Source organism: Corynebacterium sp. 335C (assembly GCF_053525695.1).
In genome coordinates, this window is sequence record NZ_JASTTB010000001.1 from 515346 (window position 1) to 573016 (window position 57671).

At 73.5% G+C, this 57671-nt stretch carries 41 protein-coding genes (2 of these 41 cut by a window edge); 17 read left to right on the forward strand and 24 right to left on the reverse strand.

Annotation, left to right across the window (positions count from 1 at the left end; translation table 11 throughout):
• Positions 1–494: the 5' portion of a TIM barrel protein gene (locus tag QQS41_RS02255; RefSeq protein WP_448851066.1), read on the reverse strand. Its footprint begins 262 nt before the window's first position; the window shows 494 of its 756 coding nt (coding positions 1–494); its start codon is at positions 492–494; its stop codon lies off the left edge, out of view.
• A 128-nt stretch (positions 495–622) separates the two neighbouring features.
• Between QQS41_RS02255 and QQS41_RS02260 the strand changes: the two genes are divergently transcribed.
• Together QQS41_RS02260 and QQS41_RS02265 are read left to right on the forward strand one after the other, a co-directional pair.
• On the forward strand, positions 623–1468 hold the full coding sequence (locus tag QQS41_RS02260) for an SDR family oxidoreductase (protein ID WP_448851067.1): 846 nt from the start codon (positions 623–625) through the stop codon (positions 1466–1468).
• A 218-nt stretch (positions 1469–1686) separates the two neighbouring features.
• Positions 1687–2841: an isochorismate synthase gene (locus tag QQS41_RS02265; protein ID WP_448851068.1), complete on the forward strand. Its 1155-nt coding sequence runs from the start codon at positions 1687–1689 to the stop codon at positions 2839–2841.
• Positions 2842–3064: 223 nt separating this feature from the next.
• On the opposite strand, the gene QQS41_RS02270 is transcribed toward QQS41_RS02265, so the two are convergent.
• The 3 genes from QQS41_RS02270 to QQS41_RS02280 all read right to left on the reverse strand — a co-directional run bounded on the left by QQS41_RS02270 (position 3065) and on the right by QQS41_RS02280 (position 6513).
• The gene (locus tag QQS41_RS02270; RefSeq protein ID WP_448851069.1) at positions 3065–3853 is read right to left on the reverse strand and encodes a fumarylacetoacetate hydrolase family protein; all 789 of its coding nucleotides are present in this window, start codon (positions 3851–3853) and stop codon (positions 3065–3067) included.
• A 139-nt stretch (positions 3854–3992) separates the two neighbouring features.
• Positions 3993–4631 (reverse strand): 3'-5' exonuclease, encoded by a 639-nt coding sequence (locus QQS41_RS02275; protein ID WP_448851070.1) that lies wholly within the window; start codon positions 4629–4631, stop codon positions 3993–3995.
• Positions 4632–4650: 19 nt separating this feature from the next.
• On the reverse strand, positions 4651–6513 hold the full coding sequence (locus tag QQS41_RS02280) for a DUF294 nucleotidyltransferase-like domain-containing protein (protein ID WP_448851071.1): 1863 nt from the start codon (positions 6511–6513) through the stop codon (positions 4651–4653).
• An 85-nt stretch (positions 6514–6598) separates the two neighbouring features.
• Between QQS41_RS02280 and QQS41_RS02285 the strand changes: the two genes are divergently transcribed.
• On the forward strand, positions 6599–7474 hold the full coding sequence (locus tag QQS41_RS02285) for a mycothiol transferase (protein WP_448851072.1): 876 nt from the start codon (positions 6599–6601) through the stop codon (positions 7472–7474).
• 129 nt (positions 7475–7603) lie between these two features.
• Here QQS41_RS02285 and QQS41_RS02290 read toward each other — a convergent pair whose 3' ends face one another.
• From QQS41_RS02290 to QQS41_RS02300, 3 genes are all read right to left on the reverse strand, one after another.
• On the reverse strand, positions 7604–8731 hold the full coding sequence (locus QQS41_RS02290) for a SufD family Fe-S cluster assembly protein (RefSeq protein WP_448851073.1): 1128 nt from the start codon (positions 8729–8731) through the stop codon (positions 7604–7606).
• A 34-nt stretch (positions 8732–8765) separates the two neighbouring features.
• Positions 8766–9485, reverse strand: coding sequence for an ATP-binding cassette domain-containing protein (locus QQS41_RS02295; protein WP_448851074.1), 720 nt, complete (start codon positions 9483–9485; stop codon positions 8766–8768).
• Positions 9486–9701: 216 nt separating this feature from the next.
• Entirely contained in the window at positions 9702–10733 is a 1032-nt protein-coding gene (locus QQS41_RS02300; RefSeq protein WP_448851075.1) for a 3-isopropylmalate dehydrogenase, read from the reverse strand.
• Between the two features lie 430 nt (positions 10734–11163).
• Here QQS41_RS02300 and QQS41_RS02305 point away from each other — a divergent pair, with 430 nt between their 5' ends.
• The 5 genes from QQS41_RS02305 to QQS41_RS02325 all read left to right on the forward strand — a co-directional run bounded on the left by QQS41_RS02305 (position 11164) and on the right by QQS41_RS02325 (position 15890).
• Positions 11164–12132 carry an ABC transporter substrate-binding protein gene (locus QQS41_RS02305; RefSeq protein WP_448851076.1) on the forward strand — a complete coding sequence of 323 codons (969 nt, stop codon included), beginning with the start codon at positions 11164–11166 and terminating at the stop codon, positions 12130–12132.
• A 3-nt stretch (positions 12133–12135) separates the two neighbouring features.
• A complete protein-coding gene (locus QQS41_RS02310) occupies positions 12136–13134 on the forward strand; it encodes an iron chelate uptake ABC transporter family permease subunit (protein WP_448851077.1) in 999 nt (332 codons plus the stop codon).
• Positions 13131–14207: a FecCD family ABC transporter permease gene (locus QQS41_RS02315; protein WP_448851078.1), complete on the forward strand. Its 1077-nt coding sequence runs from the start codon at positions 13131–13133 to the stop codon at positions 14205–14207. Before QQS41_RS02310 ends, QQS41_RS02315 begins: the two co-directional genes overlap by 4 nt.
• Positions 14204–14995: an ABC transporter ATP-binding protein gene (locus QQS41_RS02320; protein ID WP_448851079.1), complete on the forward strand. Its 792-nt coding sequence runs from the start codon at positions 14204–14206 to the stop codon at positions 14993–14995. The genes QQS41_RS02315 and QQS41_RS02320 overlap by 4 nt, the downstream gene beginning before the upstream one ends.
• A 178-nt stretch (positions 14996–15173) precedes the next feature.
• The gene (locus QQS41_RS02325) at positions 15174–15890 is read left to right on the forward strand and encodes a hypothetical protein (protein ID WP_448851080.1); all 717 of its coding nucleotides are present in this window, start codon (positions 15174–15176) and stop codon (positions 15888–15890) included.
• A 399-nt stretch (positions 15891–16289) separates the two neighbouring features.
• Here QQS41_RS02325 and QQS41_RS02330 read toward each other — a convergent pair whose 3' ends face one another.
• Positions 16290–17801, reverse strand: a complete 1512-nt coding sequence (locus QQS41_RS02330; RefSeq protein WP_448851081.1) for an acetyl-CoA hydrolase/transferase family protein — start codon at positions 17799–17801, stop codon at positions 16290–16292.
• A 462-nt stretch (positions 17802–18263) separates the two neighbouring features.
• Here QQS41_RS02330 and QQS41_RS02335 point away from each other — a divergent pair, with 462 nt between their 5' ends.
• Positions 18264–19367, forward strand: a complete 1104-nt coding sequence (locus QQS41_RS02335; RefSeq protein WP_448851082.1) for a GTP-binding protein — start codon at positions 18264–18266, stop codon at positions 19365–19367.
• Positions 19368–20298: 931 nt separating this feature from the next.
• On the opposite strand, the gene QQS41_RS02340 is transcribed toward QQS41_RS02335, so the two are convergent.
• The 7 genes from QQS41_RS02340 to QQS41_RS02370 form a co-directional block, all read right to left on the reverse strand.
• A complete protein-coding gene (locus QQS41_RS02340) occupies positions 20299–22251 on the reverse strand; it encodes an ABC transporter ATP-binding protein (RefSeq protein WP_448851083.1) in 1953 nt (650 codons plus the stop codon).
• A complete protein-coding gene (locus QQS41_RS02345; protein WP_448851084.1) occupies positions 22248–23873 on the reverse strand; it encodes an ABC transporter transmembrane domain-containing protein in 1626 nt (541 codons plus the stop codon). The genes QQS41_RS02340 and QQS41_RS02345 overlap by 4 nt, the downstream gene beginning before the upstream one ends.
• Positions 23874–24211: 338 nt before the next feature.
• A complete protein-coding gene (gene serA / locus QQS41_RS02350; RefSeq protein WP_448851085.1) occupies positions 24212–25804 on the reverse strand; it encodes a phosphoglycerate dehydrogenase in 1593 nt (530 codons plus the stop codon).
• Between the two features lie 213 nt (positions 25805–26017).
• Positions 26018–27856: a hypothetical protein gene (locus QQS41_RS02355; protein ID WP_448851086.1), complete on the reverse strand. Its 1839-nt coding sequence runs from the start codon at positions 27854–27856 to the stop codon at positions 26018–26020.
• A gap of 388 nt (positions 27857–28244) precedes the next feature.
• Complete coding sequence (gene ilvC / locus QQS41_RS02360; RefSeq protein WP_448851087.1) at positions 28245–29258, reverse strand: ketol-acid reductoisomerase; 1014 nt, start codon at positions 29256–29258, stop codon at positions 28245–28247.
• Between the two features lie 236 nt (positions 29259–29494).
• On the reverse strand, positions 29495–30007 hold the full coding sequence (gene ilvN / locus QQS41_RS02365) for an acetolactate synthase small subunit (RefSeq protein WP_448851088.1): 513 nt from the start codon (positions 30005–30007) through the stop codon (positions 29495–29497).
• Between the two features lie 33 nt (positions 30008–30040).
• Entirely contained in the window at positions 30041–31942 is a 1902-nt protein-coding gene (locus QQS41_RS02370) for an acetolactate synthase large subunit (protein WP_448851089.1), read from the reverse strand.
• Positions 31943–32467: 525 nt separating this feature from the next.
• Between QQS41_RS02370 and QQS41_RS02375 the strand changes: the two genes are divergently transcribed.
• The 3 genes from QQS41_RS02375 (at position 32468) to ilvD (ending at position 37058) form a co-directional block, all read left to right on the forward strand.
• Complete coding sequence (locus QQS41_RS02375) at positions 32468–34300, forward strand: mechanosensitive ion channel family protein (protein WP_448851090.1); 1833 nt, start codon at positions 32468–32470, stop codon at positions 34298–34300.
• 98 nt (positions 34301–34398) lie between these two features.
• Positions 34399–34959, forward strand: a complete 561-nt coding sequence (locus tag QQS41_RS02380) for a PH domain-containing protein (RefSeq protein ID WP_448851091.1) — start codon at positions 34399–34401, stop codon at positions 34957–34959.
• A 254-nt stretch (positions 34960–35213) separates the two neighbouring features.
• The gene (gene ilvD, locus QQS41_RS02385) at positions 35214–37058 is read left to right on the forward strand and encodes a dihydroxy-acid dehydratase (RefSeq protein WP_448851092.1); all 1845 of its coding nucleotides are present in this window, start codon (positions 35214–35216) and stop codon (positions 37056–37058) included.
• Positions 37059–37445: 387 nt separating this feature from the next.
• On the opposite strand, the gene QQS41_RS02390 is transcribed toward ilvD, so the two are convergent.
• On the reverse strand, positions 37446–38465 hold the full coding sequence (locus QQS41_RS02390; RefSeq protein WP_448851093.1) for a hypothetical protein: 1020 nt from the start codon (positions 38463–38465) through the stop codon (positions 37446–37448).
• Positions 38466–38684: 219 nt separating this feature from the next.
• Entirely contained in the window at positions 38685–40061 is a 1377-nt protein-coding gene (locus tag QQS41_RS02395) for a DoxX family protein (RefSeq protein WP_448851094.1), read from the reverse strand.
• An 85-nt stretch (positions 40062–40146) separates the two neighbouring features.
• Here QQS41_RS02395 and QQS41_RS02400 point away from each other — a divergent pair, with 85 nt between their 5' ends.
• Complete coding sequence (locus QQS41_RS02400; protein WP_448851095.1) at positions 40147–41208, forward strand: glucose dehydrogenase; 1062 nt, start codon at positions 40147–40149, stop codon at positions 41206–41208.
• An 82-nt stretch (positions 41209–41290) separates the two neighbouring features.
• Positions 41291–42073: a siderophore-interacting protein gene (locus QQS41_RS02405; protein ID WP_448851096.1), complete on the forward strand. Its 783-nt coding sequence runs from the start codon at positions 41291–41293 to the stop codon at positions 42071–42073.
• Positions 42074–42279: 206 nt separating this feature from the next.
• On the opposite strand, the gene gatB is transcribed toward QQS41_RS02405, so the two are convergent.
• Positions 42280–43794: an Asp-tRNA(Asn)/Glu-tRNA(Gln) amidotransferase subunit GatB gene (gene gatB, locus QQS41_RS02410; protein WP_448851097.1), complete on the reverse strand. Its 1515-nt coding sequence runs from the start codon at positions 43792–43794 to the stop codon at positions 42280–42282.
• Positions 43795–44008: 214 nt separating this feature from the next.
• Between gatB and QQS41_RS02415 the strand changes: the two genes are divergently transcribed.
• Complete coding sequence (locus QQS41_RS02415) at positions 44009–44620, forward strand: hypothetical protein (protein WP_448851098.1); 612 nt, start codon at positions 44009–44011, stop codon at positions 44618–44620.
• Between the two features lie 894 nt (positions 44621–45514).
• On the opposite strand, the gene QQS41_RS02420 is transcribed toward QQS41_RS02415, so the two are convergent.
• The 5 genes from QQS41_RS02420 to gatC form a co-directional block, all read right to left on the reverse strand.
• Positions 45515–46846: a YkvI family membrane protein gene (locus tag QQS41_RS02420; RefSeq protein WP_448851099.1), complete on the reverse strand. Its 1332-nt coding sequence runs from the start codon at positions 46844–46846 to the stop codon at positions 45515–45517.
• 482 nt (positions 46847–47328) lie between these two features.
• Complete coding sequence (locus QQS41_RS02425) at positions 47329–48360, reverse strand: ATP-dependent 6-phosphofructokinase (protein WP_448851100.1); 1032 nt, start codon at positions 48358–48360, stop codon at positions 47329–47331.
• Positions 48361–48573: 213 nt separating this feature from the next.
• Positions 48574–50100 carry a DHA2 family efflux MFS transporter permease subunit gene (locus QQS41_RS02430; RefSeq protein WP_448851101.1) on the reverse strand — a complete coding sequence of 509 codons (1527 nt, stop codon included), beginning with the start codon at positions 50098–50100 and terminating at the stop codon, positions 48574–48576.
• Between the two features lie 200 nt (positions 50101–50300).
• Entirely contained in the window at positions 50301–51812 is a 1512-nt protein-coding gene (gene gatA, locus QQS41_RS02435) for an Asp-tRNA(Asn)/Glu-tRNA(Gln) amidotransferase subunit GatA (RefSeq protein ID WP_448851102.1), read from the reverse strand.
• 3 nt (positions 51813–51815) lie between these two features.
• A complete protein-coding gene (gene gatC / locus QQS41_RS02440; protein WP_448851103.1) occupies positions 51816–52115 on the reverse strand; it encodes an Asp-tRNA(Asn)/Glu-tRNA(Gln) amidotransferase subunit GatC in 300 nt (99 codons plus the stop codon).
• Positions 52116–52524: 409 nt separating this feature from the next.
• Between gatC and QQS41_RS02445 the strand changes: the two genes are divergently transcribed.
• Complete coding sequence (locus QQS41_RS02445; protein ID WP_448851104.1) at positions 52525–53196, forward strand: amino acid-binding ACT domain protein; 672 nt, start codon at positions 52525–52527, stop codon at positions 53194–53196.
• Positions 53197–53916: 720 nt separating this feature from the next.
• On the forward strand, positions 53917–56346 hold the full coding sequence (locus QQS41_RS02450; RefSeq protein WP_448851105.1) for a glycogen/starch/alpha-glucan phosphorylase: 2430 nt from the start codon (positions 53917–53919) through the stop codon (positions 56344–56346).
• Positions 56347–57249: 903 nt separating this feature from the next.
• Here the strand turns inward: QQS41_RS02450 and ligA are convergent.
• Positions 57250–57671 carry the final stretch of an NAD-dependent DNA ligase LigA gene (gene ligA, locus QQS41_RS02455; RefSeq protein WP_448851946.1) on the reverse strand. It continues 1636 nt past the right edge of the window, so only the last 422 of its 2058 coding nucleotides appear in the window; the start codon falls outside the window, past its right edge — the gene reads right to left on this strand; it ends in the stop codon at positions 57250–57252.

Sequence of the window (57671 nt, forward strand, 5' to 3'; positions counted from 1 at the left end):
GGGTCGCGCACCGGCAGCTCCGCGTTGCCGGACAGCGGTTCCAGCATCGGCGTGAACGCGCCGTCCAGGGCGCGGGCGACGCCCGCGAGGCGGCGGCGCTGGACGTCCAGCACGTCCGGCCCGCCGGCGCCGGGCAGCAGGTTGCCCCGGGCGACGCCGGTGAGCTCGTGCAGGCGCAGCACGGCGTCGAGGTGCCCGGCAGGCAGGTCCGCCCGGTGCAGCACGCCGCGGTCGCCGGCGGCCATGTCGCCGCCCCACAGGTTCACGGCGACGAGGCGGACGCCGGCCTCCCCCAGCCCGTCGGCGAAGCGGCGCAGCTCGTCGTCGGAGGGGTCCGGCACGGCGAAGGGCCACCAGAACTCCACGAGGTCCCAGCCCGCGGCCTTCGCCGCCCGCGCGGCCTCCGCCGGGGCCAGCCCGGGCAGGAGCGTGGAGCAGTTGGCGACGTCGGCGTACGGGGTCCGCGCCGCGTCCGGCGCCTGCGCTGCGTTCATGCCCGCCGAGCCTAGACGGGCGGGGCGCACGCCACGGCCGAACCGGCCCCGCCGCCGCAGGCGAACCGGCCCCGCCGCCACAGCCGAACCGGCCCCGCCGCCGCGGCCCGTCTGCGACAATCGCCGCCATGAACGACGCGACGAACGGCACGGACGGCACCGACGGCACCTCCACGAACGCCCCCTCCGGCGGCGCGGCCCGCAGGACGGGCGACGCCGGAGGCCCCCGCGTCGCCGTCGTCACCGGCGGCGGCGCCGGCATCGGCCGGGAGGCCGCCCAGGCGCTGGCGGACGACGGCTGGCTGGTCCTCGTCGCCGGCCGCACCGCGGAGCCGCTGGAGGAGACGTGCGACCGGCCGGGCATCCGCGCCCGCGTCGCCGACGTCACCGACGAGGAGCAGGTGGAGGCGCTGTTCGACGACGCCGCCGCGTGGGCCGCGGACGAGGGCGGGCGGCTGGGCCTCGCCGTCGTCAACGCCGGCTCCTCCGGCGTCACCGGCGAGTTCGGCGACATCGCCGCCGACGACTTCCGCGCGACGGTGGAGGTCAACCTCGTCGGCGCGTTCCTCACCGCCCGCGCCGCCTTCCGCCGCATGCGCGACCAGGCGCCGTCCGGCGGCCGCATCCTGGTCAACGGCTCCATCGCCGCGCAGGTGCCGCGCCCGCAGTCGGCGCCGTACGCGGCATCGAAGGCGGCGCTCAACGGCCTGACGGACGTCATCTCCCTCGACGGCCGCGCCCACGGCATCACCTGCGGGCAGGTGGACTTCGGCAACGCCGCCACGGCGCTGCTCGGCGGCTTCGGCGCCACCACCGGCGCGCTGCAGGCCGACGGCTCCCGGAAGGTCGAGCCGTCGTTCCCCGCGGCGGAGGCCGGCCGCGCCATCGCGTACATGGCCTCGCTGCCCGACGGCGCCGTCGTCGACCGCATGACCGTCACCGCGGCGGGCATGCCGTTCGTCGGCCGCGGCTGAGCCCCGGCCGGGCGGCGCCCGGCCACCCCGGGCACCCGACGCACACCACCCCGCCCACCCCGGTGCTGCACCGCGTACCCCGCCGGACCTGCCCGGCAAAGGGTTGCCTCAGCAGTCGATTGGGGGCGCCGCCCGGTCACCCGCTAAAATCCGGTGCACGGGCGCGACGCTGCCGGAGGCGAGTTCCGGCGGCGCCCGGGGGAAGGCGGTGCACGCGGATGACGTCGGGCTCCCCGTCCCCCGCCGGGCGCGGCCGCCGGTTCAACAACCGGCCGATGACCGCCCCGGACTTCCTGCTCTCCCGCGCGCACGGTTCGGTGCGCACGCAGGGTTCCGTCGCCACGTACGACGACCCGTGGCTGGCGGCCGAGCGCCTGCGCCGCGGGGCGCAGGAGATGCTCGTCGGCGCCATCCCCTTCAACCCGGACCACCCGGCCGCGCTGACGGCGCCGGAGCGGATCATCCGCTCGGAGCAGCCGCTGGAGCCGCCGGCCCACTACCGCTGGGAGTGCCCGGACATCTCCGCCCGCATCGTGGGCGAGGACCCGGCGCCGGAGGAGCACCACGAGCGCGTCGCCGCCGCCACCCGCACCATCGCGCACTCGGGCCTGGAGAAGATCGTCCTGGCCCGCGCCCTCGACATCGAGGTCGACCCGCCGATGGATCCGCTGCTGCTGGCGGCGAAGCTGCTGGACGGCTCCCCCAACCGGGACGGCTTCGTCGCGGACCTGTCGCCGGCCGGCGGCCGTTTCGACGGCAAGCTGCTCATCGGCTCGTCGCCGGAGATGCTGGTGCGCCGCCGCGGCCTGCAGGTCGAGGCGTTCCCGCTGGCGGGCTCCGCCCCGCGCTCCCGCGACCGCGCGGAGGACGAGGCGGCGGCCGCGAAGCTCCGCGCCAGCAGGAAGAACAACGAGGAGCATGCGTTCGTCGTCGACGACATCGCGGACAACCTCGACCCCCTGTGCTCCTGGCTGGACGTGCCGGAGGAGCCGGTGCTGCTGTCCACCTCCGAGATGCACCACCTGGGCACCCCGATCCGCGGCGAGCTGCGCGACCCGGTCATCTCCGCCCTCGACCTGGCGCTCATCGTGCACCCGACGCCGGCCATCTGCGGCACGCCGACGGAATCGGCGATGGGCGTCATCAAGGCCGTCGAGTCCGACCGCGGCTTCTACGCCGGCGCGGTCGGCTGGTGCGACTCCTCCGGCGACGGCGAGTTCGTCGTCGCCATCCGCTGCGCCGAGGTCGCCGAGGAGGGCGACCGGGTGCGCACGTGGGGCGGCGGCGGCATCGTCGCCGACTCCGACCCGGCGGAGGAGGTCGCGGAGACCACCGCGAAGCTCCGCACGGTGCTGCGCGCCCTGGGCCTCTGACCCGCCGCGCCGCCCGAGCGGCGTGACGACGGCCCGCGCCGCCGCGCGGTCGCCGTCGCAACGCGACGCACCGTCCACCGCACGCAGCGTGACGACGGTGACCCCGCGGCGCAGTGACCGTCGTCACGCACCACCCCGAACACGCGGAAACGCCGGCGCGCGGCAGGTTCCGCGACCTGCCGCGCGCCGGCGGGGACGGGGCCCGCGGGCCCCGGGGGACACCCTAGATCTCCTCCACGGGGTTGGCGAGGACGCCGACGCCCGGGATCTCGATCTCGATGCGGTCGCCGTGCTTCATCGCCGCGGTGCCGACCGGGGAGCCGGTGCAGACGACGTCGCCCGGCAGGAGCGTCATGGACGCGGTGATGAACTCGATCATCTCCGGCACGGACATGATCATCTGCTCGGAGTTGGAGTCCTGCTTGGTGACGCGCTCGCCGTCGCGGGTCAGGTGCGCCTTGATCGGCAGGTTCTCGTAGTCCAGCTCCGTCTGGATCCACGGGCCCAGCGGGCAGAACGTGTCGATGCCCTTCGCGCGCGCCCACTGGCCGTCCGCGAACTGCATGTCGCGCGAGGAGACGTCGTTGACGCAGGTGTAGCCGAAGATGACGTCGTCGGCGTCGGCGGCCTTCACGTTCTTGCACGGCTTGCCGATGATGAGCGCCAGCTCGCCCTCGAACTCCACGTTCGTCGCGAAGTCCGGGATGCGGATCGGGGCCTCCGGGCCGATGACGGCCGTCGGCGGCTTGAGGAACAGCGTCGGCGGCAGGTGCTCGCCGGAGGTCTTGAAGACCTCCTTGACGTGGTCGGCGTAGTTGCGGCCGATGGCCACGACCTTCGACGGCAGCATAGGGGCCAGCAGGCGGACCTCCGCCAGCGGCCAGCTCCGGCCCGTCTTCATGACGTCGCCGAAGGGGTGGCCCTCGATCTCGTGCAGCTGAACATCGTCGCCTTCGCCCTCGACGAGCGCGAAGCACATGCCCTCCGGGTGGGCGATCCTGGCAATACGCATGGAGGACACCCTACACGCGCGTAACCCCGCCGCCGTGACGGGGGCCACCGTCGTGCACGTGGCCCGGTTCCGCGTGACGACGGCGACCGCCGCGGCCCGCTGGACCGCCCGGCGGCGCGGCGCGCGCCGCCCCGCCGGCTCAGCCGTAGGAGCGCGGGATGCGCCGCGAGTCCTGGGCGAGCCACAGCTCCGCGCAGGCCAGCGCATCGTTCAGCGCGTGGTGGGCGCGGGTGCGCGGCAGGCCGTAGCGGGCGCGGACCGTCCACAGGCGCAGCTCGTCGCGCACCGGGTCGCGGCCCTCCATGCCGATGCGGTGGTACTCGCGGGCCATGGTGTCGGCGACGGGGACGTCGAAGCCGGCGCCGAACCAGCGGCGGCACGCGACGTCGAGGAAGCCCGTCTCCAGCGCCGCGTGGTGGGCCAGCAGGCGGCGGCCCCGCAGGGCCGTCAGCAGGCGGGCCAGGGCCTCGCGGGGCTCCTCGCCGGCCGCGGCCGCGTCGTCGGTGATGCCGTGCAGGGCGGCGGAGTCGCCGACCGAGGCGGCCCCGTCGTCGTCGCGCAGGATGACGTGGCCGGCGCCGCCGAGCAGGATGTCGGAGCCGTCGACCGGCACCCAGCCGATGGACAGCAGCCGGTCCGTCGCCGGGTCCAGCCCCGTCGTCTCGACGTCGACGGCGAGCCAGCGGTTGCGCTCCACCGGGGTGGCGTAGAGCTCCGCCAGCGGCCCCTCGGCCCGGCGCCGGTTGAGGGCCCGGCGCACGCCCGCGAATGGCGCCATCGTCCGCGTCACCTCCCCGTCAGGACATCTGGTGGATCGGGTACTTCGACGCCAGCGCCTGCTGCAGGCCGCGGATGACGCCGAACGCGTCGCGCAGGTGCTCCCGGTCCGCCTTCGGCAGGGCCTTCGGATCGACGTGGTTGTCCGGCTCCTCCCCCTTCTTCAGCTGCTCCGCCTGGTGGCGCAGCACGACGGCGGAGAGGAACTCGAAGGCGTCGCGGAGGTCGCCCGCGCCACGCTTCGACACCGTGCCGGCGCCGGCGCCGGCGGTGAGGCGCTCGCGGGTGCCGATCTGCGGCAGGCCGCCGGCGACGGCGAACAGCCGCGCCATCTGCACGATCGCGGCGGTGCCGCCCTTCTTCACGTCGACGGTGTTGGCGTGGCTGCCGCCCTTCTCCAGCACCAGGCCCCGGAAGAAGCCCAGCGGCGGCTCGCGGAACGTCGCCAGCTTCGCCAGGTGGCCGTGCAGGCGGGTGCTGCCGGCGGCGATGGGCACGTAGCTCGCGCGGAGCTGCTCCACCAGGCGCATGTCGCCGTGGATGCCGCGGATGTCGAAGAACGTCTGGGCGTGCAGCAGGGCGTCGCCGTCGGGGGCGGTGATCCAGCCGTGGAAGGTCTCCTCCCACTGCCCCACCGTCATCCGCCACTGCGGGTTGGACGCCATCATGTCACCGGGGCACAGCGGCTGGCCGCAGGCGTCGAGGCCGCGGCAGACCCGGTCGGAGAGCTCCGCGAAGTAGGCGCCGTGGGCGGCCTCGTCGTAGCCCGGGTGAAGGATGAGCGCGTTGTCCTGGTCGGAGGCCAGGCCCATCTCGCGGCGGCCCTGGGAGCCGAGGACGACGAAGCAGTACGGCACGGGCGGCTCGCCGAGCTCCTCCTCCGCCATCATCAGCAGGCGGCGGGCGACGGCGTCGGCGTTGGAGGTGAGCATCCGGGAGATCTCGTCGGGGCCGATGCCCCGGTCGATGAAGCCGGCGGCGGCGCGGCGGGCGTTGGCGGCGATCTCCGCGACGCCCTCGACCGTCGTCTTCCGCGCCAGGCCGGCGGCGGCGTAGACGGGGTCGGTCTGCATGGTGCTGAGGATGTCGCCGAGGACGATCATGCCCGCCAGCCGCCCGCCGTCGAGGACCGGCAGGTGGTGGTGGCCGCGCTCGCCCATGAGCAGCATCGCCTCCATCGCCAGCGTCGACGGGTCGACGTGGTTCGGCTCCGGGGTCATCACCTCGGCGACGGGGTCGTCGGTGGACCGGCCCGCGGCGATGACGCGGGTGCGCAGGTCGTGGTCGGTGAGGATGCCGGCCAGTCCCCCGGAGCCGTCGACGAGCAGCAGGGCGCTGACGTTCGCCGCCGCCATCGCCTGCGCCGCCTCCCGGATGGTGGCGGTGGCGGGCGCGGTGACGGGGTCGGGGGTCATGAGGTCGGCGACGCGGGTGCGCAGCGCGTCGCCGGCGGTGGAGGCCCGCATCTCGGAGGCTACGGCGCGGATGCGGGCGTTCTCGCCGCCGTAGTAGCGGGCGACGTCGCGGTGCCGGGCGTTGAGGTCGTCGAACACGTCGCGGTGGATGACCAGCACCAGCGAGTCCTCCACCGCCGTCATCGTGTACAGCGACGGCTCGCCCGACATGAGGGTGGAGTAGCCGAGGTGGTCGCCGACGTCGCGGCGGTCCAGCAGGGTGCCGGAGGCGTCGAAGACGTCGACGAGTCCGTGGCGGACCAGGAAGACGTCGTCGTTGGCGCGGCCGGCCGACAGCAGCTGGTCGCCGCGGCGGACGTAGCGCTGCGTCAGGCGCGCGGGCAGCGCGGCGAGCTCATCCTCGGGCAGAGAGGAGAACGGCGCGGTCTCCGCGAGGAAGTCGCGGATCTCGTCGAATTCGACCGTCATGTCGGCGGTCCTCTCCCCCGCGGCGTCCGCGGGCGTCCGGCGATGCGTTCATCCCCGATAGCGTACCGCCGCTACCGTGGGGCCCATGTCCCCCGCCGCACCCTCCTCCCCCGATCCCTCCGCCCCCGGCTCCGCGGCCTCCGCCGCCCCGGCGTCCGCCGGCTCCTCCGGTTCCGCCGCCCCGGCGCCGGCGTCCGCGCCCGGCCCCGCCCCGGCGTCCGCGTCCGTCCCCGATTACGCGCCCGACCCGTCGCGGCCCGTCGCGTCGCACGCGCTGCAGCTGCTCGATCGCCTCGCGCGGATCGTGCTGGAGCTTGACGACGGGACCGCCAACGCCACGCCCGCCGCCCCGGCCATGAACTCCCCCGCGGTGCTGCTGCGCCACGTCCTGGGCTCGGCCCGCTACTGGCTGGACCACGTCTGCCTGGGGCACCCGAACGTGCGGGACCGGGAGGGCGAGTTCTCCTGGTCCGGCCCGGTCGCCGACCTCGCGGCCCTCTTCCCCGGCGAGCGCGCCGTCATCGCCGCGGCGCTCGACGAGATCGCGGAACTCGACCCGGCGTCCGCGCCGGCGTCCCCGCCGACCGACCGGGAGCGGTGGTGGGCGGGCACCGTCGGCGGCGTCGTCGTCCACGTCCTCCACGAGGTCGCCCAGCACCTCGGCCACCTGGAGATCACCCGCGACGTGCTGCTCGCCGGGCTGCCGCGCGAGCAGGCCGCCCCGGCGGTCGTCGACCTGGTCATCGCGGAGCTGCAGGCGGCGGGCCATCCGGCCGACGACGTCCGCCCCGACGCCGTCGACGGCGGCCACGTCATCGCCACCGTCGACGGGCTGCGCCTGGCCACCGCCGACCTGGAGGCCGCGTGCCGCGACGCCGCCGATGAGGCGGAGCGGCGCGACCTCGTCGCCCGGCGCGTCGCGGAGATCGCGCGGGCGGCGCAGGGCCCGTCCGGGGACTGACGCCGCGGCGCGCCCACCGCATGCGGCGGCGCCCCGGCCGTCGGGCCGGGGCGCCGACCGTCGTCACGCAAACCCGCGGCCCCCGCACCCGCCGCAGCCGCGCGGCGGGGCGGGAGGCGCGGGCACCCGCTACATGTTCTCCGCGGAGCGCGCCGCGGTGACGAACCCGCGGACGCGGTCCCTCACGGAGGCCGGGATGCGGTCGTCGTCGAGGTTGAGGAAGCCCTGGACGATGAGGTCGCGGGCGCCGTCCTCGTCGAGGCCGAGGGCCATCAGGTAGTCCAGCTTCTCGTCGTCGATCATGCCGACCGACGCCTCATGCGACAGCTGGCCGCGGGCGGTCGCCGCGTCGAGCGCCGGCACGGACTCGATGGCGCCGCCCTCGCGGAGCATCAGGCCGTCGCACTCGAGGAAGCCCCGCACGTCCGGGACCTCGCCGCGCAGCGTCGTGCGGTTGCGGATGACGCCGCCGTCGCTGACCATGCGCGACACCTCCTCGGCCTGGGCGTCCTTGCCCGCCAGCACCGTCGTCGACGTCATGTCGCGCTCGGTGCCCTCCGGGGCGAAGACGATGGAGTGCGAGGAGCAGGCCGACCCCGCGCCGACGATCGTCCGGGAGTCGGACACGCAGCGGCGCAGCCCGGACACGGCGACGGAGACGGACGCCGAGGAGGCGTTCTCCCCCATCTTCGTGCGGTCGTAGCAGTGGACCTCCATCTCGGGGCCCCAGCGGTCCACGTCGACGGAGCGGACCTGCGCGCCGTCGCCGATGAACGTCTCGTTCACCGACACGTGCGTGCCGTGGGTCAGCGCCGGCGCCACCGAGGAGCCGGACACGCAGTCGACGACCGCGCCCTTGCCGATGACGGTGATGTCGTGGACGAACTGGCGTTCCTGCGGCACCGTCATGACGGTGAAGGACTGCGACGGCATCTCGACGTGCGCGCCGTCGCGGACCCACTTGAAGGTGCCGAGGGGTTCGCGGGTGGATTCGAACGCCCGGCGGAGGACCTCGTCCTCGTCCGGGTCGATGAGGCTGAACATCAGCCCCTGGACCCACGGGATCTCCTCCAGCGCCTGCGCCAGCGGCATGACGACGACGTCGTCGTCCCGCGAGGCGAGGGTGTTGAAGCCGTGGTCCACGAGGACGGTGGTGGAGGAACGCTTCTCCTCCGGCGACCAGCCGACCGAGGTGAGGAGGTCGGCCGTGGCGGTGGCGGGGCCCAGGCCCCGCGTCGCGGCGAGTTCGGTGCTCATTGTTCTGGCCTTTCCGGTGGTGAGCTGGCTGGGGTCACGCGGCGGGGTAGCCGTCGCGGCGGATCTCCTCGAACATCTCGCGCGGGTCGCCGGAGCGGACGATCCGCCCGCCCACCATGAGGTGCGCGGCGGTGGCGTCGACGTGGTCGAGGATGAATCCGGTGTGGGTGATGACGATGGCGGAGCGGGGCGCGCCGGAGCCGTCGGGCTGCGACAGCAGGCGGTTGACGGCGCCGCCGACGACGCCGACCTGCTGCAGGTCGACGCCCGATTCCGGCTCGTCGAAGAGGCAGAGGGACGGGCCCTGGAGCTCGAGCTTCATGACCTCCCACCGCTTCTGCTCGCCGCCGGAGAACCCGGCGCCGACGTCGCGGTCGGCGAGGTGGCCGAGGCCCAGGTGATCGGAGGCGGCGTCGACGCGGTCGCCGGCGCCGATGGCCTGCGCGAGGCGGCCGACGGAGACGCCCGCGATGGCCGGCGGGTGCTGGAACGCCAGGCCGATGCCGGCGCGGGCGCGCTCGGCGGCGGACGCCGCGGTGACGTCCTCGCCGCGCAGCAGGATGGTGCCCTCCGTGACCTCGAAGGGACCGACGCCCATCACCGCGTTGAGCAGCGTGGACTTCCCGGACCCGTTGGGGCCGAGCAGGATGTGGCATTCGCCCTCGCCGATGGTCAGGTCGACGTCGCGGCAGATGACGTGGTCGTCCACCGCGATGGTCACCCCACGGAGTTCGAGGAGCGGGGTCGCGGACATTGGTGCCTCCCGATGTCAGGAATGCGGAACAGGTTTCATAATTAGTGTACAGCCAAACCCCCTGATAGGCGATACCAAGTCACGTTCAGAGACCCGACTCAGGGGTGCTTTTCGACGGTTTCTCCACCCCCGTCCGCAAAAACGACGACGGCCCCCGGCCCGGGCATGGAACCCGGGGCGGGGGCCATCGTCACGCAAAACGCGCTACATGGGCGCCTACTTCTCGGCGAGCGCGGCGGCGATCCGGTCGCCGACCTCCGTCGTGCGCACCGGCGCGTCGCCGCGGGCGGCGAGGTCGGCCTCGACGGCGGCCTCGATGCGCGCGGCGTCGTCCTCTCGGCCGAGGTGGCGCAGCATCATCGCGGCGGACAGGATGGCGGCCGTCGGGTCCGCGACGCCCTGGCCGGCGATGTCCGGCGCGGAGCCGTGGACCGGCTCGAACATGGACGGGTTCGCGCCCGAGGCGTCGATGTTGCCGGAGGCGGCCAGGCCGATGCCGCCGGAGATCGCGCCCGCCTCGTCGGTGATGATGTCGCCGAAGAGGTTGTCGGTGACGATGACGTCGAAGCGCGACGGCTGGGTGACCAGGTAGATGGTCGCGGCGTCGATGTGGCTGTAGTCGACCTCGACCTCCGGGTACTCCCGCGCCACCTCGTCGACGGTGCGCTGCCACATGCCGCCGGCGTTGACCAGCACGTTGGTCTTGTGCACCAGCGTCAGCTTCTTGCGGCGGGTCATGGCGAGCTCGAAGGCGTAGCGGACGACGCGCTCGGCGCCGAAGCGGGTGTTCACCGACGTCTCGTTGGCGACCTCCTGCGGCGTGCCCACGCGGATCGCGCCGCCGTTGCCGGTGTAGGCGCCCTCGGTGCCCTCGCGGACGACGACGAAGTCGATCTCGCCCGGATCCTTCAGCGGCGACTGCGCGCCCGGGTACAGCTTCGACGGGCGCAGGTTGACGTGGTGATCGAGGGCGAAGCGCATCTTCAGCAGCAGGCCGCGCTCCAGGACGCCCGGCGGGACGCGCTCCGGGTCGCCGATGGCGCCGAGGAGGATGGCGTCGTGCTCGCGCAGGCTCGCGAGATCCTCGTCCGTGAGCAGCTCGCCGTTGCGGGTGTAGCGGCGGCCGCCGAGGTCGTACTCCGTCGCGTCGAAGTCGCCGACGGTGGCGCGCAGGACCTTGAGCGCCTCGGCGGTGACCTCGGTGCCGATGCCGTCGCCCGGGATGACGGCGATCTTGAGCTTGCTCATGACGTGGGATCTCCTTCTCACTATTTGGACGCCGTCACCGTACCACGGAGCGCGCGGCGCCGCGGCGGGGTGGCGGGGCGCGGGGCCGCTCCGCGGTGCGTGACGACGGGACCCGCCGCGGCGGCGCACGGGGCCGGCGCGGGCCATGCGCCGGACACGCGGGCGGCGGCGCCTGCGCATCTGTCCATGATTAGGAAAGGCTGTCTTTTTCCTGAACGTTATGACTAGAGTCCTGTACTGCTGCCCCCTCCGGGGCGACCCCTCACCCGCACACCGCAGCCGGACACGGCGGACGCATGCGGCCGATGCGCGCAGCGCACGCCACGGCGGACGACGGCGCCGGCCGCGCACGGCAACCGCACACCGCACGACGGTCCGCCCGGCCCCGCCCCACCGGCGACGCGCCCGGCGCGGCCGGGGGAAGGACCCCATGCACATCATGAAGAAGCTCGCCGCGGCCGCGCTGGCCTCGGCGTTCGCCCTCACGGGCTGCTCCTCCTCCGGCAACGAGGCCAAGCCCGCCGGCGGGGAGGGCGGCGACGCCGGCGCCACCGAGTTCGCGCACCCCAGCTTCGACGGCCTGACCGTCACGCTCGACGGCAAGCCCGACACCATCGTCATGGACTACTACGCCGCCGGCGGCCTCGCCGACTACGGCCTCGACCCCGCCGGCGTCTTCGGCTACGTGGCCGAGGGCCCGCTGGACAAGGGCCACGCCCGCCTCGACGGCGTGCCGGTGCTGGGCCAGGACGCCGACATCGACATGGAGAAGGTCGCGGAGCTGAAGCCCGACGTCATCGTCGGCCACGGCGGCCCCGACGGCTGGAGCTGGTTCAAGGAGGACGTCAACCAGCAGCTGACCCAGGTCGCCCCGTTCATGCCGCTGCCGCAGACCGACGACGTCGACTCCGTCCTCGAGCAGACCAAGCAGATCGCCGAATTCCTCGGCGGCGACGTCGACTCCGAAGAGGTGAAGAAGGCCGAGGAGGACTGGGCCGCCGCCAAGGACGAGCTGAAGAAGGCGCTCGAGGGCTCCGACCTGAAGATCCTCTTCACCTCCCCGACGAAGGACGTCGTCTACACGGCGAAGGACTTCCCGATGGCCGACCTGTTCGAGGAGGCCGGCGCCACCGTCATCGGCCCGGAGAAGCCGAAGGAGGGCAACCCCTGGGGCAAGGTCTCCTGGGAGGAGCTGTCCCAGCAGGACGCCGACATCATCTTCTACGAGGGCTACGACACCGACGCCCTCGAGGGCGTCGAGCTGTGGAAGTCCTACCCGGCGGTGAAGGCCGGCCAGGCCTACCCGTGGAGCTCCAAGATGGCCGACAGCTACTCCGTCCAGGCCGAGTGGCTGCGCGACGCCGCGGAGAAGATCTCCCAGGCGAAGAAGGCCGCCTAGCCCATGTCGTCGACGTCCGCGCGCATCGGCGTGCTCGTGGCCCTGGCCGCCGGCCTGGCCGGCGCCCTCGCGCTGAGCATGCTCGTCGGCGCCCGCCCCCTCTCCCCCGCGGAGACGTGGGCGGCGCTGTCCGGGGAGGGCCCGGCCGACGTCATCGACGTCGTCGAGCACTCCCGGGTGCCGCGGACGCTGCTGCTCCTCGCCGCCGGCGCAGCTCTCGGCGTCGCCGGCGCCCTGATGCAGACCATCACCCGCAACCCGATGGCGGACCCCGGCATCCTCGGCGTCAACGCCGGCGCCGGGTTCGCCGTCGTCATCGCGCTGATCTTCCTGGGCATGCGCGACATCACCTCCTACCTCTACCCGGCGTTCATCGGCGCGCTGGCGACGTCGGCGGCGGTCTTCGCCGTCGGCGGCACCGGCCGGATGAAGGGTGACCCCGTGCGGCTGACGCTCGCCGGCGTCGCCCTCGGCGCCGTCCTGTCGGGGCTCACGTCCGGCATGCTGCTGACCGACCCGGAGCTCTACGGGCGGATGCGCAGCTGGACCGTCGGCACCAGCGCCTCCGTCCCCGTCGAGTCGACGCTGGTGCTCCTGCCGTTCATCGCCGCCGGGCTCCTGCTGGCGTTCGCCAGCTACCGCTCGCTCGACGTGCTGGCGCTCGGCGACGCCGCGGCCGTCGCGCTCGGCGCCCGGCCGACGCGCATCCGCGTCGTCTGCCTCGTCGCCATCTCCCTGCTCGCCGGCGCCGCGACCGCCGCCGCCGGGCCCATCGGCTTCATCGGGCTGCTGACCGCCCACCTGGCGCGCGCCGCCGCCGGGGCGAGCCAGGGCTGGATCCTGGCCTACGCCGTCGTCGCGGCGCCGCTCATCCTCGCGGTGTCCGACGTCATCGGCCGCGTCGTCGTGCCGGGCGAGCTGCCCGTCGGCATCGTCACGTCGTTCGTCGGCGCGCCGATGCTCATCTGGGTCGTCCGCCGCTTCCGGATGGGGGCGAAATGACGGACCGCCGCCCGCTCGACGGCGTCGACCACGGACGCCGCGTAGTCACGCTCCGCCTCCGCGGGCGCGTCCTGGGGACCCCGGACCTGCGCGCGCTCATCGTCGGCGCACTGCTGCTCGCCGCGGCGGTGGCGCTGGCGTTCACCGGCCTGGTCACGGGGTCGGCGGCCATCCCCGTCGCCGACGTCCTGGCGGTGCTCGCGGGCGACGCGTCGCCGTACGCGAACCTCGTCGTCGGCGAATGGCGGATGCCGCGCATCGCGCTGGCGCTCGTCCTCGGCGCGTGCCTGGCCGTCTCCGGCGCCATCTTCCAGAACCTCACCGAGAACCCGCTCGGCTCCCCCGACGTCATCGGCTTCCAGACCGGCGCGTACACCGGCGCGCTCGTCGTCATGCTCCACCTGCGGCTGGGCACCGGCGCCACCATCGCCGGCTCCCTGCTCGGCGGACTGCTCACCGCGGTGCTCGTGCTCGCCCTGTCGACGGGCCGACGCAACGCCACCGGCATGCAGCTGGTCATCGTCGGCATCGGCGTCAGCGCCATCCTCGCCGCCGTCAACACGTGGATGCTGCTGCGCGCCACCGTCGAGGACGCCATGATGGCGTCCCTGTGGGGCGCCGGCACCCTCGCCGGCGCGAACTGGGGCAAGACCGTGCCCGTGCTCGTCGCCGCGGTGCCGCTGCTGGCCGCCGCCGTCGTCCTCGCCCGCGCCATGCGCGTCCTCGAACTCGGCGTGCCCGCCGCGACGGCCCTCGGCCTGCGGGTGCGCGCCGTGCAGCTGTCGGCGGTCGTCGTCGGCGTCGCGCTCACCGCGCTGGCGACGGCCACCGCCGGCCCCATCGCCTTCATCGCTCTGGCGGCGCCGCACATCGCCCGGCGTCTGACCCGCACGCCGGGCGTCGGCGTGTGGGCGACCGCCGCGACCGGCGCGTTCCTGCTGACGGTCTCCGACCTCGTCGCCCAGCGCATCCACCCGTCCACCCCGCTGCCCGTCGGCATCGTCACCGTGTCGATCGGCGGCCTGTACTTCCTGTGGCTCCTGCTGCGGGAGGGGAAGAGGAGCAGGGCATGACCCGCCTGCGCATCGACCACGCCGACATCGGCTACGGCGACCGCGCCGTCTGCCGGGACATCGACCTCGACATCCCCGACGGCGCCGTCACCGTCATCGTCGGCCCCAACGCCTGCGGCAAGTCCACGGTGCTCAAGGCCCTCGTGCGGCTGCTGAAGCCCACCGCCGGGAAGGTGCTTCTCGACGGATCCTCCATCTCCTCCCTGCCCACCCGCGACGTGGCCCGCGCCATCGGGCTCCTGCCGCAGCAGCCCGTCGCACCCGACGGCATCCGCGTCATCGACCTCGTCGCCCGCGGCCGCCACCCCCACCAGCGGCTGTTCTCCCCGCGCACCCCGCACGACGAGGAGGCCATCCGCACCGCCATGGAGCTCACCAACACCCTCGACCTGTCCGGCCGCTTCGTCGACGAGCTGTCCGGCGGCCAGCGCCAGCGCGTGTGGATGGCCGTCGCCCTCGCCCAGGAGACCGAGATCCTGCTGCTCGACGAGCCGACCACCTACCTCGACGTCTCCCACCAGGTCGAGCTGCTCGAACTCTGCCGGCGCCTCAACCGCGACCGCGGCCTCACCGTCGTCGCCGTCCTCCACGACCTCGCGCAGGCCGCGCGGTACGCCGACCACCTCATCGCCATGCGCGACGGTGACGTCGTCGCCGCCGGGTCGCCCCGCGACGTCGTCACCGCCGACCTCGTCCGCGACGTCTTCGGCCTCGACGCCGTCGTCGTCGACGACCCCGAGTCCGGCACCCCGCTCGTCGTCCCCCGCTGGCGGCACGGGCGGGAGTGATGGACGGCGGGCCGCGGGCGGCGCGGGCTCCGCAGCCGCCGCCGACGGCGCCGGCACCGCGGGCGCCGCGGGCGCCGCGGAACGCGCCGCGGCGTTCGGGGCGCCCGCGGCGGGGACCGTCGCAAAGCAACGACACGGACCACCGCGCACCGGGCGCGGGACAACGAAGGAGAACACCATGCTCGCCACCCTGTCCGCCGTCGCGTTCCTCGTCGCCGCGGTCTGGTGGACCGCCGGCGACATCCTCGTCGTCGGGTTCGCCGAACCGGACGCCGACGCCGAGCGCGACTTCGTCGACTACATGGGCAGCGACATGCACCTGCACCAGCTCGGCGCCTCCGAGACGCGGCTGAAGTGGGGCGCGCTGACGCTCGTGCTCACCGTTCCGCTGATGCTCGCCGGCATGTGGGTGCACTGGGTCGTCGCCGACGGGAGCGCGCTCGCCATCGCCGGCCTGGCGCTGCTGGCCTGCGGAATCTCGCTGGCGCCGCTCGCGCACGCGGCGTTCTACTACCTCGGCACCACGTCGCAGCACGCGCACCGGCTGTGGCGGCGGCACACGGGCGGGGACGCCGGCGTCGACCGGGCGGCCGTGGACTCCGCGCGCGACGTGGCGGTGGCCGCGCGGCGCATCCTGTTCTGGCCGTGGGTGCCGGCCGTCGGCGGGATGGTCGTCGGGCAGATCCTGTGGGCCGTCGCCGTGGCCCTGGGGCAGACGACGCTGCCGTGGTGGGCGGTGTTCTTCACCGGGCCGGTGTGGCTCGTGCCGTGCCTGCTGCTGCCGAAGCTCCCCTACCCCGGCAAGCCGTACCTCGACGGCGCGGCGTTCAACCTGGCGGCGCTCATCTGGGCCGTCGCGCTGCTGACGCTGGTGCTCGCGGGGTACACGGGGTAGGTGGGGCGGCCCTTCGCTGGGGTTAATGCCCTTTAGCGGGCCCAACGCACGAATGGTCCTGGGGTTTTGCCGCCGGATCCGTGGCGTCGGGCCCGCTAAAGCGCGTTAACCCCCATGACAGCTCGCATCCCCGGCCGGATGAGGACACCTCAGACGCGAGCCGGCGACGGAACAGCCACCGGCTCCGCCCGGCGCCGGCCCCGAACCAGCGCTGGATGGCCGGGACCACGCGGCCCGGACACGGCGAGGGCCGCCGCGACGACCGCGCGCCCGAAAGCGCAGGTCACCGTGACGGCCCTACGACGGCGCGGCAGCCGAACACCGACGGCGGCACGCCGACGCCGGGGCGGCGGCACGGCGACGCCAACGCCGCGACGCCGCCGCCCGTGTACCCCGGCCCTACTCCGGCTTCATCGAACCGTTCTCGAGGAAGCGGCGGTGGAAGTCGTACGACGTGCCCAGGTCGTGCGGGGTGTGCAGGAACGGCGTCGCCTTCTCGGCGCGCTCGACGTACTCCAGCAGCGCCTCCTTGTACATCGGGTGGGCGCACTTCTCGATGACGACCTTCGCGCGCTGGCGCGGCGCCAGGCCGCGGAGGTCCGCCAGGCCCTGCTCGGTGATGATGACCATGACGTCGTGCTCGGTGTGGTCGACGTGCGACACCATCGGGACGATGGCGGAGATGTCGCCGTTCTTCGCCACCGACGGGGACACGAACGTCGAGATGTAGGCGTTGCGGGTGAAGTCGCCGGAGCCGCCGATGCCGTTCATCATCCGCGAGCCGGCGACGTGCGTGGAGTTGACGTTGCCGTAGATGTCGGCCTCGATCATGCCGTTGGTGGTGATGAGGCCGAGGCGGCGGACGACGCCGGGGTTGTTGGAGATGTCCTGCGGGCGCAGGATGATCTTGCCGGCGTAGTCCTTGGCGTTGTCGTTCATCCGCTTGGCGTACTCCGGGGACAGGGAGAAGGCGGTGGCGGAGGCGACGGTGAGCTTGCCGGCGTCGATGAGGTCGACCATGCCGTCCTGGATGACCTCCGTGTAGGAGGTGAGGCCCTCGTACGGGGAGTCGAGCAGGCCGGCGAGGACGGCGTTGGGGATGTTGCCGACGCCGGACTGCATCGGCAGGAGGTTCTCCGGCAGGCGGCCGGCCTTGACCTCGAAGTCGAGGAAGTCGAGGAGGTAGCCGGCGATCTTCTTGGAGTCCTCGTCGACGGGCTTGAAGGCGGAGTTGCGGTCCTCGGCGTCGGTCTCGACGACGGCGACGACCTTGTCGACGTCGACGTCGATGACGGTGGAGCCGATGCGGTCGCCCGGGTGGTTGATCTGGATGGGCAGGCGGTGCGGCGGCAGGCCGACGGAGTAGATGTCGTGCATGCCCTCCAGCTCCTCGGACTGCCAGGAGTTCACCTCGAGGATGATCTTCTTGGCGGCCTTGAGGTAGGAGACGTTGTTGCCGACGGACGACGACGGGACGAGGGTCCCGTCCTCCTTGATCTTCGTCACCTCGACGACGGCGACGTCGATGTCGCCGAAGAATCCGGCCTCGGTCATGGGGCCGGAGTGGGACAGGTGGATGTCGGAGTATCCGGCGTCGCCGGCGTTGATGCGCTTCCGCATGGCCGGGTCGGACTGGTACGGCATGCGCCAGGAGACGCCGTCGACCTCGGCGAGGGCGCCGTCGAGTTCGGGGGCGGTGGAGGCGCCGGTGAGGACGCCGACCTTGAACCGCTCGCCGCGCTCGTGCGCCTCCCTGATGCGCTCGGCGAGGGCCGGCGGGACGACCTTGGGGTAGCCGGCGCCGGTGAATCCGGCGAAGCCGATCATGTCGCCGTCGTTGATGAAGGCCGCGGCCTCCTGGGCGGTCATGACCTTGCCGCGGAGTCCCGCGTGCGCGATGCGATCCGACATGGGTGGGTACCTCTCCTGTCCTTCGGCCGGCCGCGGGCCCCGGGGTGCGACGGTTCCGGGAGACGAGCCCTGCGGCGGGCGTGCGTGTCCGGGCGCGGGCCGCGGCGGGGCCGTCGGCGTGCGCTCCGGGACGCCCCCGATCCTACGCCCTTCATGGTGGTCAACAACGTTTTCCGGGGGCACCGCGCGAGCGTCCGATCACCCCCGCGCGGGGTTCGCGTGACGACGGGTGCCGCGCCCGGCGCGGCACCCTCCGGATGGTCGCGCCGAACCGTCTACGCGGTTCGCGTGACGACGCCTCCCGCGCCCGGCGCGGCGCCGCCCGCGCGGCCGCACGGCCCACCCCGCGCGGCGGCGCGCGCGGGCGGGGATCGGGGCGTCGCAAAGCAGATGACGCGCCCGGCGGAACCGCGAACGGGGCCCGTTATTGCAAACGCTTTTCATTAGGTAGTCTGTTCCGCCATGACCTCCACCCAGCCCGCCACCGCCCGCACGACCCCCGTCACCGTCCTGTCCGGCTTCCTCGGCGCAGGCAAGACGACGCTGCTGAACCACCTCCTCGCCGGCCGCGGCGACCGGAAGCTGGCGATCATCGTCAACGACTTCTCCGAGGTGAACATCGACGCCGACATCATCGAGTCCGGCTCCCACCTCACCCGCGGCGAGGACCGCATGGTCGAGCTGTCCAACGGCTGCATCTGCTGCACCCTCCGCGAGGACCTCGTCGAATCCGTGTCGAAGCTCGCCGAATCCGGCAAGTACGACCAGATCGTCATCGAGTCCACCGGCATCTCCGAGCCCATGCCCGTCGCCGCCACCTTCGAGTGGACCTTCGAGGACGGCCGCCGCCTCGCCGACGTCGCGCCCATCGACACCATGGTCACCCTCGTCGACGCCACCCAGTTCCTGGACATGCTGCGCTCCGGCACCGCCCTGGCCGAGGCCGACCGCCAGGCGACCCCCGAGGACGAGCGCACCGTCTCCGACCTGCTGGTCGACCAGGTCGAGTTCGCCGACCTCATCCTCGTCACCAAGACCGACCTCGTCGACGAGGAGCGCGCCCGCGCCACCGAGGACGCCATCCGCGCCATGAACCCCCGCGCCCGCATCGCCCGCGTCACCGACGGCGAAATCGGCGCCGACCTCGTCCTCGACGCCGCGCTGTACGACGAGGCCACCGCCGCCACCTACAACGGCTACGCCGAGGAGCTCGCCAACCCCCACACCCCCGAGACGGAGGAGTACGGCATCAGCTCCGTCGTCTTCCGCGGCGACCGCCCCTTCGACCGCGGCCGCCTCGTCGCCGCCCTCAAGTCCACCCGCGGCATGGTCCGGTCCAAGGGCCACTGCTGGATCGCCGACCGCCTCGAGTACGCGCAGGTGTGGAGCCAGGCCGGCCCCAACCTGTCCATCCAGCCCGCCGTGATGTGGGCCCAGACCGGGATGACTCCGTCGCAGGAGGTCGTGCTCATCGGCATCGACTTCGACGGCGAGACCGCGCTGAAGGCCCTCGAGGCCGCGATGCTCACCGACGAGGAGACGATGGCGCTGCTCGCGGAGCGGTAGGCGGGGCCCGGCGGGGCCGCTCCTCTTCCTGGTGCCCGGCCGGCATCCCGCCGTGTCCCCGCCGGGCGCAGCTCCCCTTCCTGGCGCGCATCCGGCATCCCCGCCAGGCCTTGCGCCCCCTCCTGGCGCACATCCGGCTTACCCGCCGGGCGCCGCTCCCCCTTCTGGCGCATTCCCGGCATTCCCGCCGGGCGCCCGGAGGGGGTTAATGCGATTTAGCGGCCTGAACGCGACACAATCCGGCCCGAATCCCCAGGTCACGAATCGCGTTTGGGCCGCTAAATCGCGTTAACCGTCTGGACGGCCTCGACGCAGCGCCGACGGCGGCGGACTCCCCTCCTCATTCCGGTCCCACCGGCCTCGGCAGCCCGTCCGAGCCCGCGTCGCCACCGTCTGATGCCCGCCCCGCGACGACCCTCCCGGGGTTAATGCCCTTTATCGGGCCCAACACCTCAGATCCGGCGGCAAAACCCCAGGGCCCGCCGTGCGTTGGGCCCGCTAAAGCGCCTTAACCCCAGCCGTGGACGGGCCGGGGCCGGGGCAGCAGCCTCCCGGTGACGCGGCGACGGCCGCCGCCGTACCTATCGCACTCTCCGGCCATGGCGTGGGGCCAGGCGGACACCCGTGCCGGAGACCCTGCACGCCGACCCCTCCCCCACACCGGGTTAATGCGGTTTAGCGGGATGAACGCGACAAAATCCGGCCCAAAACCCCAGGACGGAAATCGCGTTCATCCCGCTAAACCTCGTTAACCACCGAGGCTGGCCACGTGGGGACCGAAAGACACAGGAAAGAACCCGTCCCGCCGGAGCCCAACGACACGATGCCCGGGGTCCCCGCCGTGCCCGGGGCGCGCCGGAGCCCGACGGGCAGCTACGCCTCCGGGCAGCTACCCCGGCGTGCCCGGAGTGCGCCGGAGCCCGCCGGGCAGCTATCCCGCGACGCGGCCCTTCTCCCACGCCCGCCACAGCTCGGAGTACCGGCCGCCGGCCCGGACGAGCTCCTCGTGCGGCCCGCACTCGATGATGCGGCCGTCCTCCATGACGGCGACGCGGTCGGCGGCCGCCGCCTGGTCCAGCCGGTGGGCGACGATGAGCGCCGTCCGGCCCTCGATGACCTTCAGCGCCGCCTCGCCGAGCTCGCCGGCGCCGGCGGAACCGGCCTCGGCGGTCGCCTCGTCCAGGACGACGACCGGCGGGTCCGCGAGCAGCAGCCGCGCCAGCGCCACCTGCTGGGCGGCGACCGGGTCGAGGCGCATGCCGCCGTGGCCGACGAGAGTGTCCAGCCCGTCGGGCAGCCGGTCGACCCAGTCCGCGCCGACGGCGGCGAGCGCCGCGAGGATGGCGTCGTCGTCGACGGGGCAGCCGTCGGCACGCGAGGAGGCCTCGTCGACGGGGCGAGCACCGGAGCCCGAGGCGCCGTCACGCCCGCCACCGGAGCCGGGGGCGCCGCCGCGCGGGGTCCCGTCGTCAAGCGCTGCGCCGGAGGCCGCATCCTCCCCGCGCACGCCGAGGACGAGGTCCTCCCGCAGCGTGCCCTCGAAGACGTGGACCTCCTGCGTAACCAGGGCGACGATGCGGCCGCGGGCGGCCTCCGCGTCGGCGGTCATGTCGTGGCCGCAGACGCGGACCGTGCCGGCCGACGCCGGGCGCAGGCCCGCGACGATGGCCGCGAGCGTCGACTTGCCGGCACCGGAGGAGCCGACGAGCGCCATGGTCTCGCCCTCGGCGATGCGCAGGTCGACGTCGCGCACCGCCGGGCGCCCGCCGCCGTAGCTGAAGCCGACGCCGTCGAGCTCGACGCCCCTCCCCGGCTCGGGCGACGCCGTGCCGTGGGGCGCGGGCCGCTCGCGCAGCACGCCGACGATGCGGGTCAGCGACGTCGCGCCGGACTGGGCGACGTCGAGCACCATGACCATGCGCGTCAGCGGGCTGAACAGCCGCATGAACAGCAGCATCGCGGCGGTGGCCCCGCCGACGGTGACATGGCCCGCGCGGACGAGGTAGAAGCCCAGCACCAGCGTGACGGCGGTGCCGAGGAACTCCGCGACGTGCATGCGGGTCATCGTCATGTTGTGCGTGATGCGGGCGTCGACGGTGTGGCGGACGGTCTGCCAGCTCCACCGGGAGATGCCGCGGCGGCGCAGGTCCTCCAGGCGGAAGGCGCGGACGGCGGGGCGGCCGTGGATGGTCGACAGCATGACGCGGGCGCGTTCGGCCATCGCGGCGCGTTCGGCGGCGTAGACCGGCGGGGCGATGCGCAGGTAGGTGCGCACCGCGAGCCAGTGCACGGGCAGCACGACGAGGAACGCCAGCATGAAGCGCCAGTCGACGGTGCCGACGCCGGCGATGGACACCAGCACCGTGAACACCGCGCCGGCGGCGACGGGCAGCGTCTGGGTGACGGCCGTGGAGACCTGGGCGACGTCGTCGGTCGCGCGGGAGACGACGTCGCCGGCGCCGGCGCGTTCGACGCGCTGGACGGGCAGGCGCAGGACGGTGGAGACCATGTCCTCGCGCAGGTCGGCGATGGCGCGCTCGGCGAGGCCTGCGAGCAGGCGGAAGCCGAGGCCGGACAGCAGGCCGGCGCACGCGGCGGCCAGCGCCATCCGCCCCGCGAGCGCGGCGACGTCGCCGACGCCGCCGTCGGACAGGACGACGTCGACGATGCGGCCCATGAGCTTCGGCACCATGATGCCGGCCCACGCGGCGGCGACGAGCACGGCGAGCGCCGCGATGAGCCGGCCGCGGTTGTGGCGGGTCAGGTGGCCGAGGTGGGCCATCGTCTCGCGGAAGCCGGCGACCGGGAAGCGGTCGGCGGCGGCGTCGGCGGTTCGGGTGTCGCCCTCGAAGGTGGGGCGCAGGAGGCTGCGGAGGCGGCTCATCGGGCCACCTCCATCCGGGAGGCCCAGGCGGGGGCGTTGGTGAGCACGATCGTCGTGCGGCCCTCGCGGTGCCTGGCGACGCCGTCCGCCACCGCCTGCTCCGTCACGGAGTCCACCGCGGTCGTGGGGTCGGCGAGGACGAGGACGGGCGGGTCGGCGAGCAGGGCGCGGGCGAGCGCGATGCGCTGGCGCTGGCCGCCGGAGAGCAGGACGCCGGCGTCGCCGATGCGGGATTCGAGGCCGTCGGGCAGGACGCGGATGACGTCGGCGCAGCCGGCGGCGGCGAGCGCCGCGTCGAGGCGGGACGCGGGGGCGTCGGGGGCGGCGGCGAGGAGGTTCTCGCGGACCGTGCCGTCGAAGAGGTCGGCGGTGTGCGGGGCGACGACGAGGCGCTCGAGCACGGCGTCGACGTCGACGTCGTGGAGGTCGACGCCGGCGAGGGCGTAGCGGCCGGGCTCCGGGCGCTCGGAGATGGTGAGGGCGTCGCAGATGGCGGCGGTGCGGGCGGCGTCGCACGCGATGACGCGGTGGGCGCCGGCGGGCACGGCGATGCCGTCGACGAGGACGTCGTCGCCGGGCGGCGGGGCGGCGCCGTCGGCGTCGACGGCGTAGGGCTCGCGCAGGAGGGACAGGACGCGCTCGGCGGAGGCCTGGGAGGTCGCCCACAGGGAGGAGGCGTTCTTCCCCAGGCCGGTCATCGGGTCGATGATGAACTGGGCGAGGCCGATGACGGTGATGAGCTCGCCGATGGTGAGGTGCCCGGCGACCGCGGCGGCGCCGGCGCCGGCGGCGACGACGGTGACGAACACGCCGCCGAGGACCTCGACGGAGCCGATGAGGCGGGCCTCGGCGCCGATGGCGTCGACGGTGGCGTCGAGGGCCTCGCGGGAGCGGCGGCGGTAGCGGCCCGCGGCGTTGCGGCGGGCGCCGAGCCCGGCGAGGGTGCGGAAGCCGGAGACGAGGTCGGAGGCGGAGGCGGCGGCCGTCGCGGCGGCGGCCTGGCGGCGCCCGACGCGGCGGCGCAGCGGCGCCCCGGCCTTCATCGATCCCCACGTCAGCAGCGCGCCGCCGACGAGGACGGTCAGTCCGACCGGAACGGAGACCAGGAGCAGCAGCACGGAGGCGAACAGCAGCGCGGCGACGTCGGCGATGGGCCGCAGGCCCATGTTGACGGCGCGGGCGCACTGCTGGGCGTCGGTCGTCGACACGGACAGCATCGCGCCCGGCGGGCGGGAGTCGTCGGCGAAGCCGCGGCGGTCGATGATCCGGTCGGTCAGCTGCATGCGCAGCGTGTGCTCGACGCCGGAGGCGGCGATGACGCCGATGCGCCCGCCGAAGCGCGCGACGAGGTCGAGCGCGAGGAACAGCAGCGCCAGGATGCCGATCCACGTCCACAGCGCCGTGGAGTTGCCGGTGGCGACGGCCTCGTCGACGGTGCGGCCGGCGACGACGGGCACGAGCGCCTCGGTGACCTGGTGGCCGATCATGAGGAACATCGCCGGGATGGTCAGCTTCGGCCGCGAGAACATGACGCGGACCTGGTACCGCGCCGCGCTCGTCAGCGCGTCGAAGCGCGGGGGCGACATGTCCGGTGGGCTCGCCGGGGCCTGGATCAGCGGCATGCGCGCTCCTCGCTGTCGGGTGTGGGGTGCCCCGGGATCGTACCCGGTTGCGCACGTTGGGAAACCGCCGCCGTCCGCTCCCTTTTCGCCGCCGCGGTGCGTGACGACGGCGTCCGTCCCGGCGCCCGTCCCCCGGCGCGCCGATCCCCCGACCGCCGCGGTGCGTGACGACGGCGTCCGTCCCGGCGCCCGTCCCCCGGCGCGCGGCGGCCCCGGGCATGGCGAAGGGGCCGCGCCCCGGTCACGGAAACCGGGGCGCGGCCCCTCATGCCCGCGCGTGCGGCGTCGTCACGCGAAAACCGCGTGGACTGCGCCTGCGCCGCGGGCGACGCGTGCCGCTAGTTCAGCCGCAGCTGCAGGATGCGGTCGGCGTCGACGGAGTCGGCGATGGACTCCACCAGGTCCTCCGGCACCTCCGCGTCGACGCGGAGGATGAGGATGGCCTTGTCGTCGGACTCCTGCGACAGGGCGGCGGCCTCGATGTTGATGCCGCGCTCGCCCAGGGCGCCGCCGATGCGGCCGAGGGCGCCCGGCTGGTCCGCGTAGGACAGGAACAGGTTGCGGCCCTCGGAGCGCATGTCGACGCCGCGGCCGTTGATGCGCACGATCTTCTCGACGCGCTCCAGGCCGGTCAGCGCGCCCACGACGGTGGACTTCGCACCGTCGGCGGCGATGACGGAAACCTCGACGACGGAGCGGTGGGTGACCGACTCCGGGTGCGTGGACACGGTGATGTCGATGCCGCGCTCCTCCGCGATGCGCGGGGCGTTGACGAAGGTCACCGGCTCCTCGACCATCGTGGAGAACAGGCCGCGGGCGGCGGACAGGCCGAGGATCTCGACGTCCTCGGTGGACAGCTCGCCGCGGGCGACGACCTCGACGGCGGCGGGGGCGCCGTCCAGCAGGCCGCCGGCGACCAGGCCGAGCTCGCGGGCGAGCTCCAGCCACAGGGCGACCTCCTCGCCGACGGCGCCGCCGGCGACGTTGACGGCGTCCGGCACGAACTCGCCGGCCAGGGCCAGCAGCACGGAAGCTGCGACGTCGGTGCCGGCGCGGTCCTGGGCCTCGACGGTGGAGGCGCCCAGGTGCGGGGTCACGACGACCTCCGGCAGCTCGAACAGCGGGGAGTCGGTGCAGGGCTCGGACGCGTAGACGTCGAAGCCGGCGCCGCGGATGCGGCCGGCCTTGATGGCCTCCGCCAGGGCCGCCTCATCGACCAGGCCGCCGCGGGCGGCGTTGATGATGATCTGGCCCTCCTTGGCCTTGCCCAGGAGCTCCGCGTCGAACATGCCCGCGGTCTCCTTGGTCTTCGGCAGGTGGATGGTGACGAAGTCGGAGCGGCCCATGAGGGTCTCCAGGTCCACCAGCTCGACGCCCATCTGGGCCGCGCGGGCCGGGTTCGCGTACGGGTCGTAGGCGATGATGGTGGTCTCGAACGCGGCGAGGCGCTGCGCGAAGAGCTGGCCGATGTGGCCGAAGCCGACGATGCCGATGGTCTTGCCGAAGATCTCCACGCCCTTGAAGGAGGAGCGCTTCCACTCGGCGTCGCGCAGGGTGGCGTCGGCGGCCGGGATCTGGCGGGCGGTCGACAGCAGCAGCGCGATGGCGTGCTCGCAGGCGGAGTGGATGTTGGAGGTCGGGGCGTTGGCGACCATGACGCCGCGCTTGGTGGCGGTGTCGATGTCGACGTTGTCCAGGCCGACGCCGGCGCGGCCGACGATCTTCAGGTTCGGGGCGGCCTCGAGGACCTCGGCGTCCACGGTGGTCGCCGAGCGGACCAGGAGGGCGTCGGCCTCCGGAACGGCGGCGAGGAGCTCGGCGCGGTTGGGGCCGTCGACCCAGCGCACCTCCACGGAATCTCCGAGCGCGTCCACGGTGGACTGCGCGAGCTTGTCGGCGATGAGGACGACCGGTCGAGCGTTCTGAGTCACGAACATCTCCTGAAAAGTGTTATGCGTCCACGTCCCGCGGGCACGACCGCGTCCGCGGGGGTGGCCGTGCGCCGGCTCGATGGCGCACGGTCCACTCAATATAACCGTTGAGTACCCGGAACACGGCGGCGGCCGCCACCCGGTGGGGGTGGCGGCCGCCTCGGTCACATCGCGCGTGACGACGTGATCCGCGTTACGCGCAGTCCATCGTCGTTACTGGTAGGTCACCAGCCACGGGGTCGGGTCGACGTTCATGGTCTGCTCGGGGGTGAACATCGGCTTGTCCTCGTCGTAGAAGTTCTTCCACGCGAGGAAGATCTCCGGCTGCAGGTCCTGCTTCATGACGTTCCAGGTCTCCAGCTTCTCGCCGGCGGTGCCGTGGCCGTCGGCGTGCAGCACGTAGGACAGCTCCGGGTGGGAGGTGTCGATGTCCTGGCGGTCCGGCAGCATGTCCAGGCGGAACTGGTGCAGCAGGAACATCTTCTGCGGCAGGTTGTTCTCGCGGGTCAGCTCGGCCAGCCAGTCGGCGACGCGGTTGACCTCATCCGCGTTGACGGAGCCGATCTGCTGCATCGGCACCTGGTCGCCGTGGAGCTTCCACTCGGAGTCGAGCGCGAGGCCGACGTTCGGCAGCTTCAGCAGCTCCTCGTAGAACTTGGCCTGCTCGAGGAAGTCCTCGCGGCCCGGCTGGAGGTCGATGATGGCGTAGCCGCCGGCCTCCGTGATGGCGTCGATGTAGGGGCGCAGGTCGGCCGGCGGCACCTTCAGGGTGTACAGGCCGTCCGGGCCGGCGTCGGCCTGGGCGACGGAGCTGATGACCTCGAACGCCGGGACGACCGGCTCCTCCACCAGCGGGTCGTACTGGCCGACGAGATCCTTGACGTGGGCGACTGCCTCCTCCGGCGTCTCCTCGCCCATGACGCCCAGCTGCGGGGCGCCCGGGTGGCCGTAGGTGGCGACCATGCGGCGGCCCGGGAAGACCATGAGGCCGCCGCCGGCGAGGTTGAGCTCCTGCACGTCCTCGTTCGCCGCGATCTCGGTGGTCTGCTTCATCTTCTCGGAGTCGCCGAACGCCGGGCCGAGGCCGATCGGGGTGCGACCCTCGCGGACCGCGCCGACGGAGGCGGAGTTGGCGCGCGGGTCCGGGGCGGGCAGCCACATGACCTCGTGGCCGCCGGCGCGGGCCGTGGCGACGAGCGCCGGCGGGGTGCCCGGGGCGGAGAACACGACGACGCCGTCGTCGCCGGCGCCGGACTGCTTCGGCAGCTCCAGGTCGGCCGGGGCGTACTCCACGTCGTTCGCGGCCTTCGCGGCCGGCGGCACCGTGATCGCCTCGGGGTCCATGTCGGACAGCATGCGGGCCGGGTCGGTGGACAGGGCCTGCTCGGTCACCTCGACGCCGAGCAGGTCGCCCAGCGCGCCGGCCTCCGCCGGGGCCTCGTACACCTTGGCGCCCTCTGCGGGGGTGAACTCCGGGTCGCCGACGGTCAGGACGGTGGTGGCACCGAGGCGCTTCAGCTCCTCCTCGACCTCCGCGGCCGGGACGCCCGCGGTCTCGCCGAGGCCGACGGCCTTCAGGCTCGCCGCCTGCGTCGCGGCGTCCGGGTCCTGCATCGTCCACAGCAGGGTGTCGCCCTCCGGGAAGGAGTACTCCGTGCCGTCGGGGCGGACGAAGACGTTGCGGGCCGGGTCGTGCACCGCGTCGTCCGGGATGCCGTCGCCGTCCTCGTCCGGGAAGGCGGACTGGCCCTCCGGGAACGCGACGGTGAGCACCGGGGCGCCGGCGGCGATGCCGATCGCGGCGGCGCGGGCCTCGTTGGCCATGCCGGCCTCGGCGACGACCGCGACCTGCGCGGACTGCAGGAAGCCCTCCGTGCCCTCGGCCTCGTTCGCCGCGACGATCGGATCGGAGGGGGCGTCCGCCCGCTCGATGCCCTCGTCGGACTCGCCGTTGGAGCAGGCCACCAGCAGGCCGGCGGTCAGCGTCATCGCGCCGCCCGCGGCGGCTGCGCGGACCAGACGGCCATGACGGCGGTGGACAGTGGAACTCATGGGGCGCCTTCCCGGCGACGGATCGCCTGGTCGTCGGATACCTACTTGGCCGACCCTAACGGATGGGGGCCGCACCCCGTTCACCGCCCGAACGGGCGCGTGGCCCGGGGGCACCCGCCCGCGTCCGCCCCCGCGGCCCTCCCCCGACCCCGCGGCGCACCGCCGCCGCTCCCCCGGACGTCCCGCCGCCGCGCTCCCCCGCGCCGCGCCGACGCGCCCGTCCCGGATCCGCCCGCGCCGTCGTCCGCCGCCCGGATCGGAAGCGCCCCACCGGAAGACGGCGACGGGCCCCGCCGCCGCACCGGGGAGGGTGCGGGGCGGGGCCCGTCGTCACGCGACTCGCGGACACCCGCGTCATGCGGGCGCCGCACGCGGCGCGGGGTACGCGCTACGCGGTGGCGTCGAGCGGGTTCTTGACCCAGCTCATCAGGTCGCGCAGCTTCGCGCCGGTGACCTCGATCTGGTGCTCGTTGTACTCCTTGCGCAGGCCCTCGAGCTCCTTGTTGCCGCCCTCGACGTTGGCGACCAGGCGCTTGGTGAAGGTGCCGTCCTGGATGTCGGACAGGATGTCCTTCATGCGCTTCTTGGTGTCGGCGTCGATGACGCGCGGGCCGGACAGGTAGCCGCCGAACTCCGCCGTGTCGGACACGGAGTAGTTCATGTTGGCGATGCCGCCCTCGAACATCAGGTCCACGATGAGCTTCAGCTCGTGCAGGCACTCGAAGTACGCCATCTCCGGCTCGTAGCCCGCCTCGACGAGGACCTCGAAGCCGACCTTCACCAGCTCCTCGGTGCCGCCGCACAGCACAGCCTGCTCGCCGAACAGGTCGGTGACGGTCTCCGCCTCGAAGGTGGTCGGGATGACGCCGGCGCGGGCGCCGCCGATGGCCGCCGCGTAGGACAGGCACAGGTCCTTGCCCTCGCCCTTAGGGTCCTGATCCACGGCGATGAGGCAGGGCACGCCCTTGCCGTCGACGAACTGGCGGCGGACCAGGTGGCCCGGGCCCTTCGGCGCGACCATGCCGACGGTGACGTTCTCGGCCGGCTTGATCAGGTCGAAGTGGATGTTCAGGCCATGGCCGAACAGCAGGACGTCGCCGTCCTTCAGGTTCGGGGCGATGTCCTCCTCGTAGACCTTGGCCTGGGTGGTGTCCGGCACCAGGACCATGATGACGTCGGCCCACGCGGCGGCGTCGGCGTTGGACTTGACCTCGAAGCCCGCCTCCTGCGCCTTCGCGGCGGACTTGGAGCCCTCGCGCAGGCCGATGACGACCTCGACGCCCGAGTCGCGCAGGTTCTGGGAGTGGGCGTGGCCCTGGGAGCCGTAGCCCAGCACCGCGACCTTGCGGCCCTGGATGATCGACAGGTCGGCGTCGGCGTCGTACAGCAGTTCAATAGCCATGGTGTGGTGAAACCTTTCGGGGATTCGTTTCGTGGTGTGGTTCGTGCGGTGCGGCCAGTGTAGCGGCCGTCACGTACGGGTCCGGCGCGGCCCGCCGCGGAGTCCGGGGGCTCCCCCCGGGCGCCGGGGCGGGGCGCCGGGCCGGGCCGGCGGAACCGGCCGGGCCGACGGGGCCGCGCGGTCCGGGCGCCGCCCCGGCGGGGGCGGGCTCCGGCGGGCGCGGCCTGCGGCGGGCCCTACTGGCCGGCGCGACCCGCCAGCATCGGCTTCGGGCCGCGGGCGACCGCGACGACGCCCGACTGGACGCGCTCGCGGATGCCGAACGGCTCGAGGACCTCGAGCAGGGCGCGGAGCTTCGACGGCACGCCGGTGGCCTCGATGACCACGGACTCCGGCGCCACGTCGACGACGCGGGCGCGGAACAGCTCGGCGGCCGCGACGACCTGCGGGCGGTTGGAGTTGTCGGCGCTGACCTTGACCATCAGCAGGGCGCGGGAGACCAGCTGATCGTCCGGCTGGCGTACGACCTTGAGCACCGGCACCAGCTTGTTCAGCTGCTTGGTGATCTGCTCGATGGGCAGGTCCTCGACCTCGACGACGAGGGTGATGCGGTTGACGCCCTCGGTCTCGGTCTGGCCCGAGGTGATCGACTGGATGTTGAACCCGCGGCGGGTGAACATGCCGGCGATGCGGACCAGGATGCCCGGCTCGTCGAGGGTCAGGACGGAAAGGGTGTGCACTTCGGCCATGGTGGTGCCTCCTGTTTCTCTCGGCGGACCGGGTCAGCGGCCCTGGACGGTCGGGTGGTCGGAGCCGGGCTCGACCGCGGCGTCGGGCTCCGCGGTGACCTCGTGGATGTCGGCTGGCTCCTCGCCGGCGGACAGCTCCTCGTCGAACAGGGGGCGCAGGCCGCGCGCCGACTCGATCTCGTCGTTCGACTTGCCGGCGGCGATCATCGGCCACACCTGGGCGTCCTCGCCGACGATGAAGTCGATGACGACGGGGCGGTCGTTGATGCGGCGGGCCTCCTCGATGGCGGGGACGACCTCCTCCTTCTTCGTCACGCGGATGGCGTGGCAGCCGAGGCCCTCCGACAGGCGGAGGAAGTCGGGGATGTAGTCGTCCTTCGGGCGCAGCTGGGTGTTGGAGTACCGCCCCTCGTAGAACAGGGTCTGCCACTGGCGGACCATGCCGAGGTTGCCGTTGTTGATGAGCGCGACCTTGATGGGGAAGCCCTCGACGGCGCAGGTGGTCAGCTCCTGGTTGGTCATCTGGAAGCAGCCGTCGCCGTCGATGGCCCAGACCTCCTTCTCGGGGGCCGCGGCCTTGGCGCCCATGGCCGCCGGGACGGAGTAGCCCATGGTGCCGAGGCCGCCGGAGTTCAGCCAGGTGCGCGGGTTGTCGTACTGGATGAACTGGGCCGCCCACATCTGGTGCTGGCCGACGCCGGCGACGTAGATGGCCTCGGGGCCGACCATGTCGGACAGCGTCTTCAGCACGAACTGCGGGGCGAGGGAGCCGTCCTCCGGCTCCTCCCAGCCCAGCGGGAACTCCTCGCGCAGCGCGTCGAGCTCCGCGAACCACGCCTTCGTGTCGGGGGCCTTCAGGCCCAGGTCGCGGTAGGCGTCGGCGAAGGCCAGCAGCACCTCGCGGGCGTCGCCGACGATCGGGACGTCGGCCTCGCGGATCTTGCCGATCTCCGCGGGGTCGATGTCGGCGTGGATGACCTTGGCGTCCGGGGCGAACGTGTCGACGCGGCCGGTGACGCGGTCGTCGAAGCGGGCGCCGATGGTGACCAGCAGGTCGGACTTCTGCAGGGCGGCGACGGCGGAGACCTTGCCGTGCATGCCCGGCATGCCCATGTGCAGGCGGTGGGAGTCCGGGAAGGCGCCGCGGGCCATGAGGGTGGTGACCACGGGGACGCCGGTCTGCTCGGCGAACGCGATGAGCTCGCGGTCGGCGTCGGCCTTGATGACGCCGCCGCCGACGTAGAGCACCGGGCGCTTGGCCTGCGCGATGAGGCGGACGGCCTCCTCGATCTGGCGGGAGTGCGGCGCGGTGACCGGGCGGTAGCCGGGCAGGTCGATCTTCGGCGGCCAGGTGAAGTCCATCTCGGCGTTCTGGATGTCCTTCGGCACGTCGACGAGGACGGCGCCCGGGCGGCCGGTGGAGGCGAGGTGGAAGGCGGCGGCGATGGTGGCCGGGATGTCCTCGACCTCGGTGACCATGAAGTTGTGCTTGGTCACCGGGAGGGTGACGCCGCGGATGTCGGCCTCCTGGAAGGCGTCGGTGCCCAGCAGGGGCTTGCCGACCTGGCCGGTGATGGCGACCAGCGGGACGGAGTCCATGTTGGCGTCGGCGATGGGGGTGACCAGGTTGGTGGCGCCGGGGCCGGAGGTGGCGATGCAGACGCCGACCTTGCCGGAGACCTGCGCGTAGCCGGTGGCCGCGTGGCCGGCGCCCTGCTCGTGGCGGACGAGGACGTGGCGGATCTTCTCCGAGTCGTACAGCGGGTCGTACAGCGGCAGGATGGCGCCGCCGGGGATGCCGAACACCGTCTCGGCGCCGAGCTCCTCGAGCGTGCGGACGATCGCCTTGGCGCCGGAGATGCGCTCCGGGGCGCCGCGGCGCGACTGCGCGGCCACGGTCGCGGGCGATGGGCTGGGGTTGGGGGCGGCGGTCACGTCGTTCTCGCTCCTCGGTCGGGTGGGTTCTGTGGTTCTGTGACGTCCCGATGGAAAGGCCCCCAGTGGCAGCGGTGCGCTGCCGTCCGGGGGCCCAACGGATACGACGAATCGGAGTCGTCGCCGGTCAGGCGGCGGCGGCTACGAGAAGTCGGATCTGCGTCATGCACATCACCATAACGTCCACCAGATGGACGGTCAATCTCACAGGTTGGAATCACCCCTCCCGCGGGGTGGGACGCGCCACATGCCGCGTGACGACGGGATCCCCGTCACGGCGCACCCCTCCCCCGTGGCGCGCGCCACCCCCGTCCGCGCGGCGGCGCGCGCGGGCCCGGCCGGCTCCCCGCCGCCGCGCGGGACGCGGGCCGCCCCTCGGCCCGGCGCCCGGCCCCGCCGCGGGAGGTCGCCGTCGTCACGCGACGCCCCCACCACCGGCGACCGTAACTGAGGTCACGTCAACTAATCGTGGATGTTCAGAGCATGTTCAACGCGCTCTCAGACGGCGGGCCTAACGTGGCGGGCATGGAATTTGCCTCATACATGCTCACCCGGGCGTGGACGTGGATAGCGGACAAGGGTCTGGCCATCGCCGCGCTCGTCATCCTCGCGGTGCTGCTGCCGCGCGTGCGGCGGTTCGTCATCGCGACGTTCACCCGGAACCTCGCCGAAGGGGAGAAGGAGGAGAACAAGGGCCGCCGCGCCCTGGTCGGCGCGATCGTCTACACGGTCGAGGTCGTCCTCTACTTCGTCATCGCCTTCGCGCTGCTGGGCAAGCTGGGGATCTCCCTGGGCGCCGCGGTGGTGCCCGCGACCGTCGTGTCCGCCGCCATCGGCTTCGGCGCGCAGTCGGTCATCGGCGACATCATCGGCGGCATCTTCATCATCATCGAGAAGCAGTACGGCATCGGCGACTGGGTGGAGTTCCACTCCCCCAGCGGCACGGTGCAGGGCGACGTCGTGAACCTGACGCTGCGCGCGACCACCATCCGCACGCTGAACGGCGAGGCGGTCATCGTGCCGAACGCCGAGGCCCGCATGTGCGTGAACTACTCCTCGAAGTGGTCCCGCGCCGTCGTCGAGGCGCCGGTGCCGATCGTCCACGGCTCCAGCGTCGCGGAGATCCAGGACCGCACCATGCGCGCCGCCCAGGAGGCCATCGACGCCCCGGGCATCCGCGAGCACATCCTGTCGGAGCTGTCGATGCAGCCGGCGACCGCGCTGAACGCCCCGACGACCATCGGCATGCCGTGGACGGTGACGATGCGCCTCATCGTCGACTGCGACCCCGGCGACCAGTGGCTCATCGAGCGCAAGATCCTCTCCACCATCATCGACACATTCTGGGAGGAGTACGGCGAGTCCATCCCGGAGTCGCTGGCGGAGGACGCCGCCGAGGCGGGCATCGCCTCCCCGGGCTCGCCGGAGCTGACGGACGCCGCGGACGCGTCGCGTGACGACGCCTCCGCCGGGCGCGGGTCCGCGGCCGCGGGTGCGGCCGCCGCCGGCGCAGCGGGTGCCGCCGCGGGTGCGGCGGGTGCCGCCGGCGCCACCGCCGTGCGCGGATTCGCCGAGCGCGGCGACCGCGACGACGCCCCGACCGAGGTCCTCGACGCCGAGACCATCGAGATGGCGGAGGCCGAGCGCCGCCGCTCCGACCTGCCGTCGGCGGGCGCGGCCATCGATCTGCGCGACCGCGAGGAGGAGGACCTGCGCCGCGCCGCCGCCGAGCGCGGCGAGGATCCGGACGAGGTGACCGACGACTCCGAGTCGACGGCCACCCGCCGCCAGAAGGCGCGCCGGGTGCTGTCGGCCGGCGGGCGCGCCCGCCCGTCGACCGTCATCCTCATCGTCCTCCTCCTGGTCCTCGGCGCCGTGAACCTGGCGACGTACGAGCCGGGCGAGGACTCCGACGGCGTCGCCGGCTGGCTGGCGCCGTCCCGCCTGCTGAGCGACGACGAGCCCGCCGGGGAGGAGCCGGCCGACGGCGCCGGCCAGGACCCCGCGGGCGCCACGGACGGAACCGGCTCCGGCGAGAACACCCGCGAGGGCGCCACGACCGGCGAGCGCGGGGGCACGGGCTCCGGCGAGGGCACGGACTCCGGCTCGGGCGCCGACTCCGGCACGAGCTCCGGCTCCGGCTCCGGTTCGGGTTCCGGAACCGGCGCCGGCACCGGCGAGTCCGGCGGCACGGGCTCCGGCGAGTCCGGCTCCGGGTCCGGTACCGGCGAGTCGGGCGGCTCGGGCTCCGGCGAGTCGGGCGGCGCCGGCACCGGCGGCTCCGGCTCCGGCACCGGCGAATCGGGAGGCTCCGGCTCCGGCGGCTCCGGCGATTCGGGCGCCTCGGGCGCGAACTGACCCGGCGCTCCTCCCCCATGACGCGGGCCACCGGCCCCGTGCGACGTGCACGGGGCCGGTGGCCCGCCGCCGTCGGGGGTGCCGCTACGATGACCCCCATGAGCTCAGAGAAGAAGGTCCGAGGCGAGGCCGACATCGCGACGACCCGTTTCCGCCCCCAGAAGACGCACTACTTCGGGGTGGCGTTCCTGGTTCTCCTGGTGTTCATCGCGCTGGGCTACGACCTGCTCTGGTTCTCGTGGACCGTGCTGCTGCCGATCGCGTACGCCGTGTGGATCCACCGGGTCCGCACGGAGGTCGGCCCGCGCGGCATCTCCGCCGTCTACCTCCTGCGCGGCACGCGCACCGCGTCGTGGGACGAGTTCCGCGGCGTCCTGTTCACCAAGCAGGGCCGCGCGTGGGCCGTGAAGAGGGACGAGTCGAAGTTCGCCCTGCCGGCCATCTCCTTCAACACGATGCCGGCGCTGTCGGAGGCCTCCGGCGGCCGCATCCCGGATCCGCTGACCCCGGCGCTGGCCGCCATCGACGACATGGTGGAGGTCTACGACAAGGACGGCCACTCGGTGCTCCGCCCCCGCTCGGAGGCCCCGCAGGCCCCGGTCGACGGCGAGCACCCGGTCACCGAGGACGCCGGCCGCGAAGAGCGCCGCGACGCCTGACTCCGGACTGCGCCCCGGCAGCCACGGGAACCCCCGGCCGCCGCGCCGGAGCCCTCCGCGCGGAGCGGCACCCGTCGTCACGCATCACCTGACGGACATGCCAGCCCACTATGTGGGATCGGTTGTCCATTATCCGGGACGGCTGGTTATCATGGCATGAACGACGGGAACCGGCCGCGCCCGCGCCCCGTCCCCGCGCCCACCCGCACACCGCACACCCGCACATCGCACGACAACCAAGGAAGGGCAGCCGCATGATCCCCCTCCGCTCCAAGGTCACGACCGCCGGCCGCAACGCCGCGGGAGCCCGCTCCCTGTGGCGGGCCACCGGTATGACCGAGCGCGACTTCGGCAAGCCGATCGTCGCCATCGCGAACTCCTACACCCAGTTCGTCCCCGGCCACGTCCACCTCAAGAACGTCGGCGACATCGTCGCCGAGGCGGTGCGCGAGGCCGGCGGCGTCCCCCGCGAGTTCAACACCATCGCCGTCGACGACGGAATCGCCATGGGCCACGACGGCATGCTCTACTCGCTGCCGTCGCGCGAGATCATCGCCGACTCCGTCGAGTACATGGTCAACGCCCACACCGCCGACGCGCTGGTGTGCATCTCCAACTGCGACAAGATCACCCCGGGCATGCTCAACGCCGCGATGCGCCTGAACATCCCGGTGGTCTTCGTCTCCGGCGGCCCGATGGAGTCCGGCAAGTCCGTCGTCGTCGACGGCGTCGTCAAGCCCGGCTCCGACCTCATCTCCGCCATCTCCGCGTCCGCCAACGACGGCGTCGACGACGAGCAGCTGAAGACCATCGAGGAGTCGGCCTGCCCGACGTGCGGCTCCTGCTCCGGCATGTTCACCGCCAACTCGATGAACTGCCTGACGGAGGCCCTCGGCCTGTCCCTGCCGGGCAACGGCTCCACCCTGGCGACCCAGAAGGCGCGCAAGGGCCTGTTCACGCGCGCCGGACACCTCATCGTCGACATCGCGAAGCGCTACTACCACGAGGGCGACGAGACGGTCCTGCCTCGCAACATCGCCAACCGCGACGCCTTCATCAACGCCATGACCCTCGACGTGGCCATGGGCGGCTCCACCAACACGGTGCTGCACATCCTGGCCGCCGCGCAGGAGGGCGAGATCGATTTCGACCTCGCCGACATCGACGCCATCTCCCGCCGCGTCCCCTGCCTGTCGAAGGTCGCGCCGAACTCCGACTACTACATGGAGCACGTCCACCGCGCCGGCGGCATCCCCGCCATCCTCGGCGAGCTGCGCCGCGGCGGCCTGCTGAACCTCAAGGTCCACTCCGTCCACTCCGACTCCATCGAGGACCACCTGGACGACTGGGACATCCGCGGCGGCTCCGCCATCCCGGAGGCGATCGAGCTGTTCCACGCCGCCCCGGGCGGGGTGCGCACCACGGAGCCGTTCTCCACGGACAACCGCTGGGAGTCCCTCGACACCGACGCCGTCGCCGGCTGCATCCGCGACATCGAGCACGCCTTCACCCGCGAGGGCGGCCTGTGCGTGCTGCGCGGCAACATCGCCGAGGACGGCGCGATCCTGAAGACCGCCGGCATCCAGGAGGACCAGTTCCACTTCGAGGGCGTCGCCCGCGTCGTGGAGTCCCAGGAGGAGGCCGTCAGCGCCATCCTCACCCGCACGCTGCAGCCGGGCGAGGTGCTGTTCGTGCTGTACGAGGGCCCCTCCGGCGGCCCCGGCATGCAGGAGATGCTGCACCCGACCGCGTTCATCAAGGGCGCCGGCCTGGGCAAGGTCTGCGCGCTGGTCACCGACGGCCGCTTCTCCGGCGGCTCCTCGGGCCTGTCCATCGGCCACGTCTCCCCGGAGGCCGCCGCCGGCGGCGCGATCGGCCTGGTGCGCGACGGCGACCCGGTCTACATCGACGTCGCGGAGCGCCGCCTGGAGATCCAGGTCGACGACGCCGAGCTGGCCCGCCGCCGCGAGGAGGAGATGAAGCGCGACAAGCCCTTCACCCCGCGCAAGGAGCGCCCGCGCAAGGTGTCGAAGGCCCTGCGCGCCTACGCGAAGATGGCGTCCTCCGCCGACCGCGGCGCCGTCCGCATCGTCGACTAGGCCGCGCTTCCCCCTCCGCGCGCCCGCCGCGCCCGCATCCCGCCGTCCCCTCCCCGGGGGCCGGCGGGATGCGGCGTTTCGGGGTGCGCGCGGGGTCGCCGTCGCCGCGCAGCACGCGGTGGTTCGTGCGGTGCGTGCGGTGCTTTGCGACGGTCCCCGTGCGGCCTCCTGCCTTCCGGCGCGCCTTCGCGACGCGGGGTGTGCGGCGGGGCACCGACGCCGACGGTCCCGCCTGCCGCGCGGGAGGCGCGGGGCGGGGCCGTGGGGTTCGCGGGCCGGGCGTGCGGCGGGGCCGGGTGCGGTCGGCCGGAGCGGCTGCGGGTGCGGCTGCGGCTGAAGCTGCTGCGCGGGTGCCGCGGCTGCTGCGGCTGCTGCGACGGCGGCGGACTAGGACGGCATACCGGGGATGAGGTCGCGGACGTCCTCGGGCAGCGCGGGCGCGGAGCCCTGGTCCGGCAGCGGCAGGCCCGGGACCTCCGGCAGGGCGTCGGAGCCGGGCAGCTCCGGCAGGGCGTCGGAGCCCGGCAGGCCCGGGACGCCGGGGACGCCCGGCAGCTCCGGCAGCGGCAGGTCCGGCACCGGCGGGGAGAACGGATCCGGCAGGTCCGGCACCGGGTTCGCGGGGTTCTCGCCGCCCGGGAAGGCGCCGAGGACGTCGTCGGTCAGCGCCTGCGCGGTGCCGTAGGTGGAGGCGCCGATGACGTAGCCGTCGCCGATGGTCGCCGTGGCGTGGGCGCTCGTGCGGTCGTCGGACCAGCCGAACTTCGTGCCCTGCGCACCCGGCAGGCGGGACGTGCCGTAGTCCTGGGCGTAGCCGTCGGCGGCCACCGGGGCCGTCGCCTTCATCGCGCGGACGACGGGACCGGCGGGGTCGCGCTCCAGCAGGACGCGCAGGAACGTCGCCATGTCGTGCGCGGAGGTGCGCGACGAGCCCCAGGCGCGGGCCGCGACGGTGTCGCCGAGCCCGTAGTCGCGGGCGGTGTCGGCGATGGACGTCGGGTACTTGCGGTACAGCTGCGTCGCGATGCCGTCGTGGCTGACGCGGATCATCTGCTCCGCGGCCGGGATGTCGGCGGCGTCGCCGTGCTCGACGATGTACTGGGCCATGTACAGCTTCGCGATGGACAGGCCCGGCATCTGCTCGTGCGGGTTCGCCGTCGTGAACGTCTCGCCGGACACGAGGTTCACGGCGACGATCTCGGTGCGCGCCGGGGCGTCCAGCTGCCCCGCGCCGTTCAGCTTCGGGGCCGGCAGCGACGACGCGCGGGCGCCGATGGCGTCCAGCGGGTTCGCGGCGGCCTCCTGCGGGGGCAGGATGACCGGGGCCAGCACCGCGGCCAGGGCGGCGGCGACGACGGCGAGGCCCGCGCGCTTGGCGTAGCCGGCGCGGCGCTTCCTGTGCTTCATCGGGGTCTCCCTCCGGCGGGGGTCCCGGGGGTCCCCAATGTTGACATAACGTCCGATACCTTAGCGTGACCTTCGCGGAACGCAAAGGCCCCCGGCCCGCGCGTCCCCGGAGGTCGGGGCGCGGGACGGGGGCGGGGCGTCCGGTCGCCGGGCGCCGTGCGCGGCGGCGCGGGGCCCGCGGACGCGGGCGTGCCGGGCCGGGCCCGGTCGGCCGGCCGGCTACCCGACCGTGCCGACGAACGGCAGGGTGCCGGTGACGAACCACCAGGCGGCGACGGCCGCGGCGATGGCCAGGATGCAGAAGATCCAGGAGCTCGCCAGCGGGCGGCGCGACCAGCGGCGCGAGAAGTCCAGGCCGTAGCGGCCCGGGCCGGTGAACTGCAGGGCCAGCGCGCTGGCGGTCAGCAGCAGCTGGACCTGCACGGCCGCGGAGCCCTCGCCGAGGATGTTCCAGCCGGCGCCGGAGCCGGTGGCCACCTCGAACATGGTGAGGAAGGCCGACAGCGCCAGCGCGATGCCCGCGCCCAGCGGCGTCGCCAGGCCCAGCACCAGGAGGCCGCCGGCGATGACCTGCAGCGTCGGCACGGCCACCGACAGGATGGACGCGTAGCCGTAGCCGGCGGACGCGAACTCCTGCTGCAGGCCGGTGAGGCCCGCGGAGCCGCCGAAGCCGAAGAACGTCGACAGGCCGTGGAGGAGCAGCAGGCCGCCGACGCCGAGGCGCAGCAGCAGGAGTCCGAAGTCGAGGGTGCCGCGGCGCGGGTCGTGCGCCGGGTCCTCGTCGTGCTCGTCCTCCGGGTAGTCGTCGCCGTAGGCGGCGGGCTGCCCCGCGACGCCGGCGGGGGCGCCCATGACGGTGGTCTCGCCCGGGGCGTCGTCGGCGTAGCGCGCCGGCTCCGGGTCGGCGGCCAGGGCCCCGCCCGCGGCGGCGCCTCCGGCCACGGCCGCTCCCCCGGCGCCGCCGGCGACGGCCGCCGGGGCGACGGTCGTCTCGGCGTCCGGGTCGACGGCCGGCTCGTCGCGGCCTGCGAAGTCCGCGTCGGCGGCGGCGTAGGAGCCGGTCTTCGGCAGCGGCTCGATGCGCTTCGGCGCGGCGCGCCCGGTCAGGGCGTAGAGGTCGAGGTGCTCGGTCGCCGCGTCCTCCTCCGCGGCCGGGACGGAGGCGGCGCCGGCCGTGCCCGCGGCCGCCGGGGCGCCGCCGGCCGCGGCGGTCTCGTCCGCGCCGCCCGCCGCCGCGCGGTCCCCGTCGAGGGAACCGCCCACGACCGGCACGACGCCCGTCGTGGCCGCGTCGGCGGAATCGGCGTCGCGGGGCACGTCGTCACGCGCGACGGCGGCATCCGCCTCGTCGGCGGCATCGGCTGCGTCCGCGCCGTCGAGGTCCTCGCGGCGCAGCGGCGTCGCGGAGCCCGCGGTGGCCGGCGCGGCGGCCTCGTCGAGCTGCATGTCGAGATCGTCGACGTCGTCGACCATCTCCCCGGGTCGGGTCGGAGGCGCCGACGTCGTCGACGACGCGTCGACCGGGCGGTCGCCCGGGACCCCGTCGGCGCCGGGCAGGTCCGTCGTGCGGTCGGTGGTCTTGTCGTTGTCGCTCACGGGACCCAGCCTAAGCGCGACCGGGCGCGGGCGGGGGACGCCATGCCGGGGCCGGGCGCCGCGGACCTGCCCTATCCTGGGCCGCGTGACCCGCTCCCCCGCCCGCCGCGCCGCGGCCGCCGCCTGCGCCGCGCTGCTGGCGTGCGCCTCCGGCTGCCTCGCCGATGACCCGGCGCTGCGCGGCCCCTTCGCGGAGGCGCCGGAGGGCGCGATGCCGGAGCCCGCGCCGATGCCGAAGGCGGAGTCGCCGGGGCTGCCCGGCTCCGGCCCGTCGTCGCGGCCGCGGGAGGCGGACGACGCCGATCCGTGCGCCGTCGACGAGGTGACGCTCGCCGCCTGCCTGCCGGAGGTCACGGCGCTGGCCGCCGTGCGCCCGGGCGAGGGCGCGGCCGCCACCGCCGACGGCGCCCTGTGGCGCATCCGCCCCGGCGCCCCGCCGGAGCGCGTCGCCGAGGGTGGGGCGCGGGTGCGCCAGCTGCTGGCGATGCCCGATTCCGCGGAGACCGGCCAGGTCATGGTCCTGCGTGACGACGCCTCCGTCGCGCGGCTCACCCTCCTGCCCGGCGGCGGCGCCGACCTGGCGGAGCGGGAGCCGGAGCCGGGCGCCGTCGCCATGCACGTCGGCCGCGACGGCGAGCCGGCGTTCCTGCTGGCCGGCGACGAGGGCATCGAGGTCGTCGGCGTGTGCGCCGTCCCGCCGGACGCGCCGCCGCTCATGACCGTCTACCTCGACGGGCGCCCGACGCTGGTGCAGTGGAACGGCGCGCTGGTGGAGCCGCTGGGCGGCGTCGACGTCGACGACACCATCGGCGGCTGCGCCTTCGACGGATCCCGCGTCGTCGTCGCGGTGCCCGGCGCCCAGCGCGTCGTCGCCCTGCCGGTGGCGCTGCAGTCCCTCGACGAGTCGGCGCCGCTGCCCGGCGACCCGGGAGGGCCGCAGGTCTGGTCCGTCGAAGGCGGCCCCGACGTGCTGGTGGAGGGCGCGTTCGGCCACATCCGCGAAATCGCCGTGGTGCCGTCGGCCGGCGGCGCGGAGATCTGGGGCGGCACCGCCAACCGGGCGCTGGCCGAGGGCGGCGGCGGGGCGTCGGACGACCGCGTCGTCAGGCTGCCGGCCGACGGCGGGCGCGGCGGATCCCCGGACTGATCCACGTGCGCGGACGGCCGCCGCTCCTATCCCCGTAAAAAACGCATCCGCGGAACACCATTTCAGGGTTAGGATCTCCTTCATGGCCCGTCAGATTCACCAGAGCATCTTCACCGTCCTGTCGTCGGAGGAGGTCGGCCCGCACATGCTGCGGCTGCGCTTCTCCGTCGACTCCTTCGAGCCGTTCGCCGCGTCCGGCAACACGGACGCCTACGTCAAGCTCTGCTTCGACGACGACGGCACCCCGCACGTCCCGGAGGGCGCCCCGGGCGAGGGCCCGCGCCCCGTTCTGCGCACCTACACCGTCCACTCCATCGACGCGGAGGCGAAGGAGGTGTCCGTCGACTTCGTCGTCCACGGCGACGAGGGCTTCGCCGCCCCCTGGGCCGCCCGCGCCCAGGCCGGCGACCGCATCGGCGTCTACGGCCCCGGCGGCAAGTACTCCCCCGACGAGACCGCGGACTGGCACCTCTTCGTCGGCGACGACACCGCCCTGCCCGCCATCACCTCCGCGATCCGGGCGCTCGGCGAGTACGACCCGGTCGAGGTCGTCATCGAGTCCCTCGACCCCGAGCGCGACCTGCCCGTCGAGTGCCACCACTGCGTCCACTGGCTCCCGCAGGGCGAGGTCCCGGGCGAGGCCCTCGTGGACTACGTCCAGAACACGCTGCCGTGGCGCGACGGCCGCGTCGACGTCTTCGCCCACGGCGAGGCCCACGCGATGATGAAGCGACTGCGCCCGTGGTTCATCAAGGAGCGCGGCGTCGACCGGAAGACGATGTCGCTGTCCGGCTACTGGCGCGTCGGCCGGGCCGAGGAGGCCTTCCGCCAGTGGAAGCAGGAGAACAAGCCCGAGGACGACTAGTCCGGCGGCTTGACGCCGCGCCCGTCGCGCGGATGACGCGCCCGCGGCCACGGTGATGGCCGCCGTCGGCGTCGTCGGGCATCGGCGCGGCACCCGCGAACGACGACGCCCGCCGACCCGGGGAACCGGGTCGGCGGGCGTCGTCACGCGATGCCGCGGCGACCGGGCGCGCACCCTGCGCGCACGCGGCGACCGCGGCGACGCGGCTACATCTTGGCGACGAGCTCCGCGATGAGCTTGTTCACCTGGCCCGGGTCGGCCTTGCCGCGCGTGGCCTTCATGACCTGGCCGACGATGGCGCCGGCGGCCTTCGTCTTGCCGTCCTTGATCTTCGCGACGATGTCCGGGTTGGCGTCCAGCGCCTCCTGCACCGCGGCGGTGACGGCGCCGTCGTCGCGCACGACCTCCAGGCCGCGGGCCTTGACGACCTCGTCGACGTCGCCCTCGCCGGCCAGCACGCCGTCGACGGCCTGGCGGGCGAGCTTGTTGGTCAGCTTGCCCTCGTTGATGAGCTCCACGACGCGGGCGACCTGCGCCGGGGTGATGTCCAGCTGCTCCAGCTCGACCTCGCGCTCGTTGGCCTTCTGCGCCAGGTAGGCGACCCACCAGGAGCGCGCCTCGGCCGGCTTCGCGCCCGCCTCGACGGTCTCGACGATGAGGTCGAGCGCGCCGGCGTTGACGAGGTCGCGCATCTCCTCGTCCTTCAGTCCCCACTCCTCCTGGATGCGGGCGCGGCGGACCCACGGCAGCTCCGGCAGCGTGGCGCGGATCTCCTCGACCCACTCCCTCGGCGCAAGCACCGGCGGCAGGTCGGGGTCGTTGAAGTAGCGGTAGTCCTCCGCCGTCTCCTTGATGCGGCCGGCGGAGGTGGAGCCGTCGGCCTCCTGGTAGTGACGGGTCTCCTGGCGGATGGAGCCGCCGGCGGTGAGCACCGCGGCCTGGCGCTGCATCTCGTAGCGCACGGCCTGCTCGACGGACTTCAGGGAGTTGATGTTCTTCGTCTCCGTGCGGGTGCCGAACTCCTCCTGGCCCACCGGGCGCAGCGACACGTTGGAGTCGACGCGCATGGAGCCCTGGTCCATCCGGGCGTCGGACACGCCCAGGGACTTGACCAGGTCGCGCAGCGCGGAGACGTAGGCGCGGGCGACCTCGGGGGCGCGCTCGCCGGCGCCGATGATCGGCTTGGTCACGATCTCGATGAGCGGGATGCCCGCGCGGTTGCAGTCGACCAGGGAGCGGGTGGCGCCGTGGATGCGGCCCGTCGCGCCGCCGAGGTGGGTGAGCTTGCCGGTGTCCTCCTCCATGTGGGCGCGCTCGATCTCGACGCGCCACTCGGTGCCGTCGTCGAGGACGACGTCGAGGTGGCCGTCGTAGGCGATCGGCTCGTCGTACTGGGAGATCTGGTAGTTCTTCGGCTGGTCCGGGTAGAAGTAGTTCTTCCGCGCGAAGCGGGACGACTCGGCGATCTCGCAGTTGAGCGCGAGGCCGATCTTGATGGCCCACTCGACGCCCTTGCGGTTGACGACGGGCAGCGCGCCCGGCAGGCCCAGGCTGCAGGGATCGACGTTGCTGTTCGGCTCGGCGCCGAAGTTCGCGGACGAGGCGGAGAACATCTTCGTGTTCGTGGCCAGCTCCACGTGCACCTCCATGCCCATCACGGGATCGAAGCGCTGGAGGACCTCGTCGTAGTCCATCAGATCATCTGCGTAAGCGGCGGTCATGGCGGACATCCTACCCGGGGCGACGCGGGGCGCGCGCAGGTGGCCCGGGGCCGCGCGCACGCTGCGGCGTCCGCATGTCCGCGTGACGACGGCCACCGCTCCGGCGCGTCGGCCGCGGCGCGCCGCGGGGTCGGTCCGGCGGTGCCGCGCGGTGGATTATCGTTGTGTCGGACATGACGCCGGCGCCGCGCCGGCGGACGGAAAGGAGCCCGCCGTGAGCGATGACCGCATCCCCCGCGAGGTCGGCCCGGGTGCCGTGCCGTCGGATTCCGGCCCCGTGCGCGCGGAGTCGCGGGCCGGCCGGGGCTCCCGCGCGCGCCGCGGGGAGCGGAGGAGCCGGGGGCGCATCGCCGTCATCGCCGTCGCGGCGATCCTGGTGGCGGCGGCGCTGGCATGGTTCGTGTTCTCCCGCGTCGGCGGGCAGGCCGAGCCGCCGACGGCGCAGATGCTGCACGACCGCCTGGGCGAGCCGGCGAAGGCGTCCTTCCACGAGGGCGCCTGCATGGAGAACGAGGAGAAGCTCTACGGCGTCCTCGAGGACGAGGGCCCGCTGCCGGCGGTCGACTGCGTGCTCATCGACGGGCCGTTCACCGGCGACGACATCGGCATCCTGGTGACGCTGTGGACCGACCGCGGCGCGATCGACGCGGTGGAGGACGGAGGCGACGGGTTCGTCGACCTCGGCGGCTCCGACGGCCACGACCTGTCGTACCACGAGCCGCTCGACGTCATGTACGACGTCCAGGGCGACGCGGTCCTGCGCTACCAGGGGTTCAAGGGCATCGACGAGGCGCGGGAGTTCGCGGGCCAGACCGGCCTCGCGTAGTCGCGGGCCAGACCGGCCTCGCGTAGTCGCGGGCGCGCGGCCGCGTGGCGCCGGGCCACCGGGCCGCCGGGCCACCGGGCCGCCGGGCCGCCGGTCCGCGGCGCCGCCGGGCCACCGGGCCGCCGGGCCACCGGGCCGCCGGGCCACCGGGCCGCCGGGCCGCGCCAACCCACCCAGGACTTCGCCAACCCACCCGTGCAAAAGCGGCCAGAAATCCGCCGCGGCGGCCAGCAAAACCCCAGGTCGCAATCGCGCTCGCGGCGGCAGGATGGCACACAATGCACGAGTGCCCGGGCGAGGGCATGACGGGTCCCGGGCGAGCCTGCCGGAACCCGGCCGAACGCCCGTCGAGGGCGTGCGACAGCCTGTCGCACAAGCCTCCACCCCGCCGGACATCGGGACCACGGCGGTCCGGCGTCACACGCACCCCGGCCGCCCCATGCGGCGCCTCAGTCACCGGCTGTCGAGGCCACGCCGGGCCGCGCCGCCCCACCCCGGGCCTGGCCAACCCACCCGTGCAAAAGCGGCCAGAAATCCGCCGCGGCGGCCAGCAAAACCCCAGGTCGCAATCGCGCTCGCGGCGGCAGGATGGCACACGATGCACGAGTGTCCGGGAAAGGCGCCGGCCGGCAACCGGTCGGCCGGCGGCCGGCAATCGGTCGGCAACCGGCTGGCCGGCAACCGGTCGGCAACCAGTCGACGGCCGGTCGGCGGCCGGGCCGGCAGGATTCGGCAGGAGGACGGGCCAGCACCGGCGCCGGGCGCATGACGACGGCCCCGCTCGCCTGCATCGGGGAACGGGGCCGTCGACTATCCGGCGGAGGCGCGGCGGCGGAGCGGGGCACCGCGGAGGCGGTGGCCGCACCGGGCCGCACCGTGCCGCGCCGCGCGCCGCTACTTCTTGTCGTCCGCCTCCTCGGCGGCCTTGGCCTCCGCGCGGGCCTTCTCGATCTCCGGCGGGAGGTCGACATCGCGGTCGACGTCGACCTCGTCATCGTCGTCGAGCTCCTGCAGGACGTCGTCGTACATGAGCCGGTTCAGCTCCTTGTCGTCGATGTTCGACGCCTTGATGTCCTTCTTCAGCTGCGCGGCGTGCTTGCGGGTGAAGCGGCGGCGCGGGTCGAGCTTGCGGGACAGCAGGTCGCGGATGCGGGCGCGGCGGCTGGACTCCTCGGTGATGACGACGCGGCCGCGGAACCACGCGATGAACATCACGAAGATGAGGACGATGCCGATGTAGCCCGAGATCGGGTACACGATGCCGACCAGCGTCGTGAACGGGATGAAGCTGAACGCGAAGCCGATGAGCACGGAGATGAAGTACACCTTTCGGAAGTTCTCCGGCTTCTTGCGCGTGATGCGCTTGGCCATCGCGTAGAACATGCCGATGGCGGTGTTGAAGATCATGCCGAACACGACGATCGCCATGAGGTTGCCGATCATCGGGTGGACCTGCGTGACGATGGTCAGCAGCGGCATGTCGTCGGCGTAGACCTCGTCGACGCGCTGGTACAGCGCGAACACGAGCAGGACGACGAGCACGGCCCACACGGTGCCGCCCATCAGGCCGCCGACGGCCGCGGCGCGCGGCATGAGGTTCGTGCCGCCGATGACGATGGCCATGGAGATGCCGACCATCAGCGACATGCCGACGTAGTTCAGGGCGGAGATCCACCAGTTCGGCAGGTTCGTCGACACCTGCGCCGACGCCTGCTCCAGCACCGCGCTGTCGCCGCTGGTGTTCAGCAGCACGTACACGCCGGCGCCGACGAGGAAGATCATGATGAACGGCGTGATGGCGCCGATGACCTTGCTCACCGCGTCGACATCCAGGAAGCCGGTGAGCAGCACCAGGATCAGCATGATGACGCTGCCGGCGAGCGTCGGCAGGCCGAACTGCTGGTTCAGGTTGGAGCCGGCGCCGGCGAGCATGACGAAGCCCGTCGAGAAGAGCGTGAACAGCACCGCGGCGTCGAGGATTTTCGACGTGATGGGCAGCGCCATCCGGTCGAAGACGATGAGGTGCTCCTTGGCGCGGAGGTAGCTGCCGTAGGCGAGCACGATGGCGCCGGCCGCCATCATGACGGCGCCGGCGAGGACGGCGCCCCAGCGGCCGACGCCGCCGAAGGCGACGAAGTACTGGAGCATCTCCTGGCCGGAGGCGAAGCCGGCGCCGACGACGACGCCGACGAAGGACATGGCGATGGGGATTGCCCGTTTGAACACGTGGGGTTCCTTCGGTTGTTATCCGGTTGTCGTGGGTCTGCGGGGGCGCCGCCGGGGTCTCCGGCGCGTCCCCCGTCCCCGTCCGCGGCCCGCCTGCGCGGGGTCCGGCCCGGTCGCGCCCGGGCGTGCGAAGCCGGGCGCCGCGCCGTCCCCCGCCGCGGCGGTTCCGCCTCACGCGGCGGTGCCGCCCCCGTGGCGGCACCGCTCCGTGCGGCGGCGGGGCGGGACATGACGAGGCCCCGGAGTCCGGCGAGGAGCCGGCGGTTCCGGGGCACGCACGTGAATCATGTTATCCGAACGCGGCCGGGCGGACCCGCCGCACCCCGTCCCGGGACGCGCTGAACCGGTCCGGACGTGCGGCCGGACCGGTTCGATGCGGGTGCGATGCGGGTTCGCCACGGAATGCGGGAGCTTGACGACGGCCGCGTCGCGCACATCACCGTGCGGCGCCCCGTCGCAAAGCCCCCGCGCCGCCCCGGCGCCTACCCGAACAGCGCCTGCGCGGTGCGGTAGCGGCCCTCGGGGACGGTCTTGAGCTCGCCGACGGCCTCGTCGATGGTGATGCGGGTGATGCCGGAGCCCTGGAGGGCGACGATCTTGCCGAAGTCGCCCTCGTGGACGGCGCGGGTGGCGTGGACGCCGTAGCGGGTGGCGAGCACGCGGTCGTAGGCGGTGGGGGTGCCGCCGCGCTGGATGTGGCCGAGGACGGTGGTGCGGACGTCGTAGCCGGTGCGCTGCTTGATCTCGTCGCCGATGACCTGGCCGATGCCGTTGAAGGTCTGGTGGCCGAACTGGTCGACGCCGCCCTCGGCGAAGTCCATGGTCCCCTCCTTGGGCGTGGCGCCCTCGGCGACGACGATGATCCCGTACTTCTCGCCCATCTGGAAGCGGCGCTCCATGGACTTGCAGATCTGGTCGATGTCGAAGGGGTGCTCGGGGATGACGATGTGGTGGGCGCCGCCGGCCATGCCCGCGTGGAGGGCGATCCAGCCGACGTGGCGGCCCATGACCTCGACGATCATGACGCGCTGGTGGGATTCGGCGGTGGTGTGGAGGCGGTCGACGGCGTCGGTGGCGACGGCGACGGCGGTGTCGAAGCCGAAGGTGTAGTCGGTGCCGTTGACGTCGTTGTCGATGGTCTTCGGCACGCCGACGACGGGGACGCCGTTGTCGGAGAGCCACTTGCCGGCCTTGAGGGTGCCCTCGCCGCCGATGGGGATGAGGGCGTCGATGCCGGCGTCCTCGAGGTTCTCCTTGATGACGTCCAGCTTGGACATGAGGATGTCGGGGTGCAGGCGGCCGGTGCCGAGCATGGTGCCGCCGCGCAGGAGCATGCGGTCGATGTTCTCGTCGTCGTAGAGCTGGACCCTGCGGTCCTCGATGAGGCCGACCCAGCCGTCCTCGAATCCGACGACGGTCGATCCGTATTCGGAGGACGCGGTGCGGACGATCGCACGGATGACGGCGTTCAGGCCGGGGCAGTCACCACCGGAGGTCAGGGTCGCAATACGCATATCCCAAAGAGTAGTAGAGCCCGCCGTGGGACGCTCGGCGGGTCCTGCGCCCGCGGGTTTCCCCGGGTGGTGCGGGGGTTTTCGCGTGACGACGGCGACCGCCCCGGCTCCCGTGCCGCCGCCCGGGGCGGGCGCCGGCCGGCGGTGCCGCGCCGTGGGCACGGGCGCGGGAGGTCCCGTCGTCACGCATCGCGGCGCCGCCGCGGGGTCGCGTCAGCGGGCGCGCCACTCCGCGGGGCGGCGCAGGCCCTGGCCGACGAGGAAGCCGGCGACGAGGACGACGGCGTAGGCCAGCAGCGCGTGGGCGAAGACGGCCGCTCCCCCGCCGGCGCCGGCGCCGACCTGCAGGAAGGCGGCGGTCGTTGCGGAGCCGAGGACCGCGCCCGCCTGCCGGGAGGCGTTGTAGACGCCCGAGCCCGCGCCCGTCAGGCGGTGCGGCACGGACATCATGGTGATGGTGGAGTTCGAGGACCAGAAGAAGCAGTGTCCGATGCCCAGCAGGATCGACGCCACCGGGATGGTCCACACCGGCATCCCCGGCCGCATGACGATGAACAGCACGATGTGGCCGATGAACATCGCGCCGAAGCCGATGCCGTTCATCGCCCGCGGGTGCAGCCGGCCGATGAGCGTGCCCACCCACGGCGACATCAGGCCGGAGACCGCCGCCATGGGGGCGATCATCAGGCCGGCGACGAACGCGTCGTGGTGCTCGACCTGCTGGAGGTACAGCATGATCGGCACGGCGTTGGCGGCGGTGACGAAGCCCATCACGGCGACGGAGCCGGCGCCGCGGCTGAAGTTCCGGGAGCGGAACAGCCCCAGCGGCACGAGCGCCTCCACGCCGCGGTCGGGCGCGGTGGCCTGCAGGCGGACGAACAGGACGCCGAACGCGACGCCGGCGAGGATGAGGCCCCACGTCCAGGGCGCCCACCCGGCGGGCTCGCCCTGCTGGACGCCGACGACGACGCACGTCATCGCCAGGATCGAGGTGACGATGCCGGGGACGTCGAAGCTCCGCGACGTCGCCGGCAGGTCCGGGATGAACTTCACGGCGAGCACGAGGCAGATGAGGCCTAGGGGCACGTTGACCCAGAAGATCCACTGCCAGCCGCCCGCCGACGTGAGGAAGCCGCCGAGGATCGGGCCCGACAGCGTCGCCAGGCCCGCGGTACCGCCCCACCAGCCCATCGCCTTTCCGCGCCGCTCCGGCGGGAACACACGGGTGATGATGGACAGGGTCTGCGGCCCTATCATCGACGCGCCCAGGCCCTGCACGAAGCGGGCGACGATGAGCACCCAGATGGACGGCGACAGCGCGCACGCCACCGACGCCGCGGTGAACGTGGCGACGCCCGCCAGGAAGATGCGGTTCTGCCCGAACTGATCGCCCAGCCGGCCGGTGACCAGCAGCGGGACGGCGTAGCCCAGCAGGTAGGCGCTGGTCACCCAGATGACGGCCGCGTAGCCGGTGTCGAACTCCCCCATGATGTCGGGTGTCGCGACGGCCACGATCGACTGATCGAGCAGGTTCATGAATGACGCCATGAGCACCGGGACGAGGGCGAACCAGGCCTGGCGCTCCGGCGGGTAGGCGGGCGCGTCGGCGGGGCACGCGGCGGCGCGGCCGGACGCCGCGCGGTCCGCCGCCTGGCCGGACGCCGCGCGGTCCGCGGCCCGGCCGGCTGCGCCGTCGCCCGCGCCGTGCGGGCCGGACGGGGTGTTCTGCTCGGAGGTCACCGGGACAGGATACGGAGGGCCGCCCCGGATCGCCGACGGGCCCCTCGCCGGGGATGGCGAGGGGCCCGTCGGGGCGGGTCCGCCGGGGCGCGGGAGCCGTCGTCACGCGGAGGGCGCGAAACGCGGGCGCGCGCCGGGGCGATGAGCGGCGCGGGTGCCGTCGTCACGCAAACGACGCGCGGCGGCGGCCCGCGGCGGCGCTACGCGATGTCGCCGCGGACCTTCTCGTACGCCGCGCCGACCTTGTACAGGCGGTCGTCGCCGTGGCGCGGGGCCATGATCTGCAGGCCCGTCGGCAGGCCCGTGTCGGACGCGAGGCCCGACGGGACGGACATGCCGCACATGCCGGCGAGGTTCAGCGGCAGCGTGCACAGGTCGAACATGTACATGCTCAGCGGGTCGTCGACCTTCTCGCCCAGCTTGAACGCCGTCGTCGGCGTCGTCGGGGACACCAGCACGTCGACCTGCTCGAAGGCGCGGTCGAAGTCCTGCTGGATGAGGGTGCGGACGCGCTGCGCCTGCAGGTAGTAGGCGTCGTAGTAGCCGACCGACAGGGCGTAGGTGCCGATGATGATGCGGCGCTTCACCTCGTCGCCGAAACCGGCGGCGCGGGTGGCGGCCATGACCTGCTCCGCGGAGTGGTTGCCGTCGTCGCCGACCCGCCGGCCGTACCGCATGCCGTCGAAGCGGGCCAGGTTGGAGCTGACCTCGCACGGCAGGATGAGGTAGTAGGCGGACAGGGCGTGGTCGAAGTTCGGGCAGTCGACCTCCACGACCTCCGCGCCCGCGGCCTTCAGCTGCTCCACCGCGGCATGGAAGCTGGACAGGACGCCGTCCTGGTAGCCGTCCTCGCGGTCGAACTGCTTGACGACGCCGACCTTCACGCCCGTCAGGTCGCCCGACGCGCCCTCGCGGGCGGCGGCGACGACGTCGGCGATCGGCTGCTCCGTCGACGTGGAGTCGTTCTCGTCGTGGCCGGCGATGACCTCGTGCAGCAGCGCCGTGTCCAGCACCGTGCGGGCGGTCGGGCCGCCCTGGTCCAGGGAGGACGCGCAGGCGACGAGGCCGTGGCGGGACACGGTGCCGTAGGTCGGCTTCACGCCGACGGTGGCGGTCAGGGCCGCCGGCTGGCGGATGGAGCCGCCGGTGTCGGTGCCGATGGCGATCGGCGCCATCGCCGCGGCCAGGGCGGCGGAGGAGCCGCCGCCGGAGCCGCCCGGGGTGCGCTCCAGGTCCCACGGGTTCTTCGTCGGGCCGTAGGCGGAGTTCTCCGTGGAGGAGCCCATGGCGAACTCGTCCATGTTGGTCTTGCCGAGGATCGGGATGCCCGCCTCGCGCAGCTTCCGCACGACGGTGGCGTCGTAGGGGCTCATGTAGCCCTCGAGCATCTTGGAGGCGCAGGTCGTCGGGGCGTCGACGGTGGTGAAGACGTCCTTCAGCGCCAGCGGGACGCCCGCCAGCGGGGAGGCCGGGGCCTCGCCGGCGTCGAGCGCGTCGTCGACGGCCTTCGCCGCGACCAGGGCCTCGTCGGCGCCGACGTGGAGGAAGGCGTGGACGTCGCCGTCGACCGCGGCGATGCGGTCGAGGAACGCCTGCGTGACCTCGACGGAGGTCAGCTCGCGGGCGTGGATCTTCTGCGCCAGCTCCGCGGCGGTCAGGCCGAGGATCGCGTCGTCGGCGACGGCGGTGTACAGGTTCGCGTTGTCCGTCATGTCCTACTCCTCCTCGCCCAGGATCTGCGGGACCTCGAAGCGCTGGCGGTCGACCGACGGCGCCTGGTCGAGGGCCTGCTCGGCGGTCAGCGTCGGGCGGACCTCGTCGTCGCGCATGACGCCGGCGATGGAGGACGGGTGGCTCATCGGCTCCACGTCCGCCGCGGCGACCTCCTGGACCTGCTGGACGTGGGAGATGATGCCGTCGATCTGGACGGCGAACTCGTCGAGTTCGGCGTCCGACAGGGCGAGGCGGGACAGTCGTGCGAGGTGGGCGACCTCGTCACGCGAGATGGCGGTCACGCGATGGACCCCTTTCCGTCGTCGGTGGGTGTTCGTTGCAGTTGGTCGCGTCCAGGGTAGTCGCCCGCCCGGCGCGGCGCCGCCTCGCCCCCGCCGCGCCGCGCGGTGCGGCGGTCACGGGGCGGAGGGCCCGCGCGTGGCGCGGGGCGGGGTCCGCGGTGACGGCGCGGGAGGTCCCGTCGCAGAGCGTTGCGACGCTCCCCGCCGCGGCTTTCCCGCCCACCGCGCGCACCCGCGCCCGCCGCGGTGTCCCCGCCCCCGGCGCGCGCCACGCCCGCCGCGGCTTCCGCACCCCGGCGCGCGCACCACGCCCGATAAGTGATGCCGATCACGTGGACATGACCGGCGGTGCGGTACCGTGGCCGCGACCGACCGAACGCCCCACGAAAGGAACGGCAGGAAACCCGCCATGTCCTACCTGATCCGAGTCCAGCTGCCCGACGTCCCGGGATCCCTGGGCTACCTCGCGGCCGCACTCGGCGAGGTGGACGGGGACATCCGCAGCGTCGACGTCGTCCAGCACGTCGAGGGCGGCGACACCGTCATCGACGACATCGTCGTCGACCTGCCCACCGGCCGCCTGCCCGACACCCTCATCACCGCCGCGCAGACGCTCGACGACGTCCACGTCGACTCCCTCCGCCCGTTCTCCGGCTCCGTCGACCGCCGCGGCCAGATCCGCATGCTCGCCGAGCTCGCCCGCCACCGCCGCAACCCGCACCAGGCGCTCGAGGCCATCGTCGACGGGCTGCCGCGCACCATGACCGCCGGCTGGGCGCTCATCCTCGCCCACGGCGACGAGGGCACCACCCGCCTGCTCGCCTCCCCCGCCGCGCCGGAGGACGACGGCCGCACGCTCGACGACCCGCCCGTGGAGACCGCCCGCCACCTCGACCCCGAGACCGAGGACTGGATCCCCGGCTCCTGGGCCCTGATGGACGCGTCGCTGGCCGGCGCGCCGATGGGCGACGGGTACACGCTCATCCTCGGCCGCCCCGGCGGGCCGGACTTCCTGCCCAGCGAGGTCGAGCACCTCGGGCGGATCGGCGCCATCGTCGGCGCGATGCTGCCGGAGGACTGAGGGCGGCTGCCGGGCCGCGCCGCTTCGCGCCGCTCCTCCGTGGCGGCACGGCCCGGCGGCCCCTCCTGCCGGCGCACGACCCGGGGAGCCCTCGCGCCTGCGAGCCCCCCCCCCCCCCCCCCCGCCAGGCGGTCCCGCATCCCGTCCGCCGTCGGTGACGTGCGTGTCGCGTGTGCACAGTGAGACGCACGTGACCAGGCTTCGCCATGCCGCCTCCTGGCTGGCGGGCACCCGTGCACTGTGTGCCATCCTGCCGCCGCACGCCGAAACCCGACCTGGGCTTTTGTCGGCCACCGCGGCGGATTTCTGGCCACTTGTGCACGAGTGGATTTCGAGGCACCCCGTCGGCGGTCCACGACCCCCTTCCCGGTGTGACGACCGAGCATCCTGGGGCGGGTGCGACATGTGAGGCGCGAATGGCCGGGGTGTGCCGGCGGCCGCACGCGGGCGCGGCGTCGGAGGGGGCCGAGGGCGCTGGACGGCCAGGGCGCCGGCCGAGGACGTTGGGCGGCGCGGGCGGCGCGGACGCTGGCGGCGTGGGCGGCGATGAGGCCGGAGGGCGGCCAACGCGGCCGCACCCGGCCCGGCCCGCCGCGCCGCGCGCCGGGGGCATCGCCGCAGGCGGTGACCGTCGTCACGCGAACACCTGCGCACCTGCACCGGCGCACCTCCCGCCGCGACGCGCAAGCACCCGCCGGGTAGTCTGACCCGAGGCCCCGCATGCCGGCGGCGGCCCCGCCCACCCGACCGCAAGGAGACGCGTTGACCACCTTCACCGACCGCCTCGGCTCCCACGTTCGCGCCGAATCCGGCCGCACCCCCGAGACCTCGACCGCGACCGAATTCTGGGCGGGCCTGTCCCGCGTCGTCGTCGACGAACTCGCCGGCGACTGGGAGAAGACGGCCGACGCGTACGCCGCCACCCGCCGCCAGCACTACTTCTCCGCCGAGTTCCTCATGGGCCGCGCGCTGCTGAACAACCTCCTCAACCTGGGCCTCGTCGAGAAGGCCGAGAAGGCCGTCCTCGCCCACGGCGCCGAACTCGCCGACGTCCTCGAGGCCGAGCACGACGCGGCGCTCGGCAACGGCGGCCTCGGCCGCCTCGCCGCCTGCTTCCTCGATTCCTGCGCCACCCAGGACCTGCCCGTCACCGGCTACGGCATCCTCTACCGCTACGGCCTGTTCAAGCAGACCTTCGAGAACGGCTTCCAGGACGAGCACCCCGACCCGTGGATGGAGGAGGGCTACCCCTTCGTCGTCCGCCGCGAGGAGCAGGCCCGCATCGTCTCCTTCGACGACCTCGTCGTCCGCGCCGTCCCCTACGACATGCCGATCACCGGCTACGGCACCGACAACGTCAACACCCTGCGCCTGTGGAACGCCGAACCGATGCGCGAGTTCGACTACGACGCCTTCAACTCCCAGCGCTTCACCGACGCCATCATCGAGCGCGAGCGCGTCCACGACCTCTGCCGCGTCCTGTACCCGAACGACTCCACCTACGAGGGCAAGGTGCTGCGCGTCCGCCAGCAGTACTTCTTCGTCTCCGCGTCGCTGCAGGAGATGATCGAGTCGCACATCGCGCAGCACGGCGACCTGTCGACGTTCGCCGAGTACAACTCCATCCAGCTGAACGACACCCACCCGGTGCTCGCCATCCCCGAGCTCATGCGCCTGCTGCTCGACGACCACGGCATGGGCTGGGACGAGGCGTGGGAGATCGTCACCGGCACCTTCGCCTACACCAACCACACCGTCCTCGCCGAGGCGCTGGAGACCTGGGAGTACTCCATCTTCCAGAAGCTCTTCGGCCGCGTGCTGGAGATCGTCGCCGAGATCGACCGCCGCTTCCGCGAGGAGATGGGCGCCCGCGGCATGGACGGCGGCACCATCGACTACCTCGCCCCCATCTCCCACGGCCGCATCCACATGGCGTGGATCGCCTGCTACGCGGCGTACTCCGTCAACGGCGTCGCCGCGCTGCACACCGAGATCCTCAAGCGCGACACGCTGCGCCACTGGTACGAGATGTGGCCGGAGAGGTTCAACAACAAGACCAACGGCGTCACCCCGCGCCGCTGGCTGAACCAGTGCAACCCGCGCCTGCCGAAGCTGCTGACCCGCCTCCTCGGCTCCGACGCGTGGGTCACCGACCTCGACCGCCTCGCGGAGCTGGAGCGCTTCGCCGACGACGAGGACGTGCTGCGCGAGGTCATCGCCGCCAAGCGCGGCAACAAGGAGGACTTCGCCGCCTGGATCCTCGACCGCCAGGGCGTCGAGGTCGACCCGTCCGCCATGTTCGACGTGCAGATCAAGCGCCTGCACGAGTACAAGCGCCAGCTGCTCAACGCCCTGTACGTGCTGGACCTGTACCACCGCATCAAGGAGAACCCGGAGCTCGACGTCGTGCCGCGCGTGGCGGTGTTCGGCGCGAAGGCCGCCCCGGGCTACGTCCGCGCGAAGGCGATCATCAAGTTCATCAACGCCATCGCGGCCCTGGTCAACGGCGACGAGGAGATCGGCGGCAAGCTGAAGGTCGTCTTCGTCGAGAACTACAACGTCTCCCCCGCCGAGCGCATCATCCCGGCCGCCGACGTCTCGGAGCAGATCTCGACCGCCGGCAAGGAGGCGTCCGGCACGTCGAACATGAAGTTCATGATGAACGGCGCGCTGACGCTGGGCACGCTCGACGGCGCGAACGTCGAGATCGTGGAGGCCGTCGGCGACGACAACGCCTACATCTTCGGCGCGAAGGAGGAGGAGCTGCCGGAGCTGCGGCGCACCTACTCCGCCCGCGGCGTCTACGAGTCGGTGCCGGGCCTGAAGCGCGCGGTCGATTCCCTGGTGGACGGCACGTTCGACGACGGCGGCACCGGCATGTTCCACGACCTCCACGTGTCGCTGCTGGACGGGTTCGGCATGGAGCCGGCGGACGTCTGGTACGTCCTCGGCGATTTCGAGGACTACCGCGCGACCCGCGACCGCATGGCGGAGGACTACCGCGACGAGCTCGCGTGGGCGCGCAAGTGCTTCCTCAACATCATCCGGTCGGGCCGCTTCTCCTCCGACCGCACCATCGGCGACTACGCCCGCGAGGTGTGGCGCATCGAGCCGACGCCGATCGCGCCGGCCGCGCCGGCCGCGGAGTAGCGCAGCGCTTCCGGCGCGCGCCCGGCCGGGCCTCGCCGCCCGCCGGGTCCGCCGCCCGCATCGCGCTCACCGTATGCGCGTGACCTGCTGGTTCGCGTGCGCCTTCGCGTGACGACGGCCCCCGCCTGCCGCCCATCCCGGGCGCGGCGGGGGCCGTTCCCGTCGGCGGGGTGGGCGCTTCTCCCCGCCGCCGGTGACGCATGCGCCGCATGAGCACGATAGGGCGCCCGTGACCAGACCTCGCCGTCCCCTCCCCCCGCAGCGGCCGGCACTCGTGCATTGTGTGCCATCCTGCCGCCGCAGCCCGAAACGCGACCTGGGCTTTTGCCGGCGTCCGCGGCGGATTTCTGGCCACTTATGCACGAGTGCCCGCGCCGCCCCGCCGCTCGCCCGGCCAACCAGCGCCCGGCGCGGCACTCCCCCGCACACGCCCCGCCGAGCCCTCCGCCGCCGGTGACGCGAGCGCCGCGTGTGCATGGTGAGACGCACGTGACCAGACGCCGCCGTCCCCTCCCCCACGGCGGCCGGCACCCGTGCGCAACTGGCCAGCAAACCACCGCCCCGGCAGGATCCGACCTGGGCTTTTGCGCGCACAGGCGGTGGCACGATGGCCACTTGCGCACGAGTGAGCCTGCAGGGCCCGCGAGCCCTCCGTGCCGGTGACACATGCGCCGCCTGAGCACAGTGGGACGCACGTAACCGGGTCGTGCCGTGCGGCCTCCAGGCAGGCAGGCACCCGTGCACGTTGTGCCATCCTGCCGCCGTCGGCCAAAACGCGACCTGGGCTTTTACCGGCGTCCGCGGCGGATTTCTGGCCGCTTTTGCACGGGTGCCCCGAGTCGACTCCACCTACGCGGCGCAGAGCGACGACGAGGCTTGCTACTCGCCGGCGCCGTCCGCGCCCTAGTCCGCGCCGTCCTCGTCGCCGTCCGCGCCGCCCGCCGCCGGAATCGCCGCCGCGCCCTCCTCGAGCAGCCGGACGAACCCGGCCTCGTCGAGGATCGGCACCCCGAGGTCCTCGGCCTTCGTGGCCTTCGATCCGGCGTTCTCGCCGACGACGACCACGGACGTCTTCTTCGACACCGACCCGGCCGCCTTGCCGCCGCGGACGATGATGGCCTCCTTCGCGGAGTCGCGGGTGAAGCCCTCCAGCGCCCCGGTGACGACGACGGTGAGCCCGTCGAGCACCTGGTCGGGACGGTCGGAGACGTCGTCGGCCATGCGGACGCCGGCGTCGGCCCAGCGGCGGACGACGTCGCGGTGCCAGTCGACGGTGAACCATTCGATGACGCTGTCGGCGATGATGCCGCCGACGCCGTCGGTGT

Excerpts from the sequence above, each read along its gene's own strand:
- QQS41_RS02425 (WP_448851100.1), bottom strand. The coding sequence starts at position 48,360 with ATGCGTATTGCGACCCTGACCTCCGGTGGTGACTGCCCCGGCCTGAAC.
- QQS41_RS02310 (WP_448851077.1), top strand. The coding sequence starts at position 12,136 with ATGTCGTCGACGTCCGCGCGCATCGGCGTGCTCGTGGCCCTGGCCGCC.
- QQS41_RS02325 (WP_448851080.1), top strand. The coding sequence starts at position 15,174 with ATGCTCGCCACCCTGTCCGCCGTCGCGTTCCTCGTCGCCGCGGTCTGG.
- QQS41_RS02300 (WP_448851075.1), bottom strand. The coding sequence starts at position 10,733 with ATGAGCAAGCTCAAGATCGCCGTCATCCCGGGCGACGGCATCGGCACC.
- QQS41_RS02260 (WP_448851067.1), top strand. The coding sequence starts at position 623 with ATGAACGACGCGACGAACGGCACGGACGGCACCGACGGCACCTCCACG.
- QQS41_RS02295 (WP_448851074.1), bottom strand. The coding sequence starts at position 9,485 with ATGTCCGCGACCCCGCTCCTCGAACTCCGTGGGGTGACCATCGCGGTG.
- QQS41_RS02445 (WP_448851104.1), top strand. The coding sequence starts at position 52,525 with ATGTCCTACCTGATCCGAGTCCAGCTGCCCGACGTCCCGGGATCCCTG.
- ilvD (WP_448851092.1), top strand. The coding sequence starts at position 35,214 with ATGATCCCCCTCCGCTCCAAGGTCACGACCGCCGGCCGCAACGCCGCG.
- QQS41_RS02320 (WP_448851079.1), top strand. The coding sequence starts at position 14,204 with ATGACCCGCCTGCGCATCGACCACGCCGACATCGGCTACGGCGACCGC.
- QQS41_RS02275 (WP_448851070.1), bottom strand. The coding sequence starts at position 4,631 with ATGGCGCCATTCGCGGGCGTGCGCCGGGCCCTCAACCGGCGCCGGGCC.
- QQS41_RS02450 (WP_448851105.1), top strand. The coding sequence starts at position 53,917 with ATGCCGGCGGCGGCCCCGCCCACCCGACCGCAAGGAGACGCGTTGACC.
- QQS41_RS02330 (WP_448851081.1), bottom strand. The coding sequence starts at position 17,801 with ATGTCGGATCGCATCGCGCACGCGGGACTCCGCGGCAAGGTCATGACC.
- QQS41_RS02345 (WP_448851084.1), bottom strand. The coding sequence starts at position 23,873 with ATGCCGCTGATCCAGGCCCCGGCGAGCCCACCGGACATGTCGCCCCCG.
- QQS41_RS02390 (WP_448851093.1), bottom strand. The coding sequence starts at position 38,465 with ATGAAGCACAGGAAGCGCCGCGCCGGCTACGCCAAGCGCGCGGGCCTC.
- QQS41_RS02380 (WP_448851091.1), top strand. The coding sequence starts at position 34,399 with ATGAGCTCAGAGAAGAAGGTCCGAGGCGAGGCCGACATCGCGACGACC.
- QQS41_RS02315 (WP_448851078.1), top strand. The coding sequence starts at position 13,131 with ATGACGGACCGCCGCCCGCTCGACGGCGTCGACCACGGACGCCGCGTA.
- QQS41_RS02290 (WP_448851073.1), bottom strand. The coding sequence starts at position 8,731 with ATGAGCACCGAACTCGCCGCGACGCGGGGCCTGGGCCCCGCCACCGCC.
- QQS41_RS02280 (WP_448851071.1), bottom strand. The coding sequence starts at position 6,513 with ATGACGGTCGAATTCGACGAGATCCGCGACTTCCTCGCGGAGACCGCG.
- QQS41_RS02270 (WP_448851069.1), bottom strand. The coding sequence starts at position 3,853 with ATGCGTATTGCCAGGATCGCCCACCCGGAGGGCATGTGCTTCGCGCTC.
- gatA (WP_448851102.1), bottom strand. The coding sequence starts at position 51,812 with ATGACGGACAACGCGAACCTGTACACCGCCGTCGCCGACGACGCGATC.
- ilvC (WP_448851087.1), bottom strand. The coding sequence starts at position 29,258 with ATGGCTATTGAACTGCTGTACGACGCCGACGCCGACCTGTCGATCATC.
- QQS41_RS02335 (WP_448851082.1), top strand. The coding sequence starts at position 18,264 with ATGACCTCCACCCAGCCCGCCACCGCCCGCACGACCCCCGTCACCGTC.
- QQS41_RS02265 (WP_448851068.1), top strand. The coding sequence starts at position 1,687 with ATGACGTCGGGCTCCCCGTCCCCCGCCGGGCGCGGCCGCCGGTTCAAC.
- QQS41_RS02340 (WP_448851083.1), bottom strand. The coding sequence starts at position 22,251 with ATGAGCCGCCTCCGCAGCCTCCTGCGCCCCACCTTCGAGGGCGACACC.
- QQS41_RS02305 (WP_448851076.1), top strand. The coding sequence starts at position 11,164 with ATGCACATCATGAAGAAGCTCGCCGCGGCCGCGCTGGCCTCGGCGTTC.
- QQS41_RS02405 (WP_448851096.1), top strand. The coding sequence starts at position 41,291 with ATGGCCCGTCAGATTCACCAGAGCATCTTCACCGTCCTGTCGTCGGAG.
- QQS41_RS02375 (WP_448851090.1), top strand. The coding sequence starts at position 32,468 with ATGGAATTTGCCTCATACATGCTCACCCGGGCGTGGACGTGGATAGCG.
- ilvN (WP_448851088.1), bottom strand. The coding sequence starts at position 30,007 with ATGGCCGAAGTGCACACCCTTTCCGTCCTGACCCTCGACGAGCCGGGC.
- QQS41_RS02355 (WP_448851086.1), bottom strand. The coding sequence starts at position 27,856 with ATGAGTTCCACTGTCCACCGCCGTCATGGCCGTCTGGTCCGCGCAGCC.
- gatB (WP_448851097.1), bottom strand. The coding sequence starts at position 43,794 with ATGACCGCCGCTTACGCAGATGATCTGATGGACTACGACGAGGTCCTC.
- QQS41_RS02285 (WP_448851072.1), top strand. The coding sequence starts at position 6,599 with ATGTCCCCCGCCGCACCCTCCTCCCCCGATCCCTCCGCCCCCGGCTCC.